General features: G+C 66.0%; 53 protein-coding genes and 1 riboswitch. Of the genes, 30 read left to right on the top strand and 23 right to left on the bottom strand.

Annotation, left to right across the window (positions count from 1 at the left end; all coding sequences use genetic code 11):
- From SB4_RS07330 to SB4_RS07310, 5 genes are all read left to right on the top strand, one after another.
- Window positions 1–629: histidine phosphatase family protein (locus SB4_RS07330; protein ID WP_058752051.1), on the top strand; the 629-nt coding region annotated here is incomplete at its 5' end.
- Window positions 626–1,090 carry a hypothetical protein gene (locus SB4_RS07325; protein WP_058752046.1) on the top strand — a complete coding sequence of 155 codons (465 nt, stop codon included), beginning with the start codon at window positions 626–628 and terminating at the stop codon, window positions 1,088–1,090. The genes SB4_RS07330 and SB4_RS07325, both read left to right, overlap by 4 nt.
- 130 nt (window positions 1,091–1,220) lie before the next feature.
- Complete coding sequence (locus tag SB4_RS07320; RefSeq protein ID WP_058752045.1) at window positions 1,221–1,943, top strand: NYN domain-containing protein; 723 nt, start codon at window positions 1,221–1,223, stop codon at window positions 1,941–1,943.
- Window positions 1,944–1,951: 8 nt separating this feature from the next.
- The gene (rlmN, locus tag SB4_RS07315; RefSeq protein ID WP_058752044.1) at window positions 1,952–3,136 is read left to right on the top strand and encodes a dual-specificity RNA methyltransferase RlmN; all 1,185 of its coding nucleotides are present in this window, start codon (window positions 1,952–1,954) and stop codon (window positions 3,134–3,136) included.
- Between the two features lie 191 nt (window positions 3,137–3,327).
- Entirely contained in the window at window positions 3,328–4,089 is a 762-nt protein-coding gene (locus SB4_RS07310; protein ID WP_058752043.1) for a sulfite exporter TauE/SafE family protein, read from the top strand.
- Here the strand turns inward: SB4_RS07310 and SB4_RS07305 are convergent.
- The 3 genes from SB4_RS07305 to SB4_RS07295 all read right to left on the bottom strand — a co-directional run bounded on the left by SB4_RS07305 (window position 4,077) and on the right by SB4_RS07295 (window position 6,090).
- Window positions 4,077–4,571 (bottom strand): hypothetical protein, encoded by a 495-nt coding sequence (locus tag SB4_RS07305; RefSeq protein ID WP_153006120.1) that lies wholly within the window; start codon window positions 4,569–4,571, stop codon window positions 4,077–4,079. The two genes, SB4_RS07310 and SB4_RS07305, sit on opposite strands and share 13 nt — an antisense overlap.
- Before the next feature lie 261 nt (window positions 4,572–4,832).
- Window positions 4,833–5,366: a DUF3617 domain-containing protein gene (locus tag SB4_RS07300; RefSeq protein ID WP_058752041.1), complete on the bottom strand. Its 534-nt coding sequence runs from the start codon at window positions 5,364–5,366 to the stop codon at window positions 4,833–4,835.
- Window positions 5,367–5,469: 103 nt separating this feature from the next.
- Window positions 5,470–6,090, bottom strand: a complete 621-nt coding sequence (locus SB4_RS07295; RefSeq protein ID WP_058752040.1) for a flavin reductase family protein — start codon at window positions 6,088–6,090, stop codon at window positions 5,470–5,472.
- 26 nt (window positions 6,091–6,116) lie between these two features.
- Between SB4_RS07295 and SB4_RS07290 the strand changes: the two genes are divergently transcribed.
- The 3 genes from SB4_RS07290 to SB4_RS07280 are packed head-to-tail and all read left to right on the top strand — an operon-like array spanning window position 6,117 to window position 8,848.
- Window positions 6,117–6,863 carry a cytochrome b/b6 domain-containing protein gene (locus tag SB4_RS07290; RefSeq protein ID WP_058752039.1) on the top strand — a complete coding sequence of 249 codons (747 nt, stop codon included), beginning with the start codon at window positions 6,117–6,119 and terminating at the stop codon, window positions 6,861–6,863.
- Complete coding sequence (locus SB4_RS07285; protein WP_058752038.1) at window positions 6,860–7,603, top strand: molybdopterin-dependent oxidoreductase; 744 nt, start codon at window positions 6,860–6,862, stop codon at window positions 7,601–7,603. The genes SB4_RS07290 and SB4_RS07285 overlap by 4 nt, the downstream gene beginning before the upstream one ends.
- Before the next feature lie 18 nt (window positions 7,604–7,621).
- Window positions 7,622–8,848 carry an SAM-dependent methyltransferase gene (locus SB4_RS07280; protein ID WP_058752037.1) on the top strand — a complete coding sequence of 409 codons (1,227 nt, stop codon included), beginning with the start codon at window positions 7,622–7,624 and terminating at the stop codon, window positions 8,846–8,848.
- Window positions 8,849–9,001: 153 nt separating this feature from the next.
- Here the strand turns inward: SB4_RS07280 and SB4_RS07275 are convergent, their stop codons facing one another.
- Both SB4_RS07275 and SB4_RS07270 read right to left on the bottom strand, forming a co-directional pair.
- Window positions 9,002–9,403, bottom strand: a complete 402-nt coding sequence (locus SB4_RS07275) for a hypothetical protein (protein ID WP_058717812.1) — start codon at window positions 9,401–9,403, stop codon at window positions 9,002–9,004.
- The gene (locus tag SB4_RS07270; protein WP_058752036.1) at window positions 9,400–9,831 is read right to left on the bottom strand and encodes a protein tyrosine phosphatase family protein; all 432 of its coding nucleotides are present in this window, start codon (window positions 9,829–9,831) and stop codon (window positions 9,400–9,402) included. Before SB4_RS07270 ends, SB4_RS07275 begins: the two co-directional genes overlap by 4 nt.
- 158 nt (window positions 9,832–9,989) lie before the next feature.
- Here SB4_RS07270 and SB4_RS07265 point away from each other — a divergent pair, with 158 nt between their 5' ends.
- The 7 genes from SB4_RS07265 (at window position 9,990) to SB4_RS07235 (ending at window position 16,797) form a co-directional block, all read left to right on the top strand.
- Window positions 9,990–11,009, top strand: a complete 1,020-nt coding sequence (locus SB4_RS07265; RefSeq protein WP_193753757.1) for a YncE family protein — start codon at window positions 9,990–9,992, stop codon at window positions 11,007–11,009.
- Between the two features lie 48 nt (window positions 11,010–11,057).
- Window positions 11,058–12,230, top strand: coding sequence for a lycopene beta-cyclase CrtY (gene crtY, locus SB4_RS07260; protein WP_058752035.1), 1,173 nt, complete (start codon window positions 11,058–11,060; stop codon window positions 12,228–12,230).
- The gene (locus SB4_RS07255) at window positions 12,227–13,702 is read left to right on the top strand and encodes a phytoene desaturase (RefSeq protein ID WP_058752034.1); all 1,476 of its coding nucleotides are present in this window, start codon (window positions 12,227–12,229) and stop codon (window positions 13,700–13,702) included. The genes crtY and SB4_RS07255 overlap by 4 nt, the downstream gene beginning before the upstream one ends.
- A gap of 177 nt (window positions 13,703–13,879) precedes the next feature.
- Window positions 13,880–14,179 (top strand): ArsR/SmtB family transcription factor, encoded by a 300-nt coding sequence (locus SB4_RS07250; protein WP_058717816.1) that lies wholly within the window; start codon window positions 13,880–13,882, stop codon window positions 14,177–14,179.
- Complete coding sequence (locus tag SB4_RS07245; RefSeq protein ID WP_058752033.1) at window positions 14,161–14,817, top strand: SdpI family protein; 657 nt, start codon at window positions 14,161–14,163, stop codon at window positions 14,815–14,817. The genes SB4_RS07250 and SB4_RS07245 overlap by 19 nt, the downstream gene beginning before the upstream one ends.
- A 25-nt stretch (window positions 14,818–14,842) precedes the next feature.
- Window positions 14,843–15,799, top strand: coding sequence for an alpha/beta hydrolase (locus SB4_RS07240; RefSeq protein WP_058752032.1), 957 nt, complete (start codon window positions 14,843–14,845; stop codon window positions 15,797–15,799).
- Between the two features lie 185 nt (window positions 15,800–15,984).
- Complete coding sequence (locus SB4_RS07235) at window positions 15,985–16,797, top strand: hypothetical protein (RefSeq protein WP_058752031.1); 813 nt, start codon at window positions 15,985–15,987, stop codon at window positions 16,795–16,797.
- Between the two features lie 130 nt (window positions 16,798–16,927).
- Here SB4_RS07235 and SB4_RS07230 read toward each other — a convergent pair whose 3' ends face one another.
- Window positions 16,928–18,754 carry an ABCB family ABC transporter ATP-binding protein/permease gene (locus SB4_RS07230; RefSeq protein ID WP_058752030.1) on the bottom strand — a complete coding sequence of 609 codons (1,827 nt, stop codon included), beginning with the start codon at window positions 18,752–18,754 and terminating at the stop codon, window positions 16,928–16,930.
- A gap of 142 nt (window positions 18,755–18,896) precedes the next feature.
- Here SB4_RS07230 and SB4_RS07225 point away from each other — a divergent pair, with 142 nt between their 5' ends.
- A complete protein-coding gene (locus tag SB4_RS07225; RefSeq protein ID WP_058752029.1) occupies window positions 18,897–19,127 on the top strand; it encodes a hypothetical protein in 231 nt (76 codons plus the stop codon).
- Window positions 19,128–19,139: 12 nt separating this feature from the next.
- Here the strand turns inward: SB4_RS07225 and SB4_RS07220 are convergent, their stop codons facing one another.
- The 6 genes from SB4_RS07220 to SB4_RS07200 all read right to left on the bottom strand — a co-directional run bounded on the left by SB4_RS07220 (window position 19,140) and on the right by SB4_RS07200 (window position 23,442).
- Window positions 19,140–20,090, bottom strand: a complete 951-nt coding sequence (locus SB4_RS07220) for a phytoene/squalene synthase family protein (protein ID WP_058752028.1) — start codon at window positions 20,088–20,090, stop codon at window positions 19,140–19,142.
- Entirely contained in the window at window positions 20,087–20,668 is a 582-nt protein-coding gene (locus tag SB4_RS07215) for an LOG family protein (protein ID WP_058752027.1), read from the bottom strand. The genes SB4_RS07220 and SB4_RS07215 overlap by 4 nt, the downstream gene beginning before the upstream one ends.
- A 67-nt stretch (window positions 20,669–20,735) precedes the next feature.
- Entirely contained in the window at window positions 20,736–21,242 is a 507-nt protein-coding gene (locus SB4_RS20345) for an alpha/beta hydrolase (protein ID WP_241488521.1), read from the bottom strand.
- A 15-nt stretch (window positions 21,243–21,257) separates the two neighbouring features.
- Window positions 21,258–21,731 carry an alpha/beta hydrolase family protein gene (locus SB4_RS20340; RefSeq protein ID WP_241488520.1) on the bottom strand — a complete coding sequence of 158 codons (474 nt, stop codon included), beginning with the start codon at window positions 21,729–21,731 and terminating at the stop codon, window positions 21,258–21,260.
- 201 nt (window positions 21,732–21,932) lie between these two features.
- Entirely contained in the window at window positions 21,933–22,217 is a 285-nt protein-coding gene (locus tag SB4_RS07205) for a CsbD family protein (RefSeq protein ID WP_058752026.1), read from the bottom strand.
- Window positions 22,218–22,326: 109 nt separating this feature from the next.
- Window positions 22,327–23,442: a glycoside hydrolase family 43 protein gene (locus tag SB4_RS07200; RefSeq protein WP_058752025.1), complete on the bottom strand. Its 1,116-nt coding sequence runs from the start codon at window positions 23,440–23,442 to the stop codon at window positions 22,327–22,329.
- Window positions 23,443–23,588: 146 nt separating this feature from the next.
- On the opposite strand from SB4_RS07200, the gene recQ reads away from it, so the two are divergent.
- The 5 genes from recQ to SB4_RS07175 all read left to right on the top strand — a co-directional run bounded on the left by recQ (window position 23,589) and on the right by SB4_RS07175 (window position 28,424).
- Window positions 23,589–25,358 carry a DNA helicase RecQ gene (gene recQ / locus SB4_RS07195; protein WP_058752024.1) on the top strand — a complete coding sequence of 590 codons (1,770 nt, stop codon included), beginning with the start codon at window positions 23,589–23,591 and terminating at the stop codon, window positions 25,356–25,358.
- Between the two features lie 11 nt (window positions 25,359–25,369).
- Entirely contained in the window at window positions 25,370–25,882 is a 513-nt protein-coding gene (locus SB4_RS07190; protein WP_058752023.1) for a GNAT family N-acetyltransferase, read from the top strand.
- Between the two features lie 466 nt (window positions 25,883–26,348).
- Window positions 26,349–27,125, top strand: a complete 777-nt coding sequence (locus SB4_RS07185; protein WP_058752049.1) for a sterol desaturase family protein — start codon at window positions 26,349–26,351, stop codon at window positions 27,123–27,125.
- Window positions 27,055–27,468 (top strand): DUF2141 domain-containing protein, encoded by a 414-nt coding sequence (locus SB4_RS07180; RefSeq protein WP_338108134.1) that lies wholly within the window; start codon window positions 27,055–27,057, stop codon window positions 27,466–27,468. Before SB4_RS07185 ends, SB4_RS07180 begins: the two co-directional genes overlap by 71 nt.
- Window positions 27,469–27,539: 71 nt before the next feature.
- The gene (locus tag SB4_RS07175) at window positions 27,540–28,424 is read left to right on the top strand and encodes a MipA/OmpV family protein (protein WP_241488519.1); all 885 of its coding nucleotides are present in this window, start codon (window positions 27,540–27,542) and stop codon (window positions 28,422–28,424) included.
- A gap of 245 nt (window positions 28,425–28,669) precedes the next feature.
- Here SB4_RS07175 and SB4_RS07170 read toward each other — a convergent pair whose 3' ends face one another.
- Window positions 28,670–29,185 carry a hypothetical protein gene (locus SB4_RS07170; RefSeq protein ID WP_058752022.1) on the bottom strand — a complete coding sequence of 172 codons (516 nt, stop codon included), beginning with the start codon at window positions 29,183–29,185 and terminating at the stop codon, window positions 28,670–28,672.
- Window positions 29,186–29,250: 65 nt separating this feature from the next.
- Between SB4_RS07170 and SB4_RS07165 the strand changes: the two genes are divergently transcribed.
- A complete protein-coding gene (locus SB4_RS07165) occupies window positions 29,251–29,694 on the top strand; it encodes a DUF1810 domain-containing protein (protein ID WP_058752021.1) in 444 nt (147 codons plus the stop codon).
- Window positions 29,695–29,715: 21 nt separating this feature from the next.
- Here the strand turns inward: SB4_RS07165 and SB4_RS07160 are convergent, their stop codons facing one another.
- Window positions 29,716–30,099, bottom strand: coding sequence for a hypothetical protein (locus tag SB4_RS07160; RefSeq protein ID WP_058752020.1), 384 nt, complete (start codon window positions 30,097–30,099; stop codon window positions 29,716–29,718).
- A 111-nt stretch (window positions 30,100–30,210) separates the two neighbouring features.
- Between SB4_RS07160 and ung the strand changes: the two genes are divergently transcribed.
- From ung to SB4_RS19520, 4 genes are all read left to right on the top strand, one after another.
- Window positions 30,211–30,906, top strand: a complete 696-nt coding sequence (gene ung, locus SB4_RS07155; protein ID WP_058752048.1) for a uracil-DNA glycosylase — start codon at window positions 30,211–30,213, stop codon at window positions 30,904–30,906.
- A 96-nt stretch (window positions 30,907–31,002) separates the two neighbouring features.
- On the top strand, window positions 31,003–31,314 hold the full coding sequence (locus SB4_RS07150) for a zinc ribbon domain-containing protein YjdM (RefSeq protein ID WP_058752019.1): 312 nt from the start codon (window positions 31,003–31,005) through the stop codon (window positions 31,312–31,314).
- Window positions 31,315–31,405: 91 nt separating this feature from the next.
- On the top strand, window positions 31,406–31,903 hold the full coding sequence (locus tag SB4_RS18860; RefSeq protein WP_193753756.1) for a Panacea domain-containing protein: 498 nt from the start codon (window positions 31,406–31,408) through the stop codon (window positions 31,901–31,903).
- 10 nt (window positions 31,904–31,913) lie between these two features.
- Window positions 31,914–32,387, top strand: coding sequence for a hypothetical protein (locus tag SB4_RS19520; RefSeq protein WP_153006118.1), 474 nt, complete (start codon window positions 31,914–31,916; stop codon window positions 32,385–32,387).
- On the opposite strand, the gene thiC is transcribed toward SB4_RS19520, so the two are convergent.
- The 8 genes from thiC to gluQRS form a co-directional block, all read right to left on the bottom strand.
- Complete coding sequence (thiC, locus tag SB4_RS07145) at window positions 32,388–34,301, bottom strand: phosphomethylpyrimidine synthase ThiC (protein WP_058752018.1); 1,914 nt, start codon at window positions 34,299–34,301, stop codon at window positions 32,388–32,390.
- Window positions 34,302–34,336: 35 nt separating this feature from the next.
- Window positions 34,337–34,445: riboswitch (TPP riboswitch) on the bottom strand.
- A 144-nt stretch (window positions 34,446–34,589) separates the two neighbouring features.
- A complete protein-coding gene (locus SB4_RS07140) occupies window positions 34,590–35,678 on the bottom strand; it encodes a ferritin-like domain-containing protein (protein WP_058752017.1) in 1,089 nt (362 codons plus the stop codon).
- A 35-nt stretch (window positions 35,679–35,713) separates the two neighbouring features.
- The gene (locus SB4_RS07135) at window positions 35,714–36,682 is read right to left on the bottom strand and encodes a ferritin-like domain-containing protein (protein WP_058717169.1); all 969 of its coding nucleotides are present in this window, start codon (window positions 36,680–36,682) and stop codon (window positions 35,714–35,716) included.
- Window positions 36,683–36,878: 196 nt separating this feature from the next.
- Complete coding sequence (egtD, locus tag SB4_RS07130; RefSeq protein ID WP_058752016.1) at window positions 36,879–37,856, bottom strand: L-histidine N(alpha)-methyltransferase; 978 nt, start codon at window positions 37,854–37,856, stop codon at window positions 36,879–36,881.
- Window positions 37,850–39,130, bottom strand: coding sequence for an ergothioneine biosynthesis protein EgtB (gene egtB / locus SB4_RS07125; protein WP_058752015.1), 1,281 nt, complete (start codon window positions 39,128–39,130; stop codon window positions 37,850–37,852). Before egtB ends, egtD begins: the two co-directional genes overlap by 7 nt.
- Window positions 39,131–39,168: 38 nt before the next feature.
- The gene (locus SB4_RS07120; protein ID WP_058752014.1) at window positions 39,169–39,732 is read right to left on the bottom strand and encodes a cob(I)yrinic acid a,c-diamide adenosyltransferase; all 564 of its coding nucleotides are present in this window, start codon (window positions 39,730–39,732) and stop codon (window positions 39,169–39,171) included.
- 4 nt (window positions 39,733–39,736) lie between these two features.
- Window positions 39,737–39,964: a twin transmembrane helix small protein gene (locus SB4_RS07115; RefSeq protein WP_056435854.1), complete on the bottom strand. Its 228-nt coding sequence runs from the start codon at window positions 39,962–39,964 to the stop codon at window positions 39,737–39,739.
- Between the two features lie 10 nt (window positions 39,965–39,974).
- A complete protein-coding gene (gluQRS, locus tag SB4_RS07110; RefSeq protein WP_058752013.1) occupies window positions 39,975–40,826 on the bottom strand; it encodes a tRNA glutamyl-Q(34) synthetase GluQRS in 852 nt (283 codons plus the stop codon).
- Between the two features lie 110 nt (window positions 40,827–40,936).
- On the opposite strand from gluQRS, the gene SB4_RS07105 reads away from it, so the two are divergent.
- Both SB4_RS07105 and SB4_RS07100 read left to right on the top strand, forming a co-directional pair.
- Window positions 40,937–41,503: an HNH endonuclease gene (locus SB4_RS07105; RefSeq protein WP_042485172.1), complete on the top strand. Its 567-nt coding sequence runs from the start codon at window positions 40,937–40,939 to the stop codon at window positions 41,501–41,503.
- An 18-nt stretch (window positions 41,504–41,521) separates the two neighbouring features.
- On the top strand, window positions 41,522–41,974 hold the full coding sequence (locus tag SB4_RS07100; protein WP_058752012.1) for an EF-hand domain-containing protein: 453 nt from the start codon (window positions 41,522–41,524) through the stop codon (window positions 41,972–41,974).
- A gap of 24 nt (window positions 41,975–41,998) precedes the next feature.
- Here SB4_RS07100 and SB4_RS07095 read toward each other — a convergent pair whose 3' ends face one another.
- Window positions 41,999–42,562 carry a hypothetical protein gene (locus SB4_RS07095; RefSeq protein WP_058752011.1) on the bottom strand — a complete coding sequence of 188 codons (564 nt, stop codon included), beginning with the start codon at window positions 42,560–42,562 and terminating at the stop codon, window positions 41,999–42,001.
- A gap of 292 nt (window positions 42,563–42,854) precedes the next feature.
- Here SB4_RS07095 and ppc point away from each other — a divergent pair, with 292 nt between their 5' ends.
- Together ppc and SB4_RS07085 are read left to right on the top strand one after the other, a co-directional pair.
- A complete protein-coding gene (gene ppc / locus SB4_RS07090) occupies window positions 42,855–45,530 on the top strand; it encodes a phosphoenolpyruvate carboxylase (RefSeq protein ID WP_058752047.1) in 2,676 nt (891 codons plus the stop codon).
- A 5-nt stretch (window positions 45,531–45,535) separates the two neighbouring features.
- Entirely contained in the window at window positions 45,536–45,940 is a 405-nt protein-coding gene (locus tag SB4_RS07085) for an OsmC family protein (protein ID WP_058752010.1), read from the top strand.
- Window positions 45,941–46,049 lie beyond the last annotated feature (109 nt).

The raw sequence follows: 46,049 nt of genomic DNA, 5'->3' as shown, positions 1-46,049 counted from the left end.
GCCCGACAGCCCGCAGGGGCCGCGACTATATCGCCCGGCATGGCGAGACGGTGTTCAACCGGATCGGCCGAATCCAGGGCGACCGGGCGGACCTGCACACGCCGCTGACCCGGAAAGGATTCGCCCAGGCCGACCTGCTCGGGCAGGTACTGCGCCAACGGCTGGGCGAAGCGCCCGCCTTGACGCTCTGGTCCTCGCCCACCGGCCGCGCGCTCCAGACCCTGGCGGTCATTACCGAGCATCTGGCGCTCGACTGGCACGAGACCCATCACGATTCGCGACTGATCGAGCTGGGTTTCGGCAGCTGGGGCGGCCAGACCTTCGCGGAACTGAGCGCGGTCCACGGGACCATCGTCCATCCGCACGGCATGGCGGTGGGCGCACCCGATGGCGAGAACTATCCGGCGATGGCGGCGCGGCTGGGCGATTGGCTGGCGGATACGGCGGATCATGACGGCGACCGGCTGATCCTGATGCACGGCCTGTCGAGCCGGGTGCTGCGCGGGCTGATGCTGAGCCTGGCCGACGATCCGCTATGCGGCGTGCCGGTCGCCGAGCGCCTGCCGCAAGGATCGATCGTGATGATCGAGGGGGGCCAGGAGACGCTGATCCACCGGGCCGGGCCATGAAGCGGCTGGCGCTGCTGCTGACGCTGGTCGCCGCCCCCGTGCTCGCGCGCGAAACGATCGGCATCTACAAGGGCTGGGGCGCGTTTCGCGATCCCGATCGCTGCTATGCCATCGCCCGGCCGGTGCTGGCGAACGGTCGCCCGAATGGTTTTGCCAGCGTCGGCACCTGGCCCGCCCGGCGGCTGCGCGAATCCTTCCACCTGCACCTCAGCACGGCGCGCGACCGTGCCGCACCGGTCACGCTGGCGATCGGCGAGCGGCGCTTTCCGCTGGTCGGCACGACCCAGGACGTCTGGGCCCCCGATGCCGCCACCGACCATGCCCTGGTCACCGCCATGCGCTCGGGCCGCAGCATGAGCGCATCGACCGTCGACCCGCGCCACCGCCCCTTCGCCGACACCTATGCGCTGGCAGGCGCGGCGGCGGCGATCGACGCGGCGACGCTGGCGTGCGTGGCGTGAACTTGATTTTTCGGCATCTATACACTATGTATTGTTCATCAGGTCCCCGGCAGCCGTCTTGAGGCGCTCGCAAGAGCAGACATCAGCTCAAGGCCAGCTTCCGGGGACATTGCGTTTCTGGTAGCCATCGATGCCCACTGCCGTCGTAATTGATGGCGCGTTCTTTCTGCGCCGCTTCAAATCTGCCTTCCCCAATCTCGTCGCCAGCGAGGCAGAGGATGTGGCGTTCGGCGTGATCTGCATGGCGGCGCATCACATCACCGCACGGCTGCAAGCCAATCCGGCATGGTCGACCGTTGCCGCCGACTATTGGCGGCCGCAGGAAACGGCGGAACTGTACCGCATCTTTTTCTACGACTGCCCGCCACTGACCAAAAGGCTCCACACGCCGATCGACAAGCGCGCGATCAATCTGGCCCAGACGCCGGAGGCCAAGCTGCGCTTGGCCATTCATCGGCGACTGCATGAGACGAGGAAGGTCGCGCTGCGCCTTGGGCGTCTGAACGAAAATCTCTCGCCATGGCGATTGCGTCCCAACGCCATCCACCGTTGGCGCGAGGGACATCCGCCGCGCGATGACGATTTCGAACTCGATGTCGTACAGAAGGGCGTAGACATGCGGCTGGGCCTCGACATCGCCGCGATGGCGCATAAGCGGCAGGTCGACCAGATCGTGCTGGTCGCCGCCGACGCCGATTTCGTACCGCCCGTCAAACTCGCCCGTCGCGAAGGCATCGATGTCGTGCTCGACCCGATGGGCGCGCCGGTTGCTCCCGATCTTCTCCAGCACGTCGATGGCGTGCGAAACTGCTATATGCAGGTCAATTCCCGCCTAACGGATGACAAAGAATGACTCCTGACATGCCCATTCCGGGGCACATCGATCCCGTGCCCGTGCCGCGCGGCGTGCAACCGCGTCCCGATGGCCGCGTCGACCTGATCGGCCTGACCAAGGACCAGTTGCGCGAGGCGTTGCTGTCCGGCGGCATGGAATTGAAGCAGGCCAAGCTGCGCTCCAAGCAGATCTGGCACTGGCTCTACAATCGCGGCGCGGTGCGCTTTGCCGACATGACCGACATTGCCAAGGCGCAGCATCCCTGGCTGGAGGAACGCTTCGTCATCGGCCGTCCCGAAGTGGTCGAGGCGCAGGTGTCAAACGACGGCACGCGCAAGTGGCTGCTGCGCTCGGCCGACGGGCAGGATTACGAGATGGTGTTCATCCCGGACGCCGATCGGGGCACTTTGTGCGTGTCGAGTCAGGTCGGCTGCACGCTGAACTGCCGTTTCTGCCACACCGGCACGATGCGCCTCGTGCGCAACCTGACCGCGGGCGAGATCGTCGGGCAGGTCATGCTGGCACGCGACTCGCTCGGCGAATGGCCCAGCCAGCCGGAAGGTCGCATGCTGACCAACATCGTCATGATGGGCATGGGCGAGCCGCTCTACAATTTCGATGCGGTACGCGATGCGCTGAAGCTGGTGATGGACGGTGACGGCCTGGCGCTGTCGAAGCGTCGCATCACCCTGTCGACCAGCGGCGTCGTGCCGATGATGGCGCGCGCGGGCGCGGAGATCGGCGTGAACCTGGCCGTGTCGCTCCACGCCGTGACCAAGGACGTGCGCGACGAGCTGGTGCCGCTGAACAAGAAATACGGCATCGAAGAGCTGTTGCAGGCCTGCGCCGACTATCCGGGTGCCAACAACGCCCGCCGCATCACGTTCGAATATGTGATGCTGAAGGACAAGAACGACTCGGACGCCGATGCGCATGAGCTGGTCCGGCTGCTGCGCCATTACGACCTGCCCGCCAAGGTAAATCTGATTCCGTTCAATCCCTGGCCGGGTGCGGATTACGAATGCTCGACGCCGGAGCGGATTCGCCGCTTTTCCGACATCGTGTTCGAGGGCGGAATCTCGGCACCGGTCCGCACCCCGCGCGGGCGCGACATCGATGCGGCGTGCGGCCAGCTGAAGACCGCCGCCGAGAAGAAGAGCCGCGCGCAGCTCGACCGCGAGGCGGAAGAGAAGTTCGCAGCCCTGGGGTAATTATCTTTCCTCCCCTGTAAGGGGAAGGGAACCATGCGCAGCATAGTGGAGGGGTGTTACGGCTAGCGGCGACACCCCTCCGTCAGCCCTTTGGGCTGCCACCTCCCCTTGCAGGGGAGGAATGTAGTGCACGCTTGCCCCGCGCCCCCGCCTGAGGCACGGAAGCGCCGCACCATGCATTACGCCACCCGATGACCGACTGGACCTTTCTCGCGCTGGCCGCCGCCGGGGGCTTTGTCGGGGGTGCGATGAATGCGCTGGCGGGCGGGGGCAGTTTCTCGACCATGCCGACGCTGATCGCGCTGGGCCTGCCCTCGACGGTCGCCAATGCCACCTCCAATGTCGCGCTTCAGCCCGCCGCGATGGCGAGCGCCTGGGCCTATCGCCATGGCCTGGAGCCGGTGATGGGCGTGTCGATGCGGCGCATGGCGGCGCTGACCTTCGTCTTTGCGCTGCTGGGCAGCCTGTTGCTGTTCCTCACCCCACCGCGCGCCTTCGACCTGATCGTGCCCTGGCTGTTGCTGGTCGCGACGCTCGCCATTGCGGGCGGGCGGCATGCATCGGACTGGCTGGCGCGGATCGCCACGCCGGGCCCGCGTGCGTTGATCGCCGCGCAGGCGGTGCTGGGTGTCTATGGCGGCTATTTCGGCGGCGGCATCGGCATGATGCTGACCGCCACCTGGGGATTACTGTCCGGGCGCAATCCCGCCCAGCTCGCTGCCCCGCGCACGCTGATGCTGGCGACCGCCAATGCGGCAGCGACGCTGGTCTTCGTGCTGACCGGCATGGTCGCCTGGGCCCAGTGCCTGCCGATGCTGGCGGGCGGCATCCTGGGCGGGTGGAGCGGGGCGCTGATCGGACGCCGGTTGCCCGCCGGACTGATCCGCGCCTGGACGCTGCTGCTGACCACGGTGACGACGGCGGTGTTCTTCTATCGGGGTTATCTCGCCTGAAGAGCGATTGTCGGACGCAGCGGTTCGATCCGGCCGGATGTCGCCAGACCGCCCTCCAATCTGCTCAGAAACAGATCCTCGGTCTGCAACATGCGATGGATTTCGGGACGAAACCGCGCCGACTCCGCACGATACAGACTCCATTCGGCGATGATCGCGTCCATCGGCCACCGCGCCAGAAACGTCGAAATTCGCTGGCGATAGGCCGGCAGCGCAGCCTTGTACGACAGCATATCGGCCGCGCCCGGGACATCGGCATGGCGCTCGGCCGTGACGAAGACGACATCATGGAGAAACGTCATCCGCTGGCGGCTGGAATGCGCCAATCGCCAACGAATATGCCCCAGCGCATGGCTATCGGGAGAGGGTGCTTCGCACAGCGCCCGATGCTCCTGCATCAGCGCCCGCAAGGAGTGATGAAGCTCGCGCAAGTCTTGCAACATAAGCGACTGAGGGCCTTCTATGGGCCACATGTCCGGCACCCCACTTCGCAAGCCGGGCGAAGTGAAAATTGTCGTCCTGATCCATGTGGTGTCAGCCCCCCCGGGTCGTCACGCATCCATGACCGGCGGCCAGACCATGATCCGGCGCAAATATCCGTCGGCATTCTCGTCAAGCCATCGCGCGTCTCCCGTCGCCGCAGCGACACGGGCACGCCCCTAAGCCCATTCTAATACCAAATACAATCCATTTTAGTGGGTGATGTTAAGGCCGGGACAGTGCGCCCCGGCCCCCTTCGCATGTTATTTGGCCGCGTCGCATTCGCCGATGCGGCGGCCTTCGCTATGCACCTTTTGCGACATGGCGTGGGCGCCTGACATCTCCATCTCCTGATCGGTGGTGAAGCTGGTTTCGGTGAAATTGCCCTTGGTCTTGCTCTTCATCGTCATATTGCCGGGCAGCTTGCAGGTCAGGTCGCTTTCCACCTTGCCGCCCGCAAAGGTCGAGCTGGTGACGGTGCAGTCGGACTGCGCACCCTTCAGCAGTTCGGCGGGGCCCTTGGCGGCCTGTTCGGCGGTCAGGCAGACGGTGTTGGTCGCCGCAGGCGGCGTCGAACTGACGCCCTTGGGCATATTCTCCATCTTGAGGTCGCTGACCTGGGTCTTGATCTCCCACTTGCCGGGCTGCAGCTTGGCGACGGGCGAGCCTGCACCGGTTTCGGTTTCTTTGACTTCACCAGTCGCGGCGTTGGACGTGACCGTGGTCGAGCCGGTCTTCTGATCGCATGCCGCCAGCGACAGCGCGGCGACCGCCATGAGGGGAATGAACGGCTTCATAGGTCTCTCCTCCATTGCCGGGCCTCATGCGTTATCGCCTGCCCGACAGATGATGGATGGATCGCACCCGACGTGATTTCGTTCCATCCCCGCATCCTTTGGATCAGTCGGGTCGACGCATCTCGAACCGCGCGGCCTCGGTCACCTCGAAATAGTCGACCGGGCCGCCGCCGCGCAGGATGGGGCGGGCGCGGGCCGTCTGATAGACGCCGCTTTCGATCAGGTCGGCAGAGATATGGATGCCGACCGCCTCGCCGATGACCAGCCACTGGTCGAGTTCGCGCCCTTCCTTGGTCTCCAGCCGGATCAGCTGAGTCAGGCGGCATTCGAACGATACCGGGCTTTCGGCGACGCGCGGCGCGGGTACGATCCGGCCATCCTCGGGCGTCACGCCCGCCAGCATGAATTCGTCGACCTCCGCCCCGACCATCGCCGCGCTGGCGTTCATCGCATCGGCCAGCACCATCGTCGCCAGGTTCCAGGTGAAGACCTTGGTCTCGGCGACATTGGCGACCGAGTCCTTCCACCCCTGCGACGAAAAGCCGATCAGCGGCGGACGGTAGTTGAACACGTTGAAAAAGCTGTAGGGTGCCAGATTGTTGACGCCCGCGCTCGACCGGCTGCCGATCCAGCCGATCGGGCGCGGCGCGACGATCGCGTTCAAGGGATCATGCGCCAGCCCATGACCGTTGACGGGTTCGTAGAAATGCCAGTTGTCGATCATGAATGGTCACCGGAAAGGGAGTGGGAATGGAAGCCGAAACGCCGACCGAGCCGGAAAGAGCCCCGGAAGCCGCTTCGGCTGAACCGGGTTCCGTCATCCGTCGCCATGGCGTGGTGACTCGCATCTGGCATTGGGTCAATGCGGTCGCGGTGCTGATCCTGCTGGGGTCGGGGCTGGGCATCTCGAACGCGCATCCCCGGCTCTATTGGGGGCGGTATGGCGCGAATTTCGATCGCGCCTGGGCCACCCTGCCCCATTTCCCGGACTGGCTGACCATCCCGGCGCGCTACAATCTGGCGATCTCGCGGCGCTGGCATCTGTTCTTCGCACTGGTGCTGGGCTTCGGGCTGCTCGCCTATATGATCGGCGGGCTGGCGACGCGGCATTTCCAGCGCGACTTGCGTATCCGGGGGCGCGAGTTGCGGCCCGCCGCGATCTGGGCCGATTTTCGGCGGCATCTGGCGTTCCGCTTTCACGACGAGCGCGATCCGCGTGCCTATAACTTGTTCCAGAAGCTGAGCTATGCGGGCGTGCTGTTCATCGCCTTGCCGCTCGCAATCCTGACCGGCATCGCGCTATCGCCGGGCATGAACGCGGCCTGGCCCTGGGTGCTGGACCTGCTGGGCGGACGGCAATCAGCGCGGTCGATCCATTTTATCACGGCAACGCTGCTGGCGCTGTTCCTGATCGTCCATCTGGTGCTGGTCATCCTGGCCGGGCCGCTCAACGAACTCCGCTCAATGATTACCGGCCGCTGGAGGGTTCCCGAATGATAGGACGTCGCACCATCCTGACCGGCGGCGCCGGGCTGCTCCTCGCGGGCTGCGACAAGGTGATCCAGCAGCCGACCGCCCGGAAGATCCTGTTCGCGGGCGAGGATATGCAGAAAGGGCTGCAACGCGCGCTGATGGACCGAGGCGCGCTCGCTCCCGAATATCGCCGCGACCAGATGTCGCCCTTCTTCCGCACCAACGGCACGCGCAATCCCGGCACGCCCGAATATGCCGCGCTGGTCGCCAATCGGTTCGAGGACTGGCGGCTGAAGGTCGGCGGGCTGGTGGCTAAGCCGCTGTCGCTATCGCTGCGCCAGATCGGCGAGTTCCCCGCGCGCCGCCAGATCACCCGCCATGACTGCGTCGAGGGGTGGAGCGCGATCGGCGAATGGACGGGGCCGATGCTGGGCAGCATCCTGAAGGCCGCCGATATCAGCACGCGGGCACGCTATGTCGTCTTCACCTGCGCCGACCTTTATGGCGGACAGCCCTATTATGAATCGATCGACCTGATCGACGCCTTCCACCCCCAGACGATCCTGGCCTGGGGCATGAACGGTCGGATGCTCGACGTCGGGCACGGCGCGCCCTTACGCCTGCGGGTCGAGCGACAGCTGGGATACAAGCACGCCAAATATCTGATGCGGATCGATGCGGTCGAAAGTTTGTCCAACATAGGTTTGGGCAAGGGCGGATATTGGGAAGATCACGTCGATTATGACTGGTACGCCGGAATTTAAGACACTAGGGCGTGCCGTATGGCGCTGATCGATCTCTTTCTGTCGCGCGCGGTCCGCAAGGGCCGCCTGTCTCTCACCCATCATGATGGAAAGGTCCGCGAGTTCGGCTCGCCCGAACCCGGTTATCCCGATGTCGCGATCCGCTTCACCGACGCCCGCGTCGCCGGGCAGATCGTGCGCAATCCCGCCCTCGCGGCGGGCGAATGCTTCATGGACGGCCGGCTGGTCGTCGAGAAGGGCGATGTCCGCGATCTCGTCGAGCTGCTGACCGCCAATGACAAATGGGAAGCGGGTCGCGCGAACCTGAATCCGTCGCGCTTCGTCCGGGCGGCAGGCGCGATCAAGCACCGCATCGACCGGATCAACATGGAGCGCCGGTCGAAAAAGAACGTCGCCCATCATTACGACCTGTCGGGCACGCTGTACGAACTCTTCCTCGACACCGACAAGCAATATAGCTGCGCCTACTTCACCGATCCGCAGAACGATCTGGAGCGGGCGCAACGCGACAAGAAGGCGCATATCGCCGCCAAGCTGGCGATCCAGCCGGGGATGAAGGTCCTCGATATCGGTTGCGGCTGGGGCGGAATGGCGCTGTATCTCCACCAGAAATGCGGCGCGGAAGTGCTGGGCGTCACCCTGTCCGAGGAACAGTTGAAGGTCGCCCGCGCCCGGGCCGAGGCGCTGGGTGTGTCGGACAAGGTGAAGTTCGAGCTGATCGACTATCGCCGCGTCGAGGGGCAGTTCGACCGCATCGTCTCGGTCGGCATGTTCGAGCATGTCGGCCCGCCGCAATATCGCACCTTCTTCCGCAAGTGCCGCGACCTCCTCACCGAGGACGGTGTGATGCTGCTCCACACGATCGGGCGGCTGAACGGGCCGGGCGTCACCGACGACTGGACGACCAAGTATATCTTCCCGGGCGGCTACAACCCGGCGCTGTCGGAGATCGTCCGCGCGCAGGAAGGCTTGCGCATGTTCCTGACCGATGTCGAGGTGCTGCGCTGCCATTATGGCTGGACGCTCGACATCTGGTACGACCGGACGGTAGCCGCGAAGGACCGCATCGTCGAGCTGTACGACGAACGCTTCTATCGCATGTGGCTCTTCTATCTGGCGGGCGCGGGCGCGGCGTTCCGCAATGGCGGGCTGTGCAACTATCAGGTGCAGTTGACGCGCGGGCGCCTCTCGGTCCCGGTCACGCGCGACTATATGTACGAAGGCGAACGCGCTCTGCGGGATTGAGGGGAAATTCCTCCCCTGCAAGGGGAGGGGGACCAGCGAAGCTGGTGGAGGGGTGTCGCCATCTGCAAGGATGGTCGAACCTCTCCAACCGGAACACCCCTCCGTCAGACCTTCGGTCTGCCACCTCCCCTTGCAGGGGAGGAATGATCAGGATCAGGCGCGCAGGCGGCGGATATCCAGCACGTCGACCCCGGCGAGCATCACCGGCCCGAACCGGCCATCGACTTCGGCCACGATCCCCTCGGCGGTCGAGCGGACCCGCGCCCAGGGGATTTCGCGCACCGCGATGCGCCGCCCCTGCAGCTTGATCGCCGCGACGCGACCGTCCTGCGCAACGGCCAGCGCGCCCTGCCCATCGGCTCCGACCACCGCGCCCGCGACGGCAAAGCCCGCCAGCGCCGCCTCGGCCGCCGCCGCGACCTCTTCGGGCGAGCCGACGCGGCGGTCGCGGCGATGGCGGACCAGCCAGCCGATGCCGACCCCGCCCAGGACCGTGCCGACGCCCAGCCCGGCCAGCGCCCAGCCCGCCAGTGCGCCGGTGATGGGCAGGCTCATCCGGCGGCGTCCGCCAGCGCGTCCAGCGTCGGGCGCAGACCGGACAGATCGTATCCGGCGCTTTCCGCCTGCATGACGATCAGCGTCGGGGTGCGCCCGGCTTTCGCCGCCGCCAGCGCCCACAAATTGCAGCTGCGCGTGCCCGACCGGCAATAGGCGAGCACCGGCCCCTTGGCCTCGACCAGCGCCTGGGTCATCTGGTCGACCATTTCATGGCTGAACCCGCCCGGCGTCACCGGGATGGCGGTATAGGCCAGCCCCTGATCCTCGGCGGCGGCGCGAATCGCATCGCCGCTGGGCTGGCCGGGCTCCTCGTCATCGGGCCGGTTGTTGACGATGGCGGTGTAGCCCGCGGCCTTGATCGCGGCGACATCCTCCGGCCGGATCTGGGGGGCGACGGCGACGCTTTCGTTGAGTGGACGGATCATGCAGCTCACCTATTCAATGGACCGTTTCACCGCAACTGGCGGCACGCCTTCCGCGCCATAAAAGACGCATCAGCCGGGCCTTGGCTCCTGGGCGGCGGAACATCCCCGCCCGCCCCTCGTCTGACCTGACGAGCACAGCGCCATCCAGGAGTATCCCCATGCCCATGATCGATCGCCGTCAGGGCCTGTGGGGCGTCGCCGCCCTGGGCTTGGCCTCCCTCCTGCCGCTGGCATGGCGGCGGGCCCAGGCGGCGGTTCCGGCGCGTTCGCTCGCCGTGGTGGAAAAGGGCGCGGGGCGAGTCGCCTTCTACAGCCTGCCCGAGGGGCGTCCGCTCGGCCATGTGCCGCTGGGCACCCAACCGCATGAGATGGTCGCCGATCCGGCGGGACGCTTCGCCTATATCGGTGGTTACGGCGTGAAGGGCTGGCAATTCGGCGGCGAGGGTGGGCACCAGCTTTGGGCGATCGATCTGGCCGATCGCAAGCTTGCCCGCACCATCGACCTGGCGCCGCATCGCCGCTGGCACGGAATGCGGATGGACGCGAAGGGCCGCCTCTATGCGCTGTCCGAAAGCGACAGCCTGCTCGCCCGTTTCGATGCGCCCGCCACCGCCGACGGCCCCGACCGGATGATCCCGGTCGGCGGCGCGCGCAGTCACTATTTCGTGGTGAAGGCGGATGGCTCGCGCGCCTATGTCGCCGACACGATGAGCGGCACCGTTATCATGGTCGACCCCGACGATGCCAGCTTCGCGCCCGTCAAGCAGCATATCGGCCAGGCACCCGAGGGTTTGGCGCTCAGCCCCGACGAGCGGACGCTCTATGTCATCGACCGCCCGGCAGGCGTGCTCCACGCGCTCGACGCGGTGACGCTGCGCCCGCGTGCCCGTACCACCCTGCGCGGCGAGGCGGTGCGGGTGGTCGTGCAGGCGGACGGCCGGTTGATCGTGTCGAACACCGCCGACAAGAGCCTGACCCGCCATTCGCCCGCCACGCTGGCCGAGGAAGCGCGACTGGCGCTGCCCGCCGCCGCGCCGGGTCTGAACCTGCCCGCCGGAGGGTCGATCCTGTACGCGGCACTCGAGAATGACCGGATCGCCATCATCGATCTGGCAGCGTGGAAGATCACCGGCGGCTTCGCGACCGGCGAAGCTCCCGACACCGCCGTCCTGCTGTGATGGTCGTGGCCCTTTGCCTTGGCCCCGCTTTCCGGTAGCGGTGCGCGGATGGCTGCCAAAATCTCTTGTGATGTCGCGATCATTGGCGCCGGGCTGGCCGGTGGACTGATCGCGCTGGCCCTGAAGGCCCGGCATCCGTCGCTCGACGTGCGACTGGTCGATGCGGGCGAGACGATCGGCGGCAACCACCTCTGGTCCTTTTTCGGCAGCGACGTCGCCAAGCGTGACCGCTGGATCGTCGAGCGGCTCGTCGCCCATGCCTGGCGCGGGTATGACGTCGCCTTTCCCGCCCATTCGCGCACGCTGAACCAGACCTATTATTCGATCGAGAGCCACCGGCTCGACACCCAGGTCCGCCGCGCCCTGCCGCCGGAGGCGTTGATCCTGGGCCGCAAGGTGCTGGCGGTATCCGCCACCGCCGCCGTCTTCGCCGATGGCGACCGGGTGGAGGCGACGGGCGTGATCGACGCGCGCGGCGCGGGCGACCTGTCCTCGCTGTCCTGCGGATGGCAGAAATTCGTCGGGCAGGAGTTGAAATTGACTCGCCCGCACGGCGTCGAGCGGCCGGTGGTGATGGACGCCACCGTCAAGCAACTGGACGGCTATCGCTTCGTCTACACCCTGCCCTTCGCCGAGGACCGGATCTTCGTCGAGGACACCTATTACTCCACCTCCGCCGAGCTGAACCGTCGCGCCATCGTCCAGCGGATCGAGCGCTATGCCGACAGCCGCGACTGGGTAGGGGCCGAGGTGGTGCGCGAGGAGGCGGGCGTGCTGCCGGTCGCGATGGGCGGCGATTTCGACGGCTATTGGCGCAGCGGCGGGGCCAGGACGCCCAAGGCCGGAATGCGCGCCGGGCTGTTCCACCCGACCACCGGCTATTCGCTGCCCGATGCGATCCGCATGGCGGCGATGCTGGCCGATCGGCGTGACTTTGCCGGGGCCGACCTGCACGACGCAACCTATCGCATGGCGCGGGCCGCCTGGGACGCGCGCGGCTTTTACCGTATGCTCGACACGATGTTGTTCAAGGCCGCGGAGCCGGATGAGCGATACCGCGTTCTGGAGCGTTTCTATCGTCTTCCGCCCGACCTGATCGGGCGTTTCTATGCGGGGCAATCGACCATGGCCGACAAGGCACGAGTTCTGACCGGACGGCCGCCGGTGCCGATCCTGCGCGCCATCGCCGCGCTGCGAAGCCAGTCGGGGGGCCGGGTATGAAGAGCGCGGTCGTCATCGGATCGGGTTTCGGCGGGCTGGCGCTGGCCATCCGCCTGCAATCGGCGGGCGTGCAGACGACCATCGTCGAGGCCCGCGACAGGCCGGGCGGGCGCGCCTATTACTGGGAGCGCGATGGCTTCACCTTCGATGCCGGGCCCACCGTCATCACCGATCCGGCGTGCCTGGAGGAGCTCTGGGCGCTGACCGGCCGCTCGATGTCCGAGGATGTGAAGCTCGATCCCGTCAGCCCCTTCTATCGGCTCAACTGGATCGACGGCACCAATTTCGATTACAGCAACGACGACACCCAGCTGCGCGCCGAGATCGCCAAGCTGAACCCCGACGATATCGCGGGCTATGGCAAGTTCCTGGACTATGCGGCGGGCGTCTATCACGAAGGCTATGAGAAGCTCGGCCATGTCGCGTTTCTCGACTTCGCCTCGATGGTGAAGGCCGCGCCCGCGCTGGCGAAGTACCAGGCGTGGAACTCGGTCTATGCCATGGTGTCGAAGTTCGTGAAGTCGGAAAAGCTGCGCGAGGCCTTGTCCTTCCACACGCTGCTCGTCGGCGGCAATCCGATGACGACCAGCGCCATCTATGCGCTGATCCACAAGCTGGAGCGCGACGGCGGCGTCTGGTTCGCGCGTGGCGGCACCAATCGGCTGGTCGCGGGCATGGTCGCGCAGTTCGAGCGGATCGGCGGCGTCATCCGCTTAAGCGATCCGGTGACACGGATCGAGACGCTGGGCGACCGTGCGACCGGCGTGGTGACCAAGAGCGGCCTGACCATCCAGGCCGATGCGGTCGCGACCAATGCCGACATCATGCACAGCTATCGCGACCTGCTGTCCGACAACCGCTCGGCGCGGCGCACGGTCAACCGGCTGGAGCGCAAGCGCTACTCGCCGTCGCTGTTCGTCGTCCATTTCGGGATCAAGGGCGCGTGGCCGGGCATCCCGCACCACATGATCCTGTTCGGCCCGCGCTATAAGGGCCTGCTGACCGATATCTACGACACCGGCGTGCTGTCGGAGGATTTCTCGCTCTACCTCCACCACCCGACCGTCACCGATCCCAGCTTGGCGCCCGAGGGGCATTCGACCTTCTATGCGCTGGCCCCGGTGCCGCACATGGGCAAGTTCCCGATGAACTGGGACGAGGTCGGGCCGATCCTGGAAAAGCGCATCCTGGACGAGGTCGGCCGCCGCCTGATTCCCGATATTCACGACCGGATCGTAACCAAATTCCATTATGCCCCGGCCGACTTCGCGACCGATCTGAACGCGCATATGGGCTCGGCCTTCTCGCTGGAGCCGATCCTGACCCAGAGCGCCTATTTCCGGGTCCATAACCGCGACGATTCGATCCCGAACCTGTATTTCGTCGGCGCGGGCACGCATCCGGGTGCGGGCATTCCCGGCGTGGTCGGCAGCGCCAAGGCGACCGCAGCGCTGATGCTGGAGCGGAAATAACCCCCCCCCTCCCCGGCACGGGGAGGGGGACCATGCGAAGCATGGTGGAGGGGACGGCCGCATGGGTTGTCCCTCGGAGAAGCCCCCCTCCGTCAGCGCTTCGCGCTGCCACCTCCCCGTGCCGGGGAGGATGTATTTAGCCTTTCCGCTAATTAGCGTTTATGCTAAACACCGGTCATGGACCCGGTGTTCGAGGCTCTTGCCCATCCCACCCGCCGCCGCATCCTCGAGATGCTGCGGGGCGGCGGCTTGTCGGCGGGCGTCATCGCAGACGCGTTCGACGTCTCTCGCCCCACCATGTCCGCGCATTTCGCCAAGCTGAAGGCCGCCGGGCTGATCCAGGCCGAGCAGCAGGGCACGACCATCACCTACACGCTCAACCTGTCGGTGCTCGAACAGGTGGTCATGGGGTTCATGACCCGGCTGGGCGTCGGCGAGGACAATCAGGAGGATTCGGCATGTCGTTCCGCCCGCTGATCGTCGCATCCGCCTTGGTGGCGGGCGGCATGGCACTGGTCTCCGCCATCGCGCTGTCCCGATTGCCGCCGGGCACGATGTTGCCGACCCACTGGAACGCCGCCGGACAGGCGGACCGCTTCGCCGAGGCGGGCTATGCGCTGTTCCTGCCGGTCGTGATGACCATCGGCGTCTCGGCGATCCTGGCGGCGCTGCCCCGGATCGAGCCGCTGCAACGGAATCTGGAGGGTAGCGCCCCGCTGCTTCGTACCGTCTGGGCCGGGTGCCTGGCGCTGTTCATCGGGATCGAAGCGATGGTGGCGGGCCCCGCCTTTGGCTGGACGCCGCCGGGCAGCCTGATGCTGGTCGGGCTGGGGCTGTTCCTGATCGCGATCGGCAACACCCTCCCCAAGTCGCGGCCGGGCTTCTTCGTCGGCATCCGCACGCCCTGGGCGATCATGGACACCGACAACTGGATCGCGACCCATCGGTTCGGCGGCTGGCTGTTCGCAGGCACGGGACTCGCGATCGCGATCGTCGCGCTGCTGCCGATCGATGCCGAGGATCGCGCCGGGATCGTCACCACCGCGCTTCTATCCGCCGCGCTGACGCCGGTCCTGTTCTCCTATTTCCGCTGGCGGGTGACGCGTCCGCGCTGATGTCCGGTCCTGATGGGGGATTGCCATGTCGTTGACCGCATTCTTCGCTGCCCTGCTTGCCGCCGCCACACCGATGGCCGACCGAGACATCTCCGCCCCCGGACCGCAGGGGGCGCTGAAAGGCAGTTGGGCAGGCCCCGAAGGTGCCAAGGTGCCGGTGGTACTGATGATCCCCGGATCGGGCCCGACCGACCGCGACGGCAACAGTCCGAGGGGCCTCAAGGCCGCCTCGCTGCGCCTGCTGGCCGAAGGGCTGGCGGCCAAGGGCATCGCCAGCGTGCGCATCGACAAGCGCGGCATGTTCGCCAGCGCCGGAGCGGTCCCCGACGCCAACCAGGTGACGATCGACGATTATGCCGCCGACACCCGCGCCTGGATCGCCGCGATCCGTGCAAAGACCGGCGCGCGCTGCGTCTGGGTGCTGGGACATAGCGAGGGCGGCGTGGTCGCACTGACCGCCGCCGCCGCGCGGGCAGAGGGGCTGTGCGGCGTCATCGCCGTCTCCGCCCCCGGCCGCCCGCTGGGCGCGGTGATGCGGGCGCAGTTCCACGCCAATCCGGCCAACGCCCCGCTACTGGCCGATGCCGACCGCGCCATCGACGCGCTGGAGGCCGGCCATACCGTCCCCGCCGCCAGCCTGACCCCGCCGCTGCCGATGATCTTCGCCGATCCGGTCCAGCCCTTCCTCATCAACGCCTATGCCAAGGACCCGGCCAAGCTGGCGGCGGCGGTCACGAAGCCGATGCTGATCGTGCAGGGCGAGGCGGACCTTCAGGTCACGGTCGAGGATGCCCGGACGCTGAAGGCCGGACAGCCTCGGGCAACGCTGGTCCTGCTGCCCGGGGTCAACCATGTGCTGAAGACGGTCGAGCGCGACAGCCGGGGCGCGAATCTCGCCACCTATGCCGACCCCAACCTGCCGATCGCGCCCGGCGTGGTGACGGCGGTGGCGGACTTTATCGACGCCCATATCGCAAAATAGCGGTCCGCCCGATCCGGCCTTTTTTGCGCCACGATCTCCAGCAATGTTGCACATACGCAACATTATGGGAGAAAATGTTCGTGGCCATTGACTTTCCAAAATTCACATTCCCTGTAATCGCACTTCTGTTGACCGCAGCGGCTTCGCCACCCTCGGAGCGCGTCATCCCCCCGGATGGACGGGAAATGGTCACGATCAACGGCGTCGCACGCTCGGTACGGATTGATCCGGGCGTGCCCGCGATGCCGATCATCACCAAGGAATTCGCCGAAGCCGCCAGCATGAAGCCAGGCATGTTCGGCTTCGCGATGGGTTTTGGACCCAAAGCGATGATCGCCGGGAGAACCGCCGTGGCGCGCGTCGCGTTCGGCGACGCCAAGCCCGCCAAACAGCGGATCGGCTTTACCGAAAAGCCCTATGTCGAGGGCTTTGCGGGCGTGTTCGGTCCCGGCAGTCTGCCCGACCCTATCGTCCGCTTCCGCCTGCGCGACGCGGTTGCGGGCGAACGGGTCACCGCATTCCCGATGGTGGACCAGGGCGACCTGTTCGGCGGCTGGGCCGAACGTTTCGCGATCATCATGGTCGAGGGTCAGCCGATGCGCGTCCGCTTCGATCCCCACCACCCGCGAACCCTCGCCAATGCGGGCGCGGCGGTGCGGCTGGCGCGGGCCTATGGTGGCACGCTGTCCGGGGCGACCAGCCCGACCGAGATCGCGTTCGGCGTCCAGCGCCCCATCCGCACCATGACCCTTTCCACGCCCTTCTCGGTCGGGCCGCTGACCATCGCGACGCTGGGCGTGCGCACGGTCGATCATGGCAGCACCGAGACCATCGCCGATGCCGACCAGCATGCCGATCCCAATGAGGTCGTCGTAACCGGCAAGGGCAAGCACGACATCAACCGCGACCGACTGGCGATCGGTGCGGACCTGCTCAACCGCTGTTCGTCGATCGTGTTCGACAAGCCCGCCAGGCAGGTGCGGTTGAGCTGTCGGTAACATCCTCCCCGGCACGGGGAGGTGGCAGCGCGCAAGCGCTGACGGAGGGGGCGTGCCGCCTAGGCCACCCCATGAGGCGATCCCCCTCCACCACCCTGCGGGTGGTCCCCCTCCCCGCAGGCGGGGAGGATCAGGCCAGCACCGCGTCCTCGTCCGCCTCTTCCACCTCGGCGGCCTGGCGCGCCCACATTTCCGCGTATAGCCCGTCCTTCGCCAGCAGCTCGCCATGCGTGCCGCGTTCCGCCACCTGGCCACCGTCGAGGACGACGATCTGGTCGGCATGGACGATCGTCGACAGCCGGTGGGCGATGACCAGCGTGGTACGCCCACGCTCGATCGCCTGCAGCGTCGCCAGGATGTCCGCTTCGGTCCGGCTGTCGAGCGCGCTGGTCGCCTCGTCCAGGATCAGGATCGGCGGGTTCTTCAGCAGGGTGCGCGCGATGGCAACCCGCTGCTTCTCGCCACCCGACAGCTTCAGCCCGCGTTCGCCGACACGGGTCGCATAGCCCTGGGGCTGGCGCTCGATGAAGTCGGCGATGGCCGCCCCCTTCGCCGCGCGCTCGACCTCGGCTTGGTCGGCACCCTCGCGGCCATAGGCGATGTTGTAGCCGATCGTCTCGTTGAAGAGCACCGTGTCCTGCGGCACGATTCCGATCGCCGCGCGCAAGCTATCCTGCGTCACCGTGTCGATCGCCTGACCGTCGATGGTGATCGCGCCCTCCTTCGCCTCATAGAAGCGGTAGAGCAGCCGCGCGAGCGTCGACTTGCCCGCCCCCGACGGGCCCACCACCGCGCAAGTCGTGCCCGCCGGAATGTCGAGGCTCAGCCCCTTCAGGATCGTCCGCTCCGGGTCATAGCCGAAGACGACATGGTCGAACCGGACATGCCCGCCCGTCACGCGCAGCGGCGGGGCGCCCGGCGCGTCGACCACCTCGGCGGGGGTGTCGATCAGGTCGAACATCGCCCCCATGTCGATCACCCCCTGACGAATGGTGCGATAGACCATGCCGAGCAGGTCGAGCGGCCGGAACAGCTGCGACAACAGGGTCGACACCAGCACGACGTCACCCGCCGACGCCGCCCCGCGACTCCATTCGCGCACGACCCAGGCCATGGCAAAGCCCAGCATCAGGCTGGTGATCGCCGCCTGCCCGACGTTCAGCCACGCCAGCGAGTTTTCCGACTTGGTGGCGGCGCGCGCATAGGCGGCGACGCCATTCTCATACCGCCGCGCCTCGCGCTCCTCGGCGTTGAAATATTTGACCGTCTCGAAATTCAGGAGCGAGTCGACCGCATGCGCCACCGCGCCGGTGTCGAGATCGTTCATCTGGGTGCGCAGCGCGTTGCGCCAGTCGGTCACCTTGCGGGTGAACCAGATGTAGAGGACCACCATCGCCATCGTCGTGACGACCAAAACGGGTCCGAAGCTGCGCCCGAAAATGGCGAGCACCAGCCCCAGCTCCAGCACCGTCGGCGCGATGTTGAAGAGGAGGAAATACAGCATCGTGTCGATGCTCTTGGTCCCCCGCTCGACCACCTTGGTGACCGCGCCGGTCCGCCTCTCCAGATGGAAGCGCAGCGACAGGCGGTGGAGATGGCGGAACACATCGGCCGACAGCCGCCGCGTCGCATCCTGCCCGACCATCTCGAAGACCGCATTGCGCAGATTGTCGAACAGGGTGGTCGCAAACCGCGCGCCCGCATAGCCGACGACCAGCAGGATGACGAGCGTCACCGCGCTCCGGTCTCCCCCCGCCATCCGGTCGACAGCATATTTGAACGTATAGGCCGCGCCGAGCACCTGGACGAGCTTGGACAGGATGACCAGCGCCATCGCCCCGACGATCCGTAGGCGGAGCATCGGCTCCCCGGCGGGCCAGAGATAGGGCAGGAAACGCCGGAGCGTCGGCAGCAGCGGCCGGTCGGACGTACCGGCGGTGGGATCGATGGGAGGCATGTCGCCTCCATGTCGGACGATCCGTGCCGGAGTTCAATGGCGGGATCGGCCACAGCCTGTGCGGTTTGTCGTCGCCCTCTCGTCCGACACCGGGAACCACTCACCGCACCTTGGTGTTTTACCAGCAACTGGAGGCGGTTAGATGGAACCGATTTTCTATGTGATGGCGATCCTGGGCTGCGGCGACGGCAGCGTGGATTGCACCGAGGCCCGGATGGTCCCCGCGCGGTACGCGACCATGGCACAGTGTCGTGCCGACCTGCCCAACCGCATCGCCGCCAACACGGATGTGCCCTATCCCGTCATCGGTGCCGACTGCCGCCGCATGGGCGCACAAATGGCAAAGGCAGAGCGTAAACTGACGCGCGGATAACGCTTGTTCGTTTTAGCGCGGCCGAGTCCATAGGGTCGTATCGCGGGGCTCGATCCTCATCTTTCCCCGCCGTGCTGCCTGGACACTGGCGCGCGTCATGAAGCCCAGTTTCTCAAGCTTGCTCGTCCCCACGCGGCTGTCCCAGGCCCGCCGCCCGCGCTGGGCAACCTTGCGGCCGATCGCGCCATATATCGCCGCCGCCGACAGGACGGCCCAAGCCGAGCGATAGGATAAGGCGGGCGTCCCCATGCGCGCACTGGCCTCGAACGCCGCCGCCCGGTCGGTCAGCCGCCGCGCCAGCGCACTCAGGCCCGGCCGGTGCGACGGTGCCATGATCGCGTCGGGCGCGATGCTCTTATAATCGAGCCACGCCCGGGGCAGGTAATGCCGCCCCGCCTCCGCATCCTCGGCAATGTCGCGCGCGATATTCGCCAGCTGAAACGCCATGCCCAGATCGCATGCCCGGTCGAGCGTCGCCTCGTCATCCGGCGCGACGCCCATCATCACCGCCATCATGCAGCCGACGACACCCGCCACATGATAGCAATAGCGGTAGAGATCGTCCTCGGTCTCGGGCCGCCAGTCCTGGGCATCGAGCGCAAAGCCCGCCATCAGGTCGCGGGGCCAGCGATGCGGCATCCCCGTCTCGGCGACGACCACCCGCAGCGCGTCGAACGCCGGGTCGCCGACCACCTGCCCCGCCAGCGCCGCTTCGGTCTTTGCGGTCAGCTCGGCCAGACGTGCAGGCGCATCGGCGACGCGGGTCATCCCATGGCCATGATCCTGGCCATCGGCGATATCGTCACAACGGCGGCACCAAGCATAGAGAAGCCAGGCCCGCTCGCGCGTTTCGGGGTCGAACAGCAGGCTCGCCGCCGCGAAGCTCTTCGAGCCCTTGGCGATCGATGCCCGTGCCGCCGCGACCAGTGCCTCGCGCTCGGTCGGGGCGGCGGTGTCGCTCACAGATCGCCCGCGTTCATCCGCACGATCGGCTGGGTTGGCACATGCGCCCCCATCCGCGCGAGAAGGCCGTCGAGCGTGGTGTCGACGATCAGCAGGTCGCGGTGCTGCGGCCGCAGGAAGCCGACCTCGCCCATCTTCTCCCAGAAGGCGACGAGATGGTCGTAATAGCCGCCCGTGTTGAGCAGCCCGACCGGATCGGCATGATAGCCGAGCTGCGCCCAGCTGAGCGCTTCCCAAAGCTCGTCCATGGTGCCGGTGCCGCCCGCGATGGTGATGAAGCCGTCCGACAGGTCGGTAAACGCCTTTTTGCGCTCATGCATGCCCGGCACGACATGGAGTTCGGTCAGGCCGCGATGCGCGACCTCGGCATCGACCAGCGCCTGCGGGATGATGCCGATCACCTCGCCCCCGGCTGCCAGCGCCGCATCCGCCACCGCACCCATCAAGCCCAGCCGCCCGCCGCCATAGACGACACCGATTCCCCGCTCCGCCAGCCCGCGCCCGACGGCCCGGGCGGTTTCGATATATTGGGGGTCGGAGGGGGTCGCCGACCCGCAGTAAATGGCCAATCGCTTCATGCCGCCAGCGCTAGGCCATGGGACGGAGCGGGGCAAGCGGGGTTGGCCCTGGCCCATCCGTTCAGGCTTACAACATGCCGATATCGTGCAGCCATTGCCGGGCCTGATCGGGCCATTCCCGTGTGATCGGATCGGCGGTCGGGCGCAGGCCGAAGGCATGACCGCCCTTGGCATAAAGCCTCAAATCGACCGGCACACCCGCATCGCTCAGCGCCAGCGCATAAGCCAGCGGCTGGCGAATCTTGTCCATCGGATCGTTCATCGCATGGATGATGAGGGTCGGCGGCGCCTTGGGACTGATCGTCACCCAGGGTTGCAGCTCCAGACTGTTGCGCCCCTTGCTGTCGTCCAGCATCCGGGCGGTATAGGCGATGATCGCAAAATCGGGGCGCGAGGGCTGCCGGTCCGCCGGGTCCGCCGCCGGATAGGTGCGATCGTCCGTGTTGCTCATATTTGCGGCCAGATAGGCACCGGCCGAAAAGCCGATCACGCCGATCCGGTGCGGGTCGATTCCGTACGCCGCAGCGTTCTCGCGAAGCAGCCCCATCGCGCGCTGGGCGTCCTCCAACGCCAACAGTGTCCTGGGTCGTTACTGCTTGCCATCGACACGCGGCCATATCTGCGGCACCCGATATTTCAGCACGGCGCAGACCATGCCCTGTCGTACCGCCCAGCCGCAGATCTCGGTGCCTTCCAGATCGGTCGCCACCACCTCGAACCCGCCACCGGGCAAGACCAGCATGGCCGTTCTGCTCTTGCGTCCGCGCGGCCGATAGACGGTCATCGTCGGGCGCGTCACATAGCTGGCCCAATGCCACAGGCGACCGCCAACCATCCCGGTGCCATTTCCCGTCGCTTCCGGGCGATCGCCACTATCCGGCTTGGCGAGCGGGATCGAGGCGGGCCAGAGCGGGATTTGCTCACCGCCATCGGTGGGTTGCCATACGCCCTCACGTTCATGCTTCGGGATCGCGACCTTGGGCACAACGTGAACTTCTCCCGGAGCCATGCCCGCGGTCAGGCTTGCCAGCAGCAGAGCACCCACGATTCCCAAACGTGACAATTCCTGTCTCCCGTCCCCGATGCGGCGCTGTGATAGGGAGACCGGCTCGGATCGCCCGAGCTGACTTTAGAAACACGGATTATGGCCAACAAAGCATGTTTGGTCGGGGCAGGCCGCAATTTTCCTCATGCCGCCGGGAGGACACGAAAAAGGGCGGTGCCGCCCAGCGACACCGCCCCCATTCTAAAATCGCGACCGAGCTTACTTGCCGCGCAGTGTGTTCAGCAGCGCGAGGCCCACCACGCCGCCCAGCGCCGCAGAGGCGAAGGGGCGGTCCTTCACGAACTGACGCGCCTGGTCGATCAGCGGGCGGACCGACTGGTCGATGCTGGTCTTGGCATCGCCGAACGCCTTTTGCGTCTTGCCGCTCAGCTGCTCGCCCTTGCCTTCAGCCTCCATGGTCTTGTCGCCCAGCATTGCGCCCAGGCCCTGCTTGACCTTGCCGCCGAAATCGGTGGCTGCACCATTCATCGTGTCGGTGTTCATCGAACAGCTCCTTTTTGGATGGGGGTGATGGAGGGTCAAAACCCCGCAAGGCTCCGATGTTTCCTGGTATCTTTGCATTATCTGGCCGTGACGATTGTCTCAAACACCCTTAGTCGCCAGCAAAATGCCGCTCCAGCCGGTCCGCTTCTTCCGGCGTGATCGCCGTCACCGATCCGTGCTTTGGTGAGGTAAAGTTGGTTGCCTTCATCGGCGAACCGGGGTCGTTGAAGTGGCCGATGTCGCGAAAGGTACGAAAGTCGCGGGTTTCGGAAAAGCCCATATTGTTGGGCCTGGCGCCGTAGACGTCGTACATCAGGACGTAGGTGTCGGTGCCGTGCCGCCGCCACAGGGTGGGCGCCTCCGTCGGCACTGCCTCCGGATCCACCTTGGCGGGATCGAAGACATAGCCGGCATTTACTCGCTCCGAGACGGCCTGGCGCAGATTGCCCGGCTTGTCGTCGGTGACATAGAACATGCGATAGGTGTCGCCCACGCGGGTGATGTCGGCATCGACCGTACTGGCCGTGGTCTTGGGATAGCGGAACAGCGGCTTGGGCGAGGTTGTCAGCCTGCGGAACCCCGGATCGGCATAGGCATAGACCAGATGGTTTTTGCCGTTGCCCAGCCGCGTGGTGAAATACACCATCATCCGCCGCGCGACCGGATCGTAGATGGTCTCGGGTGCCCAAGCGATCCCGGCATTGCGATACGCAGGGAAAGCGCGCGTGATGTCCACCTCGGCATGGGTCCAGTGGATCAGATCGCGGCTTTTCATCAGGATCATCTTTCGATTGTTGCCCCAACCATAATCCTTTTCCGGCCGCTCCCACTTGGTCGTGCGCAGCCCCTCTTCCTGAGCGTAGATGTGGAGGTCGGTCATCACCAGATAGAAGGCGTTATCTGGACCGCGCGTCAGGTGCGGGTCTCGGATTCCCTTCTGCTCGGCGATCCCCGTGCTGGGCAGGACCGGCTTGCCGTCGTTGATGTCAGTGAAGTTATAGCCGTCGCGCGAAACCGCGAAGTGCAGCGCGTGTACATGCTCCTTGAAATAAGACAGCAGATACACGCTGCGGGCGCTTTCGGCGGGTGGGCGGGGGTGGGGACCACGGTCGACATCGGCGACGATCTGCAACCGGGGGGCAGCAGAAGAGGCGGTCTCCCGGCCGATCGCGCCGGTCCCGCCCAAGACGGCGGCAATGGATAGCAGTCCGGTCAAAACCCGCATGATACTTACTCTCCAATGATCCCGATCTGCGCCGGTCGATGACAATTTGTCAGAGTTTTGCCACGATGCAAGCCCGGCGAACGACGGCCCGCCGAAAGCGGTGGCGCCCCTTTCCCCGGCTCTTTGCGCTCGCTACATGCACGGCAATGGTCGTCGACCCCCTTGCCAAGCTCCACGAAGTTTTCGGGTACAGCCAGTTCCGCGGTGTGCAGGAACAGGTGGTCGACCGCGTGTTGAACCGGCAACGCACCCTGGCGGTGATGCCGACGGGGGCCGGCAAGTCGCTCTGCTACCAGTTGCCCGCGGTGATGATGGACGGCTGCTGCGTCGTGGTAAGCCCGCTGATCGCCTTGATGCACGACCAGCTGCGCGCGGCCGAGGCGGTCGGTATCCGCGCCGCCACGCTGACCAGCGTCGACCAGAACCGGGCCGAGACGGTGGCGCGCTTCCGCGACGGCCAGCTCGACCTGCTGTATGTCGCGCCCGAGCGCGCGTCGTCGGGGCATTTTCGCGAGCTGCTGGGCTCCGCGCCGCTCAGCCTGTTTGCGATCGACGAGGCACACTGCGTCAGCGAATGGGGCCACGACTTCCGCCCCGACTATCGCCTGCTCGAACCGCTGATGGACGCCTTTCCGGAGGTGCCCCGGCTCGCGTTGACCGCGACCGCCGATGCGCATACCCGCGCCGACATCGCCAAGCAGCTGGGTATCCCGACCGAGGGGATGATCGTCTCGGGCTTCGACCGGCCCAATATCCGCTATGCGATCAGCCCCAAGGCGAATGTGAACCTGCAGATCGCGCGGGTGGTGGCGGACACGCCCGGCCCCGGCATCGTCTATGCCCAGACCCGCGCGGCGACCGAGAAGCTGGCCGAGGCGCTGGCCCGCACCGGTCGCCCGGTGCGCGCCTATCATGCCGGGCTCGACCCCGCGGTGCGCGCGAAGAACCAGGCCGATTTCGTGGCGAGCGAGGACATGGTGATCTGCGCCACCGTCGCCTTCGGTATGGGCATCGACAAGCCGGACGTCCGCTTCGTCGCCCATGCCGGGCTGCCCAAGTCGATCGAGGCCTATTATCAGGAAACCGGGCGCGCGGGCCGCGACGGCGATCCGTCGGTCGCGCATCTCTTCTGGGGTGCCGACGACTTCGCCCGCGCGCGCCAGCGCATCGCCGAGGTCGAGCCCGAACGCCAGCCGGGCGAACGCGCCCGCCTGTCGGCGCTGGGCGCGCTGGTCGAGACGGGCGGATGCCGCAGGCGAATCCTGCTGCGCCATTTCGGCGAGGAGCTGACCGAGGACTGCGGCAATTGCGACAATTGCCTCGGGTCGCCCGATGCCGTCGATGCGACAACCGTAGCCCAGAAGTTTCTCTCGGCCGTGTTCCGCACCGGCCAGATGTTCGGCGCGGGCTATATCGAGCAGGTACTGACCGGCCAGTCGAGCGAGCGCAGCCTGATGAACGGACATGAGGCGCTGTCAGTCTGGAACATCGTGTCGGGCGACGAGGTGGCGCTGCTGAAGCCCGTCCACCGCGCGCTGCTGCTGCGTGACGCGCTGCGCACCAATCATCATGGTGGGCTGGAGTTCGGCCCCGCCGCCCGTGCGCTGATCAAGGGCGAGGCGCGGCTGTCGCTGGTCGTACCGCCCAAGCGCGAACGCAAGGGCCGCCGCGCCGCGCCCGTCGCCGCCAACCCGGCCGACAATCCACTGTTCGAGGCGCTGCGCACCAAGCGCCGCGAGCTGGCGCAGGAGGCGGGGGTGCCGCCTTACGTCATCTTCCACGACTCGGTGCTGCGCGACATGGCGGCGCAGCGGCCGACCAGTCGCGCGGCGCTGTCGCTGCTGTCGGGGATCGGCGCGCGCAAGCTGGATGCTTATGGCGAAGCGTTTCTGGCGGTGATCCGCGAGGCGGATTAAGCTCTCGGGCCATGAGCGCCCCGACCCTGACCACCGAGCGGCTGACCTTGCGCGGCCATCATCCCAACGATCTCGACGCACTGGCGGCGATGTGGGCCGATCCCGGCGTCTACGCCATGATCGGCGGCAAGCCCCGCGCCCGCGAAGAGGTGTGGATTCGGCTGCTCCGCTCGATCGGGCAGTGGACGGCATCCGGCTATGGCGCGTGGGTGGTATGCGACCGCACGACCGGCGCGGTGCTGGGGGATATCGGACTGCTGGAGTCGCGGCGTGCGATCATGCCGGAACTGACGGTGCCGGAGACGGGCTGGACGCTCATCCCGGCGGCGCATGGCCGGGGCTATGCGGGCGAGGCGATGCGCGCGGTTCTCGGCTGGGCGGACGGGCAGGGTCTGACGCGGACCTGCTGCATCATCGATCCGGGGAACGCAGCGTCGATCCGGCTTGCGGAGAAGCTGGGCTATGGCGCGCCGGTCGAGGGGGTCTATCACGACCGAACGATCCGGATTTTCCACCGAGGCTAGACGCTCTCAGTTTATTCCTCCCCTGCAAGGGGAGGTGGCAGGGCGAAGCCCTGACGGAGGGGTGTCCCGCTATCGAGACGGTGACACCCCTCCACCAGCTTCGTGTTCGAGCGAGATTGTGCCCCCGGCACAATCTTGGTCTGCCGGGGGCAGACCAAAGCTCGAACACCCCCTCCCCTTGCAGGGGAGGAATAAAAACCCCGTGCTTCATTCTGCCTATCGGAGGTGGGGGTCGCGGGGAGACGCGGATGGAAGCCCCCGGCCGAAAGGCCCTCTCTCTTCCTCGACGGTGCGGCATCGGCAATCGTCAATGAAGCCCGAACGCTGACGCCCAACCAAACCTCTCTGCGCCTCCGCGTCTCCGCGCGAACAAAAGGCCGCTCACAGGACGTTCGCGGTTCAAGCCCCGTCCCCGATAGGGTACAAGGCTCCCGTGACGCTTGCCCTGATCCTGTCCGCCATCGCCATGACGCTGATCGTCGGTGTCCGCTATCTGCTCGCCTCGGGCGCTTTCGCGCTGGCGACCAAGGCGCGGCATCCGAACCTCTATACCGGCCTCGATCCGCAGATCCGGCGCGAAATCGCCTGGAGTTTGGCCTCCGCCGCCATTTACGGCGTGCCGGCGGGGATCGTCGCCTGGGGCTGGCAGAATCGCGGCTGGACGCGGATCTATGCCGACCTCCACACCTATCCGCTCTGGTACTGGCCTGTCTCGATCCTGCTCTACTTGATCGCGCACGACACCTGGTTCTACTGGACGCATCGCTGGATGCACCGTCCGGCGGTGTTCAAGGCCGCCCATGCCGTTCATCATGCCAGCCGCCCGCCGACCGCCTGGGCCGCCATGGCGTTCCACCCGATCGAGGCGGTGACCGGCGCTGTGGTAATTCCGCTACTCGTCTTTCTGATTCCGATCCATATCGGCGCGCTCGGCTTGGTCCTGACGATCATGACCGTTATGGGCGTCACCAACCATATGGGCTGGGAAATCTTTCCCCGTTTCATGTGGCGGGGGCACCTGGGGGGGTGGCTCATCACGGCCAGTCATCACCAACGGCATCATGAGCAATATGGGTGCAACTATGGACTCTATTTCCGTTTCTGGGATCGCCTCTGCGGCACCGACCGCGGCCTTGGCGACTTCGACCGGGCCCATGCGCAGGCCGCGCGCCGTGCTTCTGCTGCTGGCCGCCCTGCCCCTGATCAGCGCCGCGCCGGTCAGCCGTCTGGACATCGGGATTGACCAGCTGCGGTCGACCAAGGGGCTGATCCGCCTCTGCCTTACTTCCGACCCGGACAATTTTCCCGCCTGTGTCGATGACGCCCGCGCGCTGACCCGTTCGGTCCCCGCCGGACAGCGCGGCATCCATCTCGACGGGCTGCCGCACGGCAATTACGCCGCCGCCGTCATCCATGACGAAAACAGCAACGCCAAGCTCGATACGCTGGCGGGCATCCCGCGCGAGGGTTTCGGCTTTTCGCGCAACCCGGCGATCCGCTTCGGTCCGCCGCGTTTCACCGCCGCGCGCTTCACGCTCGATTCTGTTGCCGAAACACAACAGATCAAGATGCGGTACATCTTCTGATACAATTCGCCGGAGCGAAATCGTTACAGTCGCGTTGCATTTCGGATAACCGATTCAGGGAGTTTTCCGTCTTGCGCCCATTTTCGCGCGTTTCCGCCCCGCTGATTGCCATGGGCGCGCTATCCCTGTCCGTCCCCGCCTTTGCGCAGGACAGCACGGCCGCCAGCAACCCCGCCGCCGCCGAAATGGCCGGACAGCTGGGCAAGAATACGATTACCGTCGGGCTGGGTGCGGCCTATCTGCCGGATTATGAGGGGTCGAAGGACTATTCCTTCTCCCCCGCGCCCGCCGCGCTCGCCTATATCGACGGGCATACCATCACCTATATCGGCAACCGCGTGTCGGTGGACCTGATCGGCGACAAGGCCAATCGCGACTGGGATATCCAGGCGGGACCGATCGGCGTGGTCAACCTGGACCGGACCGCGCCGTCGCGCATCGACAACAAGCAGGTCGCCGCGCTGGGCAGGATCGGTGCGGCGGTCGAGCTGGGCGGCTATGTCGGGATCGGCAAGATCGGCGTGGTCACCAGCCCTTATGACCGGCTGTCCGTCTCGGTCAGCTACCGCCATGACGTGACCGGCGTGCACGACAGCGGCATCTGGCAGCCATCGATCAACTATTTCACCCCGCTGTCCACCAAGGCGGCGGTCGGCCTGTTCGCCACCGCCGAGCGCGCCGGGCGCGGCTATGCCCGCCGCTACTTCTCGATCACGCCGGACCAGAGCGCGGCGAGCGGCCTGCCCGTCTATAATGCGCGCGCCGGGTGGAAGGACTGGTCGGTCGGCGGTCTGGCCACCTATTCGATCACCGGCAACCTGCTAAAGGGCTGGAAGGTCGTCGGCGGCCTGACCTATGGCCGGATGGTCAATGATTTCGGTGACAGCCCGATCGTGTCGCAGGTCGGTTCGCGCAGCCAGTGGCTGAGCGCGCTGGGACTGGCGTACACCTTCTGAGGACCCGACCGGGGAGGAATTCCCAGAGGCGTATCGGGCGGCGCCCCTTCCTGGAATGACCGCCTGTCATACGGATTAGCCGCCGCTCCTTGCTCTCCCCTCCCGCAAGCGGGAGGGGTCGGGGGAGGGGAAGGAGTCTCACAGAGACCGTCGCCTGCGGCCTACCCTCCCCCATCCCCTCCCGCCTGCGGGAGGGGCGTGCTTCGTTGCGAGCTGCTGGCGCCTTCTCGCCATGCGCTGGGGGGTTACCCCTCTTGCGGGCATTCCCCCGGCTGGGTCACCGGCGCGCCACCCATATACCATTGGCTGCGGTCGCCCATCGTCTCGCGGTCGTGATAGCAGACCCGCGCCTTGGCCGATTTCAGGTCATATTCGACCGTCCAGTTGTTGTCCGCACAGTCATGCGGGGTGCAGCCATGCGCGGCCAGGCCGTTTTTGCCCCGGCGGAAGATCGGCACCGTCACCGCGCCACGCGACATGACACGCTGGACCAGCTTCTGATCGCCCACCGCTTCATGCAGCGCGCTGGCCACCTCGGTACGGTCGAAAAAGGTCACGCCGTCGACCGCGTCACTGGGATAATGGCCGATATAGGCGGTCAGCGGATTGACCTGCGCCACGCCGGGCACCGGCGTCGGCTTGGCCGTGCCGGGCGGGGTGAAGTTGCCGGGCGCGACATCCGAGTCGGTATCCCCGTCCTTGCCGCCGCACGCCGCCAGCGCGAGGAAGGCCAAGGGGGCAAGGAAGGCGAAACGGCGCATGTCTCTCTCCTGAGGAATCTCTTCTGGTACGGAACGCATCGATGTCATGGCCGGTTGCCCGGGACATGACGCATCCCCCCGCCCATGATGCCGCGCTCACCCGCTTTGTCGAGGCGCAAAGCCTCAGCCATGCCGCCTCTATCGGCGAACTGCGGCGGGGGCGGAAGGAAAGCCATTGGATGTGGTTCGTCTTTCCGCAGATCGCCGGGCTGGGCCGCAGCCCGGCCGCGCAATTCTACGCGATCCGGGACGCCGGGGAGGCACGGGCCTATCTCGCCCATCCGCTGCTCGGCCCCCGGCTGCACGAGGCGGTGGCCGCCGCCATCGCCGCACCGGGATCGGCCGAGGCGATATTCGGCGCGGTGGATGCGATGAAGTTGCGCTCCTCGCTCACCCTGTTCGCCGTCGTTGCCGACGACCCGACGCCGTTCCGCGCCGGGCTCGACCGCTTCTTCGGCGGACAGGAGGACGAGGCGACACTCGACCGTCTGGCGCGACAGCACCCATGACGGTCGAGTGGCCAAGCCCGCTTACTTCTTGATCGTGATCGGGCCCGGACCGGTGACGCTGGCCGACTGATCGGCGGTCAGCACGATGCTCCACTGAGTCGTGTCGTCGCACACCGCGTTCCAGGTCGGGTTGCCGTTGGTGGGGGCAGCTTCCTGCATCGCGGTGATCGACTGGCAGCTGGCGCCCGACGGGCCCGCATCGCGGATCGCGCGGAACAGCACGCCGCGCCGCTGACCCTCGGGCAGCGCGCGCACCTTGGCACCCAGCGCGTCGGCGCTCATCTCCGTGCCGTTGGTGGTCGCGGCGGCGGCCATATTGTTGGCGGCGGGTTCGCTCGAGGAGCCGCACGCCGCCAGCGGCAGGGCGGCGGCGATGAGAGCCAGGGCGATCGTGGAACGCTGCATGGAACCAGTTCCTCCAAGGGACGGTCGCCGACATGGCAACCGTATCGGCTGCATAACGAATATCGTCGCCGCCGGTTGCGCGCCATCCCCACCATCGGCAAGACAATCGGCATGACGGATATCCGCTTGCACCAAAGCTGGCTTGGCCCCCTGCGATCCGAGTTCGACGAGCCCTATATGCAGGCGCTCAAGACCTTCCTGGCCGAGGAGCGCCAGAGCGGCCAGCGCGTCTTTCCGCGCCCGTCCGAATGGTTTCGCGCGCTCGACCTGACGCCGCTCGATCAGGTGCGCGTCGTCATCCTGGGACAGGACCCCTATCATGGCGAGGGACAGGCGCATGGCCTGGCCTTCTCGGTCCAGCCCGGCGTCCGCCCGCCGCCCAGCCTGGTCAACATCTACAAGGAGATGGCGACCGACCTGGGCATCGCGCCGCCGGGCCACGGCCTGCTCGACCATTGGGCGCGGCAGGGGGTGCTCTTGCTCAATTCGGTGCTGACCGTGCGCATGGGTCAGGCCGCCTCGCATCAGGGGCGCGGTTGGGAGCGGTTCACCGACGCCGTGATCCGCGCCGTGGCCGCCAAGGCCGAGCCGGTCGTCTTCATCCTGTGGGGCGCCTATGCCCAGAAAAAGGCCGGGTTCGTACGCGAGATGGGCGCGGGGCGGCACTGCGTCCTGACCTCGGTCCACCCCTCCCCCCTTTCGGCGCGGGGCGGGTTCTTCGGATCGAAGCCCTTTTCCAAGGCTAATGCTTTTTTGGTCGAGCATGGTCGGGAGCCGATCGACTGGGCGCTGCCGCCCCTATCCTGATCCGGGGCTCATCCGATCTGTAATCACTATGGCATCATTTGACGGGAGCGCGCATAGGCGCCGTCATTTCCCCGATCAGACTAAGGACGATGCGCGATGGCCGACGACGAATATGTGTATGACGAAGCGACCGGCGAATGGATCAGCGCCGCCGACGCCGCCGCCAAGGCCGGTACGGCGGGCGACGACGATGCGGTGGTGGTCCGCGACTCGGTCGGCAACGTCCTGAGCGACGGCGACCAGGTGACGCTCATCAAGGACCTGACCGTTAAGGGCGCGGGCCAGACGCTGAAGCGCGGCACCCTCATCAAGTCGATCCGCCTGACCGGCGACGCGCAGGAAATCGACTGCAAGTTCGACGGGATCAAGGGGTTGGTGCTGCGCGCGGAGTTTGTGCGGAAGCGATAATACCCCGCCGCAAACACTCTTGACAAATCCCACTGGACGATTCCCGTCAAAAATCCTATATGTCCTATCCTAAACCTAAAAGGAGATGGGCGTGGAAATCACGCGGGAAAACGCCCACGATCCTCGGGCGATAGCGAATAAGATATTGAGCATGCGCGAAAGCACGGGCCAGCCTGTGACTATGATGCAGCTTATCAAGCTTGTTTATATCGCGGATGGTTGGTCTCTCGCACTGCTTGGGCGGCCATTGGCTAAGCACAATCCACAGGCCTGGCAGTATGGACCGGTCTATCCGGCATTGTATACTGCATTGCGAAAGTTTGGATCGCAGCCGGTGACCTCACCTGTGCTTCTAAAAGGCACAGATGTACCATTTTCCGAAGAATTTGGTGAAGATGAAGAAAAGATTCTACGTCAAGTTGTAGAGTCGTATGGAAAACTGTCAGCCTTCAAATTATCTGATTTAACCCATCGACCTGGAACCCCATGGAGCAAAGCCATGGAAGCGGGCATATACTCTGAGATTAGTGCCACAGAAATGGCTAAGCACTTTGAGGAACTAAGGGGTAAACGCCCTGTCCAGCGATGATTCTCCCGATTTGGGCGCAATATCAGCGGCGGCAGACCATGCCGCCGCTTTCTTTGAATCAGCGTCCGACGAAGCAAGGCTGGATGCTTTAGAGAAACGCTTGGCAGACCTTGAGGGCATTCAAGAGGATTTTGGCAAAAGAGATTTCGCCTACTCTGAATTGACTGATTACATTAAGGATCTTCGGTCAGACCTTAAGGACGTTCGTCGCGCACGGACTATTTATGGCGGAACGGCGCTTCTCATTGTTGGCTTTCTACTAGCGCTACTGGTTGGGCTAGCATTTAGCCCAACCAGTCCCGTAATTCGCCTGCCCCAATATCCAGCCGCGGCACTTCTGATTGGTGTATTGACAGGTGCGATTGTTATCATACTGGCACTCGCAAAAAATGCACACCGCCTTCCAAATGAGCGCCAGTCAGAGGATGCGAATCTTCCTCAGGTCGAATTAATTACGCAGATTATAAAATCCTTCAAAAATTAATCACTCCGCCGGAAGGTAAACCTCCCCGCCCTTCTCGCGGAATTTCTCGCTCATTTCCTGCATCCCCGCCTCGGCATCCTCGGCCGCGACGAAGGTTTCGACCGGGGCGTTCTGCTTCGCCGCGAATTCCCGAGGTTCGGGATCGCGACCTGCCCCCAGCAGGTCGCTATTTGCTGCGCGAGACGCAGCAAATTCCCGAACCTCCTGCGTGATCTTCATCGAGCAGAATTTCGGGCCGCACATCGAACAGAAATGCGCGGTCTTGGCGCCTTCGGCCGGAAGGGTCTGGTCGTGGTAGGATTCCGCCGTGTCGGGGTCGAGCGACAGGTTGAACTGGTCGCGCCAGCGGAACTCGAAACGGGCGCGGCTCAGCGCATCGTCGCGCATCTTGGCGGCGGGGTGCCCCTTGGCCAGGTCGGCGGCGTGGGCGGCGAGCTTGTAGGTCACCACACCAACCTTCACATCGTCGCGGTCGGGCAGGCCCAGATGCTCCTTGGGCGTGACGTAGCAGAGCATCGCCGTGCCGTACCAGCCGATCATCGCGGCACCGATGCCGCTGGTGATATGGTCGTAGCCCGGCGCGATGTCGGTCGTTAGCGGCCCGAGCGTGTAGAAGGGCGCCTCGCCGCACGCCTCCAGCTGCTTGTCCATATTCTGCTTGATCTTGTGCATCGGCACATGGCCGGGGCCCTCGATCATGACCTGCACGTCCTGTTCCCAGGCGCGCTTGGTCAGCTCGCCCAGCGTGTACAGTTCGGCGAACTGCGCCTCGTCATTGGCGTCGGCGATCGCGCCGGGACGCAGGCCGTCGCCCAGCGAATAGGCGATGTCATAGGCCTTCATGATCTCGGTGATCTCGTCGAAGCGTTCGTAGAGGAACGACTCCTTGTGATGCGCCAGGCACCACTTCGCCATGATCGAGCCGCCACGCGACACGATGCCGGTGACGCGCTTGGCGGTCAGCGGGATGTAGGGCAGGCGCACGCCCGCATGGATGGTGAAATAGTCGACGCCCTGCTCGGCCTGTTCGATCAGCGTGTCGCGGAAGATTTCCCAGGTCAGCTCCTCGGCGATGCCGCCGACCTTTTCCAGCGCCTGATAGATGGGGACCGTGCCGATCGGCACCGGCGAATTGCGGATGATCCACTCGCGCGTGTCGTGGATGTTGCGCCCCGTCGACAGGTCCATGACCGTGTCCGCGCCCCAGCGGATCGACCAGACCAGCTTGTCGACTTCGGACGCGACGTTGGAGGCGACCGCCGAATTGCCGATATTGGCGTTGATCTTGACCAGGAAGTTGCGGCCGATCGCCATCGGCTCGGATTCGGGGTGGTTGATGTTGTTGGGGATGATCGCCCGGCCGCGCGCCACTTCGTCGCGGACGAATTCGGGCGTCACGTAATCGGGGATCGCCGCGCCGAAGCTCTCGCCGTCGCGGATATAGTCCTTCAGCATCTCGCGGCCCAGATTTTCGCGGGTCGCGACATATTCCATTTCGGGCGTGATGATGCCCCGGCGGGCATAATGCATCTGGCTGACGTTCATGCCGGGCTTGGCCCGCAGCGGACGGTTCAGCCCGGTGCGCGGGAATTGCGGCACGCCGCCCGACCGGTCGGGGCCGAGCTGGCCGTTATCCTCGGGGCGGATCTCGCGGCCGTCATAGGCCTCGACATCGCCGCGCGCCTCGATCCAGGTACGGCGGATCTGCGGCAGGCCCGCCATGATATCGATACGGGCATTCGGGTCGGTATACGCGCCGCTGGTGTCATACACGCGCAAGGGCGGCTCGCCCGAGGACGGATCGAGATGGATTTCGCGCATCGCGACATTCAGCGGGCCGACGTGAATCTTCTTCGAGCCACGGATCGGGCCGGTGGTCACGCCAATCTCGGCCTTTGCGGGGATATCTGCCATAGTCGTCCACTCCATGCGGAGGAAACGGACCATGAGAGATGGTGCCGCTCCCTCCCTACGCCGGTGTCAGCCGGATCAGGTTCAGCGGGTCAGGGGCTCTTGCCCCCCTCTCAAGCGCAGGCCAGCGCTCCCCCGGGGATAGACCATCCATAAGCGGTTTTTCGACGGATAAGAAGGGCTTTCCCCTCGGATCGCTCACACTGCGGCGCTTCGTGCATAAAAAAAGCCCCGGATCGGCCAGGGGACTAGCGACCGATCCGGGGCAAAGGACCCTTGGGAGGGAGAGGGTTATCCGCTGGCGGCGCTGGTGCGGACGTTGCCGTTTAGGCCACCGGGGAAGAAGCCGCCGCCGGTGACCGCCGCCTTGTTGAGATACACGACGTTCAGCACCTGGCCGGGGGTGCGGACAAAGGCGATGGCGTTGGAGTCGGCGGGAACGATATTCGCCACCTGGGCGCCGTTCACGGTCGCGACGATGCCCTGATCGAGATCGGTCGATCCGTCCAGGCTGTCGCGCGCGTCCGAGATTGCCCCTGCGGCGGCGATCAGCGCCCCGCTGGGGATTTGCGACGAGCTGCTGAGCGGCAACGGGCTGGAGATGGGCGTCGTGGTGCTCACGCCCTTGCGGTACAGCGTCGTGCGGACCAGACCCGCATGATAGGCCTCGGCCGCGTGGATGCCCGCCGCCGCCTCGATATAGGTCTTGTTGGTCAGCAGGGAGACGCCGCCCATATAGGCGGTGACACCGACATCCTCGAACAGGAATGCCCCGAGCAGGAAGGCTTCGTCCGACGCATAGGGGTCGAAGGTCGCGCTGTCGCCGACCACTTTGGCCGCGCGTGCCGCCGCCGTGAAGGCGCCATTGGCATCGCCCGACAGGTTGATCGAAGGCTGTGCGACCGCCGCGCTGCCCAGCGCGTTGCGCAGGAAGGTGACGTGCGCGATCTCGTCATAGGCGATCTCCCGCGCATATTGCGCGACGATCGGGTCCTGGAACTGGACCTGGCGCGGCTGCCCGGCGCCCCCCGAGGCACTGGTGTTGATCGCCACCGACCCTTGCGTGCCCGTGCCGCTGAGCAGCGACGAGGACAGGCCCGTGCCGAATGCGGCATAGCTGTAGAATTGCGCTTCCAGATATTCGAGCTGGAGCGCGAAGTTCAGTACATCGGCATCGGTAACCGATCCGGTCGCGCTGGCGGTGGGCGTCGGTGTCGGTACGACGATCACATTGTCATCGTCGCTGTTGCAGGCACCCAGCATCGCCAGGCCGCCCACGGCACCCGCCCCGGCGGCCATGCGCATGAAACGGCGACGTTCGGTCCGGCGCTTGGCCGAAGCCTCTTCGATCACATCGAGAATGAAGCGTTCTTCGCTCATGATGAAAAATCCTCTCCAGAGGAGGAAAAAGGGAATTAGTTGGCGGTGCTGGCGCGCAGGGTGCCGTTGACGCCGTTCGGGAAGAACCCGCCCAGCGTGGCCGCCGCCTTGTTCAGATAGACGATGTTGAGCACCTGGCCCGGCGTCCGGCTGAAGGCGATGCCGCTCGTGTCGAGCGGCACGATGTTGGACACCAACTGCCCATTCACCGTGGTCTGCGCGATTCCCTCGTCGAGCTTGGTCGAGCCGTCCACGCTGTCCCGCAGAGCGGAGATCTTGCCGGCCGCGTCGATCAGGCCCGACTGCGGATTGGTCGGGTCATAGCCCCGGCCGTACAGCGTCGTGCGCACGATCGCGGCGTGATAGGCCTCGACCGCCAGGATGCCGGCGGCGGCCTGGAGAAAGGTCTTGCTGCTGATCAGCGGTGAGGCGCCCTTATAGGCGGTCACGCCGACATCCTCGAAGATATAGGCGCCGAGCAGGAACGCGTTGGGCGAGCTATAGGGGTTGAAGGTGCCGCTGGTGATGACACCCGCCGCCAGCGCCGCCGCCGTGAACGGGCCATTGGCATCACCCGAAATGTTGATCGCGGGCTGTGCCACCGCCGCACTGCCGAGCGCGGTGCGCAGGAAGGCGACATGGGCCGCTTCGTCCGCCGCGATCTCGCGCGCATAGGCCTGAACTATCCGGTCGTCGCCGAACGCGACCTGCTGTCCGCCGGTCACTGCGCCTTGCGTGCCGGTGCCGGTCAGCTGGTTGGCGGGAAGACCCGTGCCATTGGCCGCATAGGCATAGAATTGCGCTTCGAGATATTCGAGATTCAGCGCGAAATTCAGGATGTCGGTGTCGGTGATCGTGGACTGCGCCCCGGCCTTGCTGGTCAGGCTGAAGGCGGTGACACCCGCCGCCGCCGCACCAAAGGCCGTTTTGAAGAAGTCACGCCGGTGGTTACGGCGTTCGGCTCGCGCATCGAAGGCGTCGAGTAGCTGTTCGCTTTCGGTCATCATGCTCCTCCCGGTCAGGAACCATGAAGAGCCCTTGTGTCGCCATGTAAACGACAGAAAAACTCTTCACAGGGTGGAGCCGAAGACTTTTATTGCCAAATTCCGACCCTACCGAACAATCAAACGTCACGATCCGAAAAAGGACGCATAAAATTAATCAGAATTATCTTTGCCGGTCCACTACGAGGCGAAACGTTCACGGCGCGAGCCGAACCGATTGCGCTTCCGCCAGATAGACCGAGAAAAGCTGGTCGGGGTCGGTCCATTCGGCCACCGGAGTCCAACCACCGGCACGCAACAGGATTTTGGCATCGCGCGGGCCATATTTGTGGCTGTTCTCGGTATGGATCGTCTCCCCCGCCGTCATGGCGAAGGGGCGCCCCTCGATGGTGAAGTCGACGTCACGGGTTGCCGCCAGGTGCATCTCGATCCGCGAGCGATCGTCATTCCACACCGCACGGTGGCGGAAGGCCTCGACGGGGATGGTGCCGTCGAGTTCGCGATTGATCCGGTCGAGCAGGTTGCGGTTGAACGCCGCCGTCACGCCCTGCGCATCGTCATAGGCCGGAACCAGCACGTCGCTGGACTTGGCCCGGTCCATGCCGATCAGCAGCATCGCCCCCTCGCCCAGCGATCCGCGCATCGCGCGCAGCAGGTCGGTCGCCATGGCGGGCGTCATGTTGCCGATGGTCGAGCCCGGGAAGAAACCCAGTTTGGGCGCATCCGCCACCATCGCAGGCAGCACCAGCGGCCGCATGAAGTCGCCCTCCAGCGGATGGATGGGCAGATCGGGGAACGCCTGTTGCAGGGCACGCGCGGAGTCGCGCAGGAAATCGCCCGAAATGTCGATCGGCACATAGGCCGACGGCTCGACACAGCGCAGCAGCACCGGCGTCTTGGTCGAGGAGCCCGATCCGAACTCGACGACCGCGCGGCCCTTGCCCACATGCGCGACCAGATCGGGACACATGGCCTTCAGGATCGCGGTCTCGGTCCGGGTCGGATAATATTCGGGCAGATCGGTGATCGCCTCGAACAGCTCGGACCCCTTGCGGTCGTAGAACCAGCGCGCAGGGATGGCGCGCGGGGAACGCTCCAGCCCGGCCAGGACGTCGGCGCGAAAGGCTGGGTCGGCCAGCGACATCTGGCCGTCCTCGATCTCGGGCTTCAACATGATGGAAGGTCCTTTGCCAGACGGACGCCGGTGAATTGCCAGCGTTGATGGGGGTAGAAGAAGTTGCGGTAACAGGCGCGGGCGTGGCCACGCGGCGTGGCGCAGCTGCCGCCGCGCAGCACGAACTGCCCGTTCATGAACTTGCCATTATATTCGCCGACCGCGCCCTCGACCGGATGGAAGCCGGGATAGGGGCGATAGGCGCTGCCGGTCCATTCCCAGACATCGCCGAAAAAGGCCGGGCCGCCGGGCGAGGGGCGCGGCTCGATCGCGCCCGCGCCGTCGAGCTGGTTGCCGCCGCTTGCGTCATGCGCGGCGGCCGCGGCTTCCCACTCGAATTCGCTCGGCAGCCTTGCCCCCGCCCAGGTGGCGAAGGCATCGGCCTCATAGAAGCTGACATGGGTAACCGGTGCGGCGGGATCGATCGCGCGACGACCATCCAGCCCGAACCGGGTCCAGCCGCCGTCGCGCTCTTCCCAATAAAGCGGCGCGGCGATCCCTTCGCCCTTTACCCAGGCCCAGCCATCGGACAGCCAGAGCCGGGGATCGCGATAGCCGCCATCCTCGATGAAGGTCATCCACTCGGCATTGGTGACGGTGCGGTCGGCCAGGGCATGAGGATGGAGCAGCGCCTGGTGACGCGGCCCTTCGCAATCGAAGGCAAAGCCCTGGCCGCCATGGCCGACCTCGACGATGCCCGCCTGCCCCTCGATCCAGCCGATCGGGCCCGGCATCGCGACCGGTGCCTTGGGTTCGGGCGCGAAAAGTGCGGGCTCCAGCGGATTCTCGGAAAAGAGGTGGAGAATGTCGGTGACGAACAGCTCCTGATGCTGCTCTTCGTGGTGACAGCCCAACGCAACCAGCTCGCGTGCAGCCTCGGGCAGATCGGGCAGCGCGGCAAGCAGGGCGGAATCGACATGCGCCCGATACGCCCGCACCTCGTCCAGCGTCGGCCGGGTGATCATGCCCCGGCGATGGCGGGCGTGGCGCTTGCCCTCCGCCTCGTAATAGCTGTTGAACAGGAACGGAAAACGCGGGTCGTGCAGCGTATAGCCCGGCACATGGTCGCGCAGCACGAAGGTCTCGAAGAACCATGTCGTGTGCGCCATGTGCCATTTCGCGGGCGACGCGTCCGGCATCGACTGGACGCTGGCATCGGCATCCGACAAAGGCTCAGACAATGCCAGGGTCATCGCGCGAACCGCGTGGTAGCGGGATGCGAGATGATCGGCAGGCGTCGAGGCCGCCGTCGGGTACGGAAGGAGGGTCGGCATTGGGCGCTCCCCGGATCATGGGGAGGCCGGTCGGCCCTTTACCGTCCCATGCGCGCCCCTCCTGGAACCCAAAGAACGTCCGATGCGCCGTTTTGGTTCACCGCCCGCGCGGCGACAAAAAGCCAATCGGACAATCGGTTGAGATAGGCCAGCGCGGGCGGGTTGATCGCCTCCTGCTCGCCCAGCGCCACGGTCGCGCGCTCGGCGCGGCGGGTGATGGCGCGAGCCAGGTGGAGATGCGCCGCCGCCGGGCTGCCGCCGGGCAGGATGAAGCTGGTCAACGGCGACAGGGCCGCGTTCATCGCATCGATCTCCGCTTCCAACCGCCGGACCTGTTCAGCAACGATGCGCAGCGCCCCCTCGACATCGCCGGGCGTGGCGAGGTCGGCGCCCAGATCGAACAGGTCGTTCTGGATCATGATCAGTTGCGCGGCCAGTGGCCCATCGACCGACATCAGGGCGACGCCGATCGCGCTGTTCGCTTCGTCCACCTCGCCGATCGCGACCATCCGCGAATCCGCCTTGGACCGGCGCGATCCGTCGACCAGCCCGGTCGTGCCTTCGTCACCCGTACGGGTGTAAATTTTCGTCAGCTTGACCAAGGGATTAGGTCCGCCCTGCCATGAACAGGAGGAGCACGACGACGGTGATCGCCAGCGCCTGGAAGAAGATGCGCTGCTGCATCATCCGGTTCGATTTCAGCTGCGACGCGGTCGGCCCTTCGCCCTTGGCTTCGGCCGTCGCCTCCTGAAGAAAGGTGATGATGCCGCGCACCAGCGCGACCAGGGTGGCGAGCATCGCCGCGATCAGCAGGATCACGAGAAAAGTGGTCATGGCGCGAAGCTTACGCCTCCCCCAGCCGAAATCCAGCAGGAAGCATATTGCGCCGCAGCGCATCGGCCAGCGCACGGCCATCCGCGCCGCCCTCGCGCATCGCCGCCAGCGCGGGCGCGCCGTGCCGCTTGGCCAGCCGCTGGCCATCCGCCCCCACGATCAGCGGATGGTGGTAATAAAGCGGCGTCGGCAGGCCGAGCAGCGCCTGGAGCAGCCGGTGGACATGCGTCGCCGCGAACAGGTCGAGCCCCCGCACCACGTCCGTCACGCCCTGCGCGGCATCGTCGACCGTGGCGGCCAGATGATAGCTGGCGGGCGCATCCTTCCGCGCCAGGATGACGTCGCCGTGCGAGAGCGGATCGGCCAGAACCGACCCCGCCCGTTCGTCTTGCCAGTGCAGCGCCCCCACCCGCTCCACCCCTCGCGCCATGTCGATGCGCCAGCCATGCGGCTCGCCCATTCGTGCGGCCCGCTCCGCCGCCGAACGGTGACGACAGGTGCCGGGATAGACCGCCTCCGGGCCATGCGGCGCGGACAGGCTGGCCGCGATTTCGGCTCGCGTGCAGAAACAGGGATAGAGCAGGTCGGCCAGCCGCGCTTGCGCCGCCGCGTACAGGTCCAGCCGCTGCGACTGGAAGGACAGCTCGTCCCATTCCAGCCCCAGCCATTCCAGATCGCGCAGGATCGCATCGACATGCTCGGGCCGGCTGCGCGTGCCGTCGATATCCTCGATCCGAAGCAGGAAACGCCCGCCGCCTGTCCGCGCCAGATCGAATGCGCGCACCGCCGAGAGTGCATGGCCCAGATGCAGCCGCCCGGTCGGGCTGGGCGCGAAACGCGTGGCGCGCGGCGTTCCGCTCATCGCGCACACTCTTGACCGCGATTCCGATCCCATGCTGTCATAGCGTGCAGTGTCATAGCCTTGTCACGCCGTTGCGCGAATAGGCGCATCGTACCACGAAGGGAGGAGCTGTGTTTCATCCCGACCTGATCCGACACCCGGACTCCTGTCCGGCACTTGTGCTCAATGCGGATTATACGCCGCTGTCCTATTACCCGCTGTCGGTCTGGCCCTGGCAGACCGCGGTGAAGGCCGTGTTCCTCGACCGGGTGGATATCGTCGCCCATTATGAGCGCGAGGTGCGCAGCCCGACCGCGAAGGTCAAGCTGCCCTCGGTCATTGCGCTCAAGCAATTCGTGAAGCCGTCGCAATTCCCGGCCTTTACCCGCTTCAACCTGTTCCTGCGCGACCGCTTCTCCTGCCAATATTGCGGATCGCACCGCGACCTGACCTTCGACCATGTCATCCCGCGCGCACAAGGCGGGCGGACGACCTGGGAGAATGTCGTCACCGCCTGCGCGCCCTGCAACCTGAAGAAGGGCGGGCGCACCCCGCGCCAGGCCGCGATGCCGCTGCATATCGAGCCGATCCGCCCGACCAACTGGCACCTTCAGGAGCATGGCCGCAGCTTCCCGCCCAATTATCTGCATGAAACATGGCACGACTGGCTGTATTGGGACGTTGAGCTGGAAGCGTAACGAAGCCGGGAGTGTCGCATGCGTGGATGGGCCAAGGGCCTTGTTAGCCTGGGGTTGATGGCGTCGGTCGCCACCACCGCCGCCTGCGGCAAGAAGGAAGAGAAGCGTGCCGAGGCGGACCAGGCCGCCGCCAAGGCGGGCTTCGTGCCACCGTCAGTCACCAGCCGCGTCGACTTCGGCAGCATGATGGCGCGCCGCTTCCGCGAGCTGGACCGCGACGGCAACGACATCATCACCGCCGACGAAATGCCCACCGCCAACTCACGCCTGTGGGAGCTCGACCGCAACAAGGACGGTGAGATCACCGAGAGCGAGTTCTTCGAGGGGATGCTGGCGCGATTCGACCGGATGGACCTGAACCGCGACGGCACGGTGACCTCGGAAGAACGCGAAGCCTCGCGGACAGAGCGGCCTGCGACTCCGACCAATCCGGTCGCGACGGGGGCCGGCGCGCCGGGGAATGCGAACTGAGGGCTTCGCCTGCAATCCAGCCGGTCAGGTGATCCAGGTCGGCGTGGTATAGGCTTGATGCCAGCGTCCCGCAGCATCGCGGACCAGCGTCGTCGCCCAGCCGCCGCCGCCTAGCAGCCCGGTCGATCCGAACGTAACCACCGCCTGTCGGCCCGATGTGTCGATAGCGGCAAGGGAGATACTGAGGAAAGTCACCTTCGCATCCTGCCGCCGAAGGGCCTGCTCGACCGCATCGGAGCCGTAAGCCACGTGGTGCCGATCAAGGAAGCGGCGCACCGACGAACAGTGGCGGACGGCACTGAACCGAAGATTGTCGAGACGATAGGACCGCCCGATCCTGCGGTCGGACGGCGCGGGCACGCGGTTTGCCTTGGCATAGGCCTTGGGCTGCCATCGATAGTCGGCCGGATCGAAATCGCGCTCGTCCGCGCCCTGCCACTCGCTGTAGATGACCGAACCGCCCGGCATCGCGACCTGAGACCGGATCAGCGCGAGCGAGGCTCCGCACGCCGCCTTGACGGCCACGGGTCGTCCGATCTGCGCGCCGTCCGCAGATGCGATGGCGGCGTAGAGAAGCACCCCAATCATCGTGCGGCGCCATCCTGAAACGGTCCGCGCCCCCCGTGCCGGAGTGCCGTTACGACGACCGCGACCTGCCAACCGATCCCGCCCAGGATACCCAGACCCATAGCCGTCATAACCCTGCCGTTGATCACTAATCCCCTCTCGCGTCTGCGCAGACATATCCTACATCGGCTCACCCCAACCAGTCCACGCACTTGAAACGCAATTTCTAGCCTGATCCAGTCACAATATTATACCAAAATTACGAACCGCAATTGGTTGACGCCCGGCCTATTGCGTTGCAGCAATGGCGCCCATGACGACCCTGCCTCCCATCGCCAACAATGCCGACATCCGCTTTCTGGGCGCCCAGCTGGGTGACGTGATCCGCCGTTATGGCGGCGACGCGTTGTTCGAGGCGACGGAGGCGATCCGCCGTGCCTCGGTCGATCGCTATCGTGGGCTGGGTGAGGACGGGTCGGTCGACCTGCAACTGGAGAAACTGGCGCTCGACGAGACGCTGGATTTCGTGCGCGGCTTCATGCTGTTCTCGATGCTCGCCAACCTCGCCGAGGATCGCCAGGGCATCGCGCGCGAGCCCGCCGCCGATATCGCCGATGTGCTGGAAACGCTGAAGGGCCAGGGCATCGACCGCGACGCGGCGATGGAGCTGCTCGGCCGGGCGCTGGTCGTGCCGGTGCTGACCGCGCACCCGACCGAGGTGCGGCGCAAGAGCATGATCGACCATCGCAACCGCATTGCCGAGTTGCTGACGATGCGTGATGCGGGGCGCGACGTGACGCCCGACGGCGACGATGTGGAAGCAGCGATCGGCCGCCAGATCGCGCTTCTCTGGCAGACCCGCGTGCTGCGCCGCGAGCGGCTGTACGTCACCGACGAGGTGGAGACAGCGCTGTCCTATTTGCGCGATGTGTTCCTGCCGGTGCTGCCCGCCCTCTATCAGCGTTGGGACAAGGCGTTCGGGGCGCGCGTGCCCGCCTTCCTGCGTCCCGGTTCGTGGATCGGCGGCGACCGGGACGGCAATCCCTTCGTCACCGCCGAGTCGCTGACCAACGCGCTGGCGCAAGCCGCCGACGCGGTGCTGACCCATTATTGCAAGGCGGTGCACGCGCTGGGCGCCGAGCTGTCCATCTCGACCGAACATGCCGAGGTCGATGAAGGCGTCCGCGCGCTGGCCGATGCGAGCGGCGACGAAGCGCTCAGCCGCGCGGACGAGCCCTATCGCCGCGCGCTGTCGGGCATCTATGCCCGTCTCGCCGCGACGCATGAGAAGCTGACCGGCAAGACCTCGCCCCGCCCCGGTCGCCTGACCGGCGAGCCCTATGCCGATCCCAAGGCCTTGCGCACCGATCTGGTCGCGATCGCGCGCGGGCTGGCGACACAGGGCGACGGCGCGCTGGCGAGCGGTGGGGCGCTGGGCCGCCTGATCCGGGCGGTCGAGACGTTCGGCTTCCACCTCGCCACGCTCGACCTGCGGCAGAATTCGGCGGTGCATGAACGCGTCGTCGCCGAGCTGTTGAAGGTGGCGGGCGTCGAGCCCGACTATCTGGCGCTGGATGAAGACGCCCGCGTCACGCTGCTCCGACGCGAGCTGGCCAATGCCCGGCCGCTGTTCAGCCGTTATGCCGATTATTCGGACGAGACCCGCTCCGAACTGGCGATCGTCCAGGCCGCCGCCGATGCGCACGCCAAATATGGCCCGAAGTGCATCACCAACTATATCGTCTCGATGGGCAAGTCGGTGTCCGACCTGCTCGAAATCAACCTGATGCTGAAGGAATTCGGCCTCTACCGCCCCGGCGAGCCCGCCACCGCCGCGATCATGGCGGTGCCGCTGTTCGAGACGATCGAGGATTTGGAGGCAGGGCCGGAGATCATGCGCGCCTATTTCGCGTTGCCGGAGATCGCTGCGATCGTCCGGGCGCGGGGCCATCAGGAAGTGATGATCGGCTATTCGGATTCGAACAAGGATGGCGGTTACCTGACCTCCACCTGGTCGCTGTCCAAGGCGTCGAGCGCGTTCCGCCCGGTCTTCGACGAACTCGGCGTCAGGATGCAGCTGTTCCACGGACGCGGCGGCGCGGTCGGGCGCGGCGGCGGCAGCGCCTTCGCCGCGATCCGCGCCCAGCCGCACGACACGGTGCAGGGCCGCATCCGCATCACCGAACAGGGCGAGGTGATCGCCGGTAAATATGGCACCCGCGACTCCGCGCTCGGCAATCTGGAGGCGATGGCCTCGGCCACGCTGCTCGCCAGCCTGGAGCCCGACCGGCTGTCGGCGGCGGACAATGTCCGCTTTACGACGGCAATGGAGCAGCTGTCGGCAACCGCCTTCACCACCTATCGCGGGCTGGTCTATGGCACGGACGGCTTCCGTACCTTCTTCCGCCAGATGACCCCGATCGCCGAGATTGCGGGCCTGAAGATCGGCAGCCGCCCGGCCAGCCGCAAGAAGTCCGACGCGATCGAGGATTTGCGCGCCATTCCCTGGGTGTTCAGCTGGGCCCAGGCGCGCGTGATGCTGCCCGGCTGGTACGGCGTCGGCACGGCGATAGCGCAGTTCGAGGACAAGGCACTGCTCGCCGAGATGGCGAAGAATTGGCCTTTCTTCGCCGCGACGCTGGCGAATATGGAGATGGTGCTCGCCAAGTCCGACATCGGCATCGCGCGGCGCTATGCCGGGCTGGTCGAGGACGAGGGCCTTCGCGACGCGATCTTCGGGCGCATCCATGACGGCTGGCACCGCGCGCGCGACGGGTTGCTGGGCGTGACGGGGCAGACGCGGCTGCTGTCCGACAATCCGGCGCTGGAGGCATCGATCCGCCTGCGCCTGCCCTATATCGAGCCGCTCAACCTGCTCCAGATCGAGCTGATGAAGCGCCACCGTGCGGGCGAGAGCGATCCGCGCATCGGCGAGGGCATCCTGTTGTCGATCAACGGCATCGCCACCGCGCTGCGCAACAGCGGGTAAAGCCGATGGCGGATTTCGTCGTGCATTACGAAGGCGGCCTGCGCTGTCACGTCGCTCATCCCGACAATGGCGCGGTGCTGGTCATGGACGCGTCGAAGGAACTGGGCGGACCGGGCGAGAATTTCTCGCCGAGCGACCTGTTGTCGGTGTCGCTGGGCGGCTGCGTGCTCAGCATCATGGCGATGGCGGGCCGCGTCGCCGGGCTGGACCTCGCGGGCGCGACCGCGACGGTGACCAAGCAGATGGGCAACGCGCCGCGCCGGATCACCATGCTGGGCGTGACGGTCCGCGTGCCGGGGCAGTATGACGCGGCCCAGCGCAAAAGGCTGGAAGCGGCGGCGGCGGCCTGCCCGGTCCATGCGGTGCTGGGCATCGATGCGCCGATCGCCATTGTGTGGGAAGAGGCGTAAAATCCTCCCCGGTACGGGGAGGTGGCAGGCCGCAGGCCTGTCGGAGGAGGGCTTCGACAGAGGCCACCCCGCGCCGCACGCCCCCTCCACCATGCTACGCATGGTCCCC

Source organism: Sphingomonas sanguinis (assembly GCF_001476905.1).
GTDB classification, from domain to species: Bacteria; Pseudomonadota; Alphaproteobacteria; order Sphingomonadales; family Sphingomonadaceae; genus Sphingomonas; species Sphingomonas sanguinis_B.
The sequence above is the reverse complement of the archived record's forward strand: the minus strand, read 5'-3'. Positions and strand labels throughout refer to the sequence as shown.

What these genes read in the sequence shown, in the direction of transcription:
- SB4_RS07185 (WP_058752049.1), top strand. Translation starts at nt 26,349, where the DNA reads ATGACGCTGATCGTCGGTGTCCGCTATCTGCTCGCCTCGGGCGCTTTC.
- SB4_RS07165 (WP_058752021.1), top strand. Translation starts at nt 29,251, where the DNA reads ATGACGCATCCCCCCGCCCATGATGCCGCGCTCACCCGCTTTGTCGAG.
- SB4_RS07095 (WP_058752011.1), bottom strand. Translation starts at nt 42,562, where the DNA reads ATGATTGGGGTGCTTCTCTACGCCGCCATCGCATCTGCGGACGGCGCG.
- SB4_RS07270 (WP_058752036.1), bottom strand. Translation starts at nt 9,831, where the DNA reads ATGATCCGTCCACTCAACGAAAGCGTCGCCGTCGCCCCCCAGATCCGG.
- SB4_RS07255 (WP_058752034.1), top strand. Translation starts at nt 12,227, where the DNA reads ATGAAGAGCGCGGTCGTCATCGGATCGGGTTTCGGCGGGCTGGCGCTG.
- SB4_RS07235 (WP_058752031.1), top strand. Translation starts at nt 15,985, where the DNA reads ATGGTCACGATCAACGGCGTCGCACGCTCGGTACGGATTGATCCGGGC.
- SB4_RS07325 (WP_058752046.1), top strand. Translation starts at nt 626, where the DNA reads ATGAAGCGGCTGGCGCTGCTGCTGACGCTGGTCGCCGCCCCCGTGCTC.
- rlmN (WP_058752044.1), top strand. Translation starts at nt 1,952, where the DNA reads ATGCCCATTCCGGGGCACATCGATCCCGTGCCCGTGCCGCGCGGCGTG.
- SB4_RS07290 (WP_058752039.1), top strand. Translation starts at nt 6,117, where the DNA reads ATGGAAGCCGAAACGCCGACCGAGCCGGAAAGAGCCCCGGAAGCCGCT.
- SB4_RS07250 (WP_058717816.1), top strand. Translation starts at nt 13,880, where the DNA reads ATGGACCCGGTGTTCGAGGCTCTTGCCCATCCCACCCGCCGCCGCATC.
- SB4_RS07280 (WP_058752037.1), top strand. Translation starts at nt 7,622, where the DNA reads ATGGCGCTGATCGATCTCTTTCTGTCGCGCGCGGTCCGCAAGGGCCGC.
- SB4_RS07240 (WP_058752032.1), top strand. Translation starts at nt 14,843, where the DNA reads ATGTCGTTGACCGCATTCTTCGCTGCCCTGCTTGCCGCCGCCACACCG.
- SB4_RS07320 (WP_058752045.1), top strand. Translation starts at nt 1,221, where the DNA reads ATGCCCACTGCCGTCGTAATTGATGGCGCGTTCTTTCTGCGCCGCTTC.
- ppc (WP_058752047.1), top strand. Translation starts at nt 42,855, where the DNA reads ATGACGACCCTGCCTCCCATCGCCAACAATGCCGACATCCGCTTTCTG.
- egtB (WP_058752015.1), bottom strand. Translation starts at nt 39,130, where the DNA reads ATGCCGACCCTCCTTCCGTACCCGACGGCGGCCTCGACGCCTGCCGAT.
- SB4_RS07100 (WP_058752012.1), top strand. Translation starts at nt 41,522, where the DNA reads ATGCGTGGATGGGCCAAGGGCCTTGTTAGCCTGGGGTTGATGGCGTCG.
- SB4_RS07140 (WP_058752017.1), bottom strand. Translation starts at nt 35,678, where the DNA reads ATGAGCGAAGAACGCTTCATTCTCGATGTGATCGAAGAGGCTTCGGCC.
- SB4_RS07115 (WP_056435854.1), bottom strand. Translation starts at nt 39,964, where the DNA reads ATGACCACTTTTCTCGTGATCCTGCTGATCGCGGCGATGCTCGCCACC.
- SB4_RS07160 (WP_058752020.1), bottom strand. Translation starts at nt 30,099, where the DNA reads ATGCAGCGTTCCACGATCGCCCTGGCTCTCATCGCCGCCGCCCTGCCG.
- SB4_RS07225 (WP_058752029.1), top strand. Translation starts at nt 18,897, where the DNA reads ATGGAACCGATTTTCTATGTGATGGCGATCCTGGGCTGCGGCGACGGC.
- SB4_RS07265 (WP_193753757.1), top strand. Translation starts at nt 9,990, where the DNA reads ATGCCCATGATCGATCGCCGTCAGGGCCTGTGGGGCGTCGCCGCCCTG.
- SB4_RS07190 (WP_058752023.1), top strand. Translation starts at nt 25,370, where the DNA reads ATGAGCGCCCCGACCCTGACCACCGAGCGGCTGACCTTGCGCGGCCAT.
- thiC (WP_058752018.1), bottom strand. Translation starts at nt 34,301, where the DNA reads ATGGCAGATATCCCCGCAAAGGCCGAGATTGGCGTGACCACCGGCCCG.
- SB4_RS07310 (WP_058752043.1), top strand. Translation starts at nt 3,328, where the DNA reads ATGACCGACTGGACCTTTCTCGCGCTGGCCGCCGCCGGGGGCTTTGTC.
- SB4_RS07200 (WP_058752025.1), bottom strand. Translation starts at nt 23,442, where the DNA reads ATGCGGGTTTTGACCGGACTGCTATCCATTGCCGCCGTCTTGGGCGGG.
- SB4_RS07205 (WP_058752026.1), bottom strand. Translation starts at nt 22,217, where the DNA reads ATGAACACCGACACGATGAATGGTGCAGCCACCGATTTCGGCGGCAAG.
- SB4_RS07295 (WP_058752040.1), bottom strand. Translation starts at nt 6,090, where the DNA reads ATGATCGACAACTGGCATTTCTACGAACCCGTCAACGGTCATGGGCTG.
- SB4_RS07150 (WP_058752019.1), top strand. Translation starts at nt 31,003, where the DNA reads ATGGCCGACGACGAATATGTGTATGACGAAGCGACCGGCGAATGGATC.
- egtD (WP_058752016.1), bottom strand. Translation starts at nt 37,856, where the DNA reads ATGTTGAAGCCCGAGATCGAGGACGGCCAGATGTCGCTGGCCGACCCA.
- SB4_RS07215 (WP_058752027.1), bottom strand. Translation starts at nt 20,668, where the DNA reads ATGAAGCGATTGGCCATTTACTGCGGGTCGGCGACCCCCTCCGACCCC.
- SB4_RS07285 (WP_058752038.1), top strand. Translation starts at nt 6,860, where the DNA reads ATGATAGGACGTCGCACCATCCTGACCGGCGGCGCCGGGCTGCTCCTC.
- ung (WP_058752048.1), top strand. Translation starts at nt 30,211, where the DNA reads ATGACGGATATCCGCTTGCACCAAAGCTGGCTTGGCCCCCTGCGATCC.
- gluQRS (WP_058752013.1), bottom strand. Translation starts at nt 40,826, where the DNA reads ATGAGCGGAACGCCGCGCGCCACGCGTTTCGCGCCCAGCCCGACCGGG.
- crtY (WP_058752035.1), top strand. Translation starts at nt 11,058, where the DNA reads ATGGCTGCCAAAATCTCTTGTGATGTCGCGATCATTGGCGCCGGGCTG.
- SB4_RS07135 (WP_058717169.1), bottom strand. Translation starts at nt 36,682, where the DNA reads ATGACCGAAAGCGAACAGCTACTCGACGCCTTCGATGCGCGAGCCGAA.
- SB4_RS07230 (WP_058752030.1), bottom strand. Translation starts at nt 18,754, where the DNA reads ATGCCTCCCATCGATCCCACCGCCGGTACGTCCGACCGGCCGCTGCTG.
- SB4_RS07245 (WP_058752033.1), top strand. Translation starts at nt 14,161, where the DNA reads ATGTCGTTCCGCCCGCTGATCGTCGCATCCGCCTTGGTGGCGGGCGGC.
- SB4_RS07170 (WP_058752022.1), bottom strand. Translation starts at nt 29,185, where the DNA reads ATGCGCCGTTTCGCCTTCCTTGCCCCCTTGGCCTTCCTCGCGCTGGCG.
- SB4_RS07275 (WP_058717812.1), bottom strand. Translation starts at nt 9,403, where the DNA reads ATGAGCCTGCCCATCACCGGCGCACTGGCGGGCTGGGCGCTGGCCGGG.
- SB4_RS07085 (WP_058752010.1), top strand. Translation starts at nt 45,536, where the DNA reads ATGGCGGATTTCGTCGTGCATTACGAAGGCGGCCTGCGCTGTCACGTC.
- recQ (WP_058752024.1), top strand. Translation starts at nt 23,589, where the DNA reads ATGGTCGTCGACCCCCTTGCCAAGCTCCACGAAGTTTTCGGGTACAGC.
- SB4_RS07300 (WP_058752041.1), bottom strand. Translation starts at nt 5,366, where the DNA reads ATGAAGCCGTTCATTCCCCTCATGGCGGTCGCCGCGCTGTCGCTGGCG.